Source organism: Hespellia stercorisuis DSM 15480, from assembly GCF_900142165.1.
Lineage (GTDB): Bacteria > Bacillota > Clostridia > Lachnospirales > Lachnospiraceae > Hespellia > Hespellia stercorisuis.
Genome location: NZ_FQZY01000035.1, coordinates 1 through 43,936, shown reverse-complemented (window position 1 = coordinate 43,936; position 43,936 = coordinate 1). Strand labels below are relative to the sequence as shown.

At 47.0% G+C, this 43,936-nt stretch carries 33 protein-coding genes and 1 pseudogene; 28 read left to right on the top strand and 6 right to left on the bottom strand.

All coding sequences use genetic code 11. The annotated features are described in order from the left end of the window. Positions 1–321 precede the first annotated feature (321 nt). Genes BUB85_RS12270 through BUB85_RS12260 form a run of 3 tightly spaced genes read left to right on the top strand, consistent with a single transcriptional unit; the run spans position 322 to position 10,685 of the window. The gene (locus BUB85_RS12270) at positions 322–4,659 is read left to right on the top strand and encodes a response regulator (RefSeq protein WP_073110881.1); all 4,338 of its coding nucleotides are present in this window, start codon (positions 322–324) and stop codon (positions 4,657–4,659) included. 1 nt (position 4,660) lies between these two features. Further along, positions 4,661–7,894: a response regulator gene (locus tag BUB85_RS12265; RefSeq protein WP_073110879.1), complete on the top strand. Its 3,234-nt coding sequence runs from the start codon at positions 4,661–4,663 to the stop codon at positions 7,892–7,894. After that, entirely contained in the window at positions 7,872–10,685 is a 2,814-nt protein-coding gene (locus BUB85_RS12260; RefSeq protein WP_073110876.1) for an ATP-binding protein, read from the top strand. Before BUB85_RS12265 ends, BUB85_RS12260 begins: the two co-directional genes overlap by 23 nt. Before the next feature lie 168 nt (positions 10,686–10,853). On the opposite strand, the gene BUB85_RS12255 is transcribed toward BUB85_RS12260, so the two are convergent. The 5 genes from BUB85_RS12255 to BUB85_RS12235 all read right to left on the bottom strand — a co-directional run bounded on the left by BUB85_RS12255 (position 10,854) and on the right by BUB85_RS12235 (position 16,563). Then, positions 10,854–11,663: a Cof-type HAD-IIB family hydrolase gene (locus tag BUB85_RS12255; protein WP_073110874.1), complete on the bottom strand. Its 810-nt coding sequence runs from the start codon at positions 11,661–11,663 to the stop codon at positions 10,854–10,856. A 30-nt stretch (positions 11,664–11,693) separates the two neighbouring features. Continuing rightward, complete coding sequence (locus BUB85_RS12250) at positions 11,694–13,073, bottom strand: UDP-N-acetylmuramoyl-tripeptide--D-alanyl-D-alanine ligase (RefSeq protein ID WP_073110872.1); 1,380 nt, start codon at positions 13,071–13,073, stop codon at positions 11,694–11,696. A gap of 110 nt (positions 13,074–13,183) precedes the next feature. After that, the gene (locus BUB85_RS12245; RefSeq protein WP_073110870.1) at positions 13,184–14,242 is read right to left on the bottom strand and encodes a D-alanine--D-alanine ligase family protein; all 1,059 of its coding nucleotides are present in this window, start codon (positions 14,240–14,242) and stop codon (positions 13,184–13,186) included. Positions 14,243–14,285: 43 nt separating this feature from the next. Continuing rightward, positions 14,286–15,746: a nicotinate phosphoribosyltransferase gene (locus BUB85_RS12240; protein ID WP_073110868.1), complete on the bottom strand. Its 1,461-nt coding sequence runs from the start codon at positions 15,744–15,746 to the stop codon at positions 14,286–14,288. Positions 15,747–15,837: 91 nt separating this feature from the next. Continuing rightward, positions 15,838–16,563 (bottom strand): lysophospholipid acyltransferase family protein, encoded by a 726-nt coding sequence (locus tag BUB85_RS12235; protein ID WP_073110866.1) that lies wholly within the window; start codon positions 16,561–16,563, stop codon positions 15,838–15,840. Positions 16,564–16,706: 143 nt separating this feature from the next. Between BUB85_RS12235 and BUB85_RS12230 the strand changes: the two genes are divergently transcribed. From BUB85_RS12230 to BUB85_RS12170, 13 genes are all read left to right on the top strand, one after another. Next, positions 16,707–17,105, top strand: coding sequence for a protease complex subunit PrcB family protein (locus BUB85_RS12230; protein ID WP_242945415.1), 399 nt, complete (start codon positions 16,707–16,709; stop codon positions 17,103–17,105). Between the two features lie 169 nt (positions 17,106–17,274). Then, positions 17,275–18,846: a DUF3794 and LysM peptidoglycan-binding domain-containing protein gene (locus tag BUB85_RS12225; RefSeq protein ID WP_073110862.1), complete on the top strand. Its 1,572-nt coding sequence runs from the start codon at positions 17,275–17,277 to the stop codon at positions 18,844–18,846. 197 nt (positions 18,847–19,043) lie between these two features. Next, positions 19,044–19,919 (top strand): 4-(cytidine 5'-diphospho)-2-C-methyl-D-erythritol kinase, encoded by an 876-nt coding sequence (gene ispE, locus BUB85_RS12220; RefSeq protein WP_073110885.1) that lies wholly within the window; start codon positions 19,044–19,046, stop codon positions 19,917–19,919. Continuing rightward, complete coding sequence (locus BUB85_RS12215) at positions 19,920–20,600, top strand: GntR family transcriptional regulator (protein WP_073110860.1); 681 nt, start codon at positions 19,920–19,922, stop codon at positions 20,598–20,600. 197 nt (positions 20,601–20,797) lie between these two features. After that, positions 20,798–21,067 (top strand): hypothetical protein, encoded by a 270-nt coding sequence (locus BUB85_RS12210; RefSeq protein WP_073110858.1) that lies wholly within the window; start codon positions 20,798–20,800, stop codon positions 21,065–21,067. Continuing rightward, the gene (locus tag BUB85_RS12205) at positions 21,033–22,232 is read left to right on the top strand and encodes a cation diffusion facilitator family transporter (RefSeq protein ID WP_073110855.1); all 1,200 of its coding nucleotides are present in this window, start codon (positions 21,033–21,035) and stop codon (positions 22,230–22,232) included. Before BUB85_RS12210 ends, BUB85_RS12205 begins: the two co-directional genes overlap by 35 nt. 85 nt (positions 22,233–22,317) lie before the next feature. Continuing rightward, positions 22,318–23,022, top strand: a complete 705-nt coding sequence (locus BUB85_RS12200) for an acyl-[acyl-carrier-protein] thioesterase (protein ID WP_073110853.1) — start codon at positions 22,318–22,320, stop codon at positions 23,020–23,022. Between the two features lie 35 nt (positions 23,023–23,057). Next, on the top strand, positions 23,058–23,879 hold the full coding sequence (locus BUB85_RS12195) for a CvfB family protein (protein WP_073110852.1): 822 nt from the start codon (positions 23,058–23,060) through the stop codon (positions 23,877–23,879). A gap of 194 nt (positions 23,880–24,073) precedes the next feature. Further along, positions 24,074–24,307, top strand: coding sequence for a polya polymerase (locus BUB85_RS12190; RefSeq protein ID WP_073110851.1), 234 nt, complete (start codon positions 24,074–24,076; stop codon positions 24,305–24,307). Positions 24,308–24,451: 144 nt separating this feature from the next. Then, complete coding sequence (locus BUB85_RS12185) at positions 24,452–28,081, top strand: DNA polymerase III subunit alpha (RefSeq protein ID WP_073110850.1); 3,630 nt, start codon at positions 24,452–24,454, stop codon at positions 28,079–28,081. Positions 28,082–28,246: 165 nt separating this feature from the next. Then, entirely contained in the window at positions 28,247–29,242 is a 996-nt protein-coding gene (gene pfkA, locus BUB85_RS12180; protein ID WP_073110849.1) for a 6-phosphofructokinase, read from the top strand. A 184-nt stretch (positions 29,243–29,426) separates the two neighbouring features. After that, positions 29,427–30,248, top strand: a complete 822-nt coding sequence (gene murI / locus BUB85_RS12175; RefSeq protein ID WP_200803565.1) for a glutamate racemase — start codon at positions 29,427–29,429, stop codon at positions 30,246–30,248. 176 nt (positions 30,249–30,424) lie between these two features. Then, a complete protein-coding gene (locus BUB85_RS12170; protein WP_073110847.1) occupies positions 30,425–30,898 on the top strand; it encodes a DUF1934 domain-containing protein in 474 nt (157 codons plus the stop codon). A 132-nt stretch (positions 30,899–31,030) separates the two neighbouring features. Here BUB85_RS12170 and BUB85_RS12165 read toward each other — a convergent pair whose 3' ends face one another. Beyond that, positions 31,031–31,474 carry a hypothetical protein gene (locus BUB85_RS12165; protein ID WP_073110845.1) on the bottom strand — a complete coding sequence of 148 codons (444 nt, stop codon included), beginning with the start codon at positions 31,472–31,474 and terminating at the stop codon, positions 31,031–31,033. A gap of 153 nt (positions 31,475–31,627) precedes the next feature. Here BUB85_RS12165 and cls point away from each other — a divergent pair, with 153 nt between their 5' ends. The 12 genes and pseudogenes from cls to BUB85_RS21855 all read left to right on the top strand — a co-directional run. Then, a complete protein-coding gene (gene cls / locus BUB85_RS12160) occupies positions 31,628–33,103 on the top strand; it encodes a cardiolipin synthase (RefSeq protein ID WP_073110843.1) in 1,476 nt (491 codons plus the stop codon). A gap of 295 nt (positions 33,104–33,398) precedes the next feature. Then, positions 33,399–33,989, top strand: coding sequence for a hypothetical protein (locus tag BUB85_RS12155; protein ID WP_073110841.1), 591 nt, complete (start codon positions 33,399–33,401; stop codon positions 33,987–33,989). 173 nt (positions 33,990–34,162) lie between these two features. After that, the gene (locus BUB85_RS12150) at positions 34,163–34,960 is read left to right on the top strand and encodes an energy-coupling factor transporter transmembrane component T family protein (RefSeq protein WP_073110840.1); all 798 of its coding nucleotides are present in this window, start codon (positions 34,163–34,165) and stop codon (positions 34,958–34,960) included. Then, positions 34,948–35,796, top strand: coding sequence for an energy-coupling factor ABC transporter ATP-binding protein (locus BUB85_RS12145; protein WP_073110839.1), 849 nt, complete (start codon positions 34,948–34,950; stop codon positions 35,794–35,796). The genes BUB85_RS12150 and BUB85_RS12145 overlap by 13 nt, the downstream gene beginning before the upstream one ends. Before the next feature lie 11 nt (positions 35,797–35,807). Further along, the gene (locus BUB85_RS12140) at positions 35,808–36,623 is read left to right on the top strand and encodes an energy-coupling factor ABC transporter ATP-binding protein (protein ID WP_073110838.1); all 816 of its coding nucleotides are present in this window, start codon (positions 35,808–35,810) and stop codon (positions 36,621–36,623) included. A gap of 14 nt (positions 36,624–36,637) precedes the next feature. Then, positions 36,638–37,918: a M20 family metallopeptidase gene (locus tag BUB85_RS12135; protein ID WP_073110836.1), complete on the top strand. Its 1,281-nt coding sequence runs from the start codon at positions 36,638–36,640 to the stop codon at positions 37,916–37,918. A 4-nt stretch (positions 37,919–37,922) separates the two neighbouring features. Beyond that, a complete protein-coding gene (locus BUB85_RS12130; protein WP_073110834.1) occupies positions 37,923–39,176 on the top strand; it encodes an amidohydrolase family protein in 1,254 nt (417 codons plus the stop codon). A gap of 15 nt (positions 39,177–39,191) precedes the next feature. Then, entirely contained in the window at positions 39,192–39,932 is a 741-nt protein-coding gene (locus BUB85_RS12125) for a glutamine amidotransferase (RefSeq protein WP_073110832.1), read from the top strand. Positions 39,933–39,938: 6 nt separating this feature from the next. Next, on the top strand, positions 39,939–41,093 hold the full coding sequence (locus tag BUB85_RS12120; protein WP_073110830.1) for a M20 family metallopeptidase: 1,155 nt from the start codon (positions 39,939–39,941) through the stop codon (positions 41,091–41,093). A gap of 26 nt (positions 41,094–41,119) precedes the next feature. Then, positions 41,120–42,133 (top strand): LacI family DNA-binding transcriptional regulator, encoded by a 1,014-nt coding sequence (locus BUB85_RS12115; RefSeq protein ID WP_073110828.1) that lies wholly within the window; start codon positions 41,120–41,122, stop codon positions 42,131–42,133. A 219-nt stretch (positions 42,134–42,352) separates the two neighbouring features. Then, positions 42,353–43,522, top strand: coding sequence for a trigger factor (gene tig / locus BUB85_RS12110; RefSeq protein WP_073110826.1), 1,170 nt, complete (start codon positions 42,353–42,355; stop codon positions 43,520–43,522). A 209-nt stretch (positions 43,523–43,731) separates the two neighbouring features. Continuing rightward, a pseudogene (locus tag BUB85_RS21855) lies at positions 43,732–43,936 on the top strand (IS5/IS1182 family transposase); the annotation flags it as partial.

The following is a 43,936-nucleotide window of genomic DNA, read 5'->3' as shown; positions in this document are numbered from 1 at the left end:
ACCAATTACCGAAATAATATCGCAAAACAGGTTTTAAAAATTCTCTGTTTTGTACAAAAATTAATTAGTTCCCCAAGGGGGTTCTGAACAGTTACATAAACTATATAGTTATACAAGTTTGAGATATTTTGCTTCTAAATATAATTTGTAATAATTTGTTTTTTTAAAATGAATCGTATATTTATTCGAGGCATCAAAGCAGCGGCATTTACGAGAACATACAAACGAAATTCAACAATTTGTCGAGAGTAGATATGCAGCATGTTGGACATGCAATTAGAGGCGGCAACTCTGGAATGAGGAAGGGGTAGAGGCGGCTGTATGGATACGAAATTAACTATGCTCATTGTCGATGACATTGATGCAAACAGGGCGGTAATGGGGGCTGTTTTTTCGAATGAGTATAGAATTTTATATGCGGGAAATGAAAAAGAGGCTATTGATGTTATTCACAGGCACACCGAGGAAATCTCAGTGATTCTGCTGGATATTGACATACCGGTGATGGATGGGATTGAGGTGCTCAAACGGATAAAAGAGAGTGTGGACAGCGCCATCCCGATCATTGCCGTAACCGCCGACGAGAGCTGCCAGCTGGCAGCGCTGGAGAACGGAGCAGCAGATTTTGTTTCAAAGCCGGCCGACGAACGGGTAATCCAGGCACGTGTTAAAAACGTGCTTGGATGTTTTGCGTTGGAAAAAGAGCAAAGGCTGAATGAAGCACTCCAAAAAAGCAGAATGGAGGCGGCGAATCTGATCAACAACATCCCCGGCGGTATTGCAATTTACCGCTGGACTGATCATTTGGAAACGCTGTACTTTTCAGACGGAGTGGCCGCTTTAAGCGGATACACGAGAGAGGAGTATGCAGCGTATATCAGCGAGGATGCGTCAAGAATCATATATGGAAAAGACCGTGCCCGTGTATTTGCGATTGCTTCAGCGGCGGTAAAAAGCGGTACCACTATTGATGTAGCCTATCGTATCTGCCGGAAAGGCGGCGGACTTGTCTGGATCAATTTAAATGCCATTTTAGTACAGGCGGATGAGGAGGGACTGCTTCTCCATGCCGTTTATCAGAAATCGTCTAAAATGACACAGCTGTATGCCAACCTGGTGAATGAATCTCAAAGTGCAATCTACGTCAGTGACACAGGGAACTACGAGCTCCTCTATATTAACCAGAAGGGGCTTGATCTGGCTGGAAAAGAACGTCAGAATACGATAGGGAAAAAGTGCTATGAATTTTTGTTCGACCGGACATCCCCCTGCGAATTTTGCAAAATCCATTTGATGCATCACGATGAGTTTTTCTGCAGAGACGTTCGGTATCCTGTGAATGGCGGCGTTTATCATTTAAGAGGCAAACTGACCGATTGGAACGGAATTGAAGCGCATGTGGAATACATTGAAGATGTGACGCAGCGCAGAAAAACCGAACAGAAAAACAAAGAGCTGATGGATCAGCTTTCCTCTGTAATTGAGCATGTACCGGGGGGGATGTGCTTGTATCTTGCTGATCAGGACGGAATACATCCTGTTGTTCACAACCAGGCCTTTTATAAAATATTTGGCTATTCAGATGAAAGTGTAAAATCTGTACAGAAACAAACAGACTATTTAAATGTGCATCCTGAAGACCTTGCCGAGCTTAAATCAAAGCTGACCGATGCAATCCGGACATCAACTCCGGTAAACCATACATATCGTATATTTAATGACTGCAGGAAGGAATACATCTGGATTTATCTGAATGCCATGATCATTGATCAACCGGATGCCACAAAGTTGTGCTATGTCAGCTATACCGATGTGACAGAAGAACGTAAGGTTCAGCAGCAGTTGATACAGGCGAAAAACGATATGCAGATATTGATGAAAAAGGAAGAGGAGGCACTAAACAGCTACCGTACCCTGGTCAACACAGTTCCCGGCGGCATTGCATTATATGAGATTAACGGTGATAAGATAAAAACTATGTTTTACAGTGACGGATTATGCGAATTATCAGGCCATTCGAGAGAAGAACGTGAACGGATCTGCCGTGATGACGCTATGGCTCTCACTTATGAAGAGGATGTTCCTTTGCTGAATGAAACCATAAAAAATGCGTTGGAAAATCAATCCAATCTGGAGCTGACATATCGCATTAACACAAAGTCTGGCAAGCCCCGTTGGATCAATCTCTGCTGCACTTATTTAAGCAGTAAACATGGAAAGCCTACCTTTTGTGCTGTATTTACTGATATTGATAAAATGAAATGCATTGAAGAGGCCGAGAAAGAGCAGCAATTGCGTTATCAGGTGGCAATCAGAAGTTCTGGAATCAACGTATGGGAATATGATATTCAGAACGATGTGCTGACAGTCGTATCAAATTCGCTCAGAATTAAGCAGAATTGCTTTACGATTGAAAACTATGTTCATTCAACGGTAGAAAACGGATATGTCAGAGAGGATAGTCTTCCAACCTTTTACAGTATTTTTGAACGACTGAAAAAGGGTGAAAAAGAAGTAAGTGAAGATATCTGGTATAAAACCACAGACGAAGCCGGCTGGTGGTGTGAGCGTGTCATTTATACAACGGTATTTGATGAAAAAGGGATACCCGCCAAGGCGTTTGGGGCCGGCAGAGATGTGACCCGTGAAAAAGAGGCGATCAAGAAGTTCGATGAAGAGATGTCCTACCGTTCCGCCTTACAGCAGACCATTATCGACTCCTTGAAAATCAATCTGACGCAAAATACGATTGTCGACGGAGATAGTCAGTTCCGTGTGTTGACTGAATTGATAGACAGTAATGATGCTGACTTTTATTTTTCCAAAACTGTGGATTATATTCTCGGGGAAAAAAACAAAGAAAAATACAGAACGACATTTAACCGCCGGTCTTTACTTAGCTATTTTAACCGTGGAGATTATTCGGTTTCCATGGAATTTACCCGTGTTTTTGATACCAGTAAAGTTTTCTGGATTAAATATAATGTCCATCTCATGAAAAATCCAGAAACAAAAGATATCTATGCTTTTATTGTGGCGAATGACACAACGGATGAAAATGTAATGAAATCCATCATGGAAACCATCTCCAGAACGGATTATGACTTTTTTGTTGTAGTGGACGGCGAAAGAGATAAGGCAGTTGATTATACCGTTAACTCGGGGAAAAAGCTTTTCACAGAAAATCAGGCATTTCAGGAACAAAACGAAATAATAATCAGGCAGGCTGTCTGCGAAGAAGATGTTGAGCGGGTTGTTGAAGAAAGCCGAATCTCCAATGTCCTTAAAAATATCTCGAATGGAAAAGTACATAAATTTGATTTTAATATGCGGGATAATGATAAAAAAGGGGAGATTCGCCGCAAACAACTGCAGCTTACCCTGATTAACAAGGACAGAAAAGTGTACCTCATGACGAGAATTGATGTGACCAGTGTATATAATGAGCAGATGCGACATCAAAAAGAGCTGGAGCAGGCACTGGTTTCAGCAAAGCAGGCAAACCTTGCAAAATCAGACTTTTTGGCACGCATGAGTCACGATATCCGCACACCGATGAATGCGATCATCGGCATGACTGAGCTCGCCAAGGATGAAGATAACCCCTCTAAGACTGCAGAGTATCTAAGCAATATTGATTCCTCCAGCCATTTTTTGCTGGGATTGATTAACGATATCTTGGATCTGAGCAAAATCGAAAGCGGTAAAATCAGGTTGTATGAAGAGCCGTTTACGATGAAAGAGTTCAGGCAAAATATAGAAACGGTCATTCTCCCGTTGATAGAGGCAAAGCACATTGACTTTAGCATAAAGTCAAGCTGCGATATCAGATGCATTCTTACAGACAAGCTGCGGTTCACACAGATTTTTTTCAATTTGCTGTCCAATGCCGTTAAATTTACGCCCAAAGGCGGCAAAATTGAATTTTTCTGTGAGCATATACCGGATCGCGACGGAAAATACGGAATGCGCTGTACGGTTCGTGACAACGGGATCGGCATAAGCCGTGAGTTTCAAAAGTGTCTCTTCGAGCCATTTTACCAGGAGAATCGAGATACAGATTTTAATCAGACGGGTACAGGGCTGGGGCTTGCTATCGTAAAAAATCTGGTTGAAGCAATGGGAGGATCCGTCAGCGTACACAGTACTATCGGAAAAGGCTCGGAATTTGTGGTAGACCTCTATGTTTCTACGGCGGAATTGGACGTGAAGAAAGAAAAATCCCCCGGCGGCTTTGATATGGACTTATCTGGAGCACATATTCTTCTGGTTGAAGATAATAATCTTAATATTGTAGTTGCGAAGCGCCTTCTCGAGCGAAAGGGCTGCATCGTTGAAGTGGTTGACAACGGAAGGGAAGCCGTGCAGCAGTTCTTGCAAAAGCCTCCGTTTTCCTACGATGCCATACTTATGGATGTACGGATGCCGGTTATGGGCGGTCTTGAGGCAACGAAACAAATCCGCGATATGACAAAAGCTGATGCAAAATCAATCCCTATCATTGCGATGACAGCGGATGCTTTTGTGGAGGATCAGGACAAAACGAAAAAAGCGGGGATGAACGCACATTTGTCCAAACCGATTGACCCGAAGCTGCTGTACCGTACACTTTACTCATTTATTTATGAGGATAAGGCGTCAAAGAAGGAGAATGAGTAAAATGACAGATAAGCTATTTGAAAATACAGAGCAATTGAATGAAATTGAATGCAAGCATGAGTTAGAGCTTTATCGTGCGTCCCGAATCGGCGGCGTTTTTACTGTCGCGGTGGACGAATATTTTACCTTGCTTTATGGAAATGACAAATATTATAATATCCATGAATATACCAAGGAGAGCATGGCTGATCGCATTCATAACCATTGCAGTGAATATGTGCATCCGGAAGATCTACCTATGGTGATACAAACAGTCAATGATACTCTGGCAGCAGGAAACGACTATGCGGAATGGGTGATGCGGGTGATTACCGGCAAAGGTAACATCCGGTATATTCTTTGCAGCGGAATTTTCACAACGGACTCCGGCAGGACCATCATGGACGGAGCGGTCATGGATATCACCAAACAGAAGGAAATGGAAGAGTCACTACGGCTCAGTGAAGAAAAATTCCGTATTGCCACCGAGAACTCGGATGTATGTTTCTGGACTTACGATATTAAAAGCAAAGAGATCATTCAGACTCCAGCATCAAAAATGCGTCATGGACATCAGGAAGTGGTAACGGATATTCCAAATTCTATCATTCAATCAGGCTTCGTTCGTCGAGATTCCGTCAAGGATTTTACAGAAATGTACAGGAAGCTTGAGCAGGGAGTTAAAACATGTTCCGCCGATATCTGGTTTCGTACCCTGGATGAAAAGGGCTGGTGGTGTGAACACATTGATTATACCAGTGTCTTTGACAAAAACGGGAAGCCTGTTTACGCCTATGCAGTGGGGAAGAATGTGACGTCAGCCAAGCTGTCAGAACAACGGTACAATGAAGAATTGGAATATTCCAAAGCGATTCAACACGAGAATCTGCTTGCAAAGGCGCGTTCTAATATAACACAGAATATTGTTGAATCCTATATTGCAAAAGATAATTTGGGGGTTCTGGAGGAAGGATCGCCCTATTCAAGTGGAACAGATACGATGGCGGAAACTGCACTTACAGAAGAACAGAAAGAGAAGATGCGTCATATGCTGAATCGAGACCGCGTGCTGGAAGCATTTGAAAAAGGCCAGACACAATTCTCTTTTGAGTATCAGCGCAAGGCACAGGACGGAAGTATTATCTGGGTGAAGACTACCGTAAAGTCATACAAAAATCAGCAGACCCGGGATGTGATGTCCTTTATGTATACCTACGACATCAATGAGGAAAAAATTAAAGAAGGTATTATTCAGGCCGTTTCCCAGATAGAGCATGACTATGTTGCGTATGTGGATCTGAAAAGCAACCGATATAAAATGTATCTTGGAAATACAGCGAATGGACCGCTGCCTGAGAAGAGCAGCGATGATTACGTGAAATTTATTATGCAGACAAATCGTGAAATCCTGATTCCAGAGGATGTAGAGCGTGTCAGCCAGGAAATGATGCCGGAGGCAATCAAAAAAAATCTTGAAGAGAAAAATATATTCTCTATGACGTGCGGAGTTATGCACCAGGATGGCACTGTCCGTCAAAAAAGAATACAGTATGCCTATTTAGATAAGCCAAGCCAGCAGATCGTCATTACACGGAGCGACGTCACAGATTTGTTTAACCAGCAACAGCAGCAGCACGATATGTTGCAGACAGCACTTCTTGCCGCAGAGCAGGCGAATAGCGCAAAGAGCGACTTCCTTTCACGTATGAGTCATGAAATCCGCACACCGATGAATGCGATTATCGGCATGTCGACCATTGCCGCACAATCCATTGGAGACGATGCACAGGTTATGGACTGCATTAGCAAAATTGGGATTTCCTCCCGGTTTTTGCTTTCGCTGATCAACGATATACTGGACATGAGCAGAATTGAGAGCGGGAAGATGCTGCTGAAAAAAGAAAAAATTCCATTTGATGAATTTCTGAACGGAATCAATTCTATTTGCTACACCCAGGCCGGTGCAAAAAACATTGATTATGAAAATATCGTGGACTCCAGTGTGGAGGATTATTATATTGGAGATGCAATGAAGCTCCAGCAAATTATTATTAACATACTTTCCAATGCGATCAAGTTTACACCCGAGTATGGGAAAGTATCTATTAGTGTTCGTCAGCTAAAAAAAGCAAAGAATGATGCAGTAATACGATTTGTTATTAACGATACGGGCTGTGGCATCGCAGAGGAATATATACCTCATTTGTTTGACCCGTTTTCTCAGGAACATTCCGGTACCACTGCCATGTACGGTGGTACAGGGTTGGGTCTTGCAATATGTAAGAACCTGGTTGCGATGATGGACGGTACAATTACTGTACGCAGCATCAAGGGCGTGGGCTCCGAGTTTACGGTGGATGTGAAGCTTGGCATTACGGAAGAAACAAAGACAAGATATGCAAGGAAACATGACTACAATTTTGCGGAGCTGAAAGCACTTGTAGTGGATGACGATGTTGTTGTCTGTCAGCAGGCGGTAATTACCTTAAAGGAAATTGGCGTCAAATCGGAATGGGTAGACAGTGGTAGAAAAGCAGTGGATATGGTAAGGGAGAAATGGAATAATAAGGAATATTTCGACCTTGTTCTGATTGACTGGAAAATGCCTGAGATGGACGGTATTGAAACTGCGAGACGCATTCGTGAAATTGTCGGCCCGGAGGTTACAATTATCATTATAACTGCTTATGATTGGGCTGCGATTGAACATGAAGCAAAACTGGCAGGTGTCAATATGATGATGAGTAAGCCTATGTTCAAATCGTCTCTTATTTCTGCATTTGAAAAGGCATTCGATGAAAGACACGAGGAAGCGGTGACGGAAGTAGCGGAGGACTTCAACTTTGAGGGAAAGAGAGTTCTTTTAGTAGAAGACCATCCCCTGAATGTGGAGGTTGCCAGAAGACTTTTGGAACGTAAGGGCTTTATGATTGAGCATGCAGAAAATGGCGTGCGTGCAGTTGAAATGTACGCAAAAACTCCGCCTGGATATTACGATGCCATTTTAATGGATATTCGCATGCCTCAAATGGATGGCTTACAGGCGACAAATGCCATTCGCCATATGGGGAAAGAAACCGCGCAAAGCATTCCGATTATTGCGATGACAGCCAATGCATTTGACGATGATGTTCAGAAATCGAAAACTGCAGGAATGGATGCCCATCTTGCAAAGCCGATCGAACCAACGCAACTGTTTCAGACGCTTTATGATTTTATTATCAGGAGAAAGGATGGAACTGATGACCCCAATTAAAAGAATCATCGCCATTTGTCTATCCGTTATAATAAGCAGCTTCTGGCTGGCGGCCCCTGCTTTTGCAGCAGATATGGAAGAAGACAGTAACCAGCGTGTTGTGAAGGTCGCATATCCGGAACAGAAGTATCTGACCGAAATAGATGAGAACGGCAACTTCAACGGCTATTCTTATGATTACTTAAGCAAAGTCGCGGAATTTGCAAACTGGAAGCTTGAGTACATAACCTATCCGGACATGAGCCTGAACGATCAGATACTAAATGGCCTGGAAGGAGTCCAGACGGGCGAAGCGGATTTGGTCGGCACGATGCTGAAAAATGAAGCGCTGGAAAAGATGTACCTCTATCCTGAGAATAATTATGGGCTGGTGTATACCACGCTGGAGGTCTTAGACACCAATCTTAATATAACGGAAACGAATTTCACGCAGCAGAGTCCCTTGAAAATTGCATCTATTAAAACTGCGAGCACACGGAATGCAGAGCTTGAGGAATATGCAAGGGAAGTGAAGCTTAACTATGAACTGGTTGGTTGTGAGACGGTAAATGAGCAGATAGAAGCTTTAAAAAGCGGCAGTGCGGACGCCATGCTCAAGGTCTCACTGGAATTTCTTCCTAATTTAAAGCAGATTGCACAGTTTGCACCCCGCCCGTTTTACTTTGTCTCAGGCAAGGGAAACGAAGAGTTAATAGAAGAACTGGATGAGGCGATTCAAAAAATCCATGTTACAGATCCGTATTTTGAAAGCAGACTGCGTTCAAAGTATTTTATCAACACAATTGCAGATTTTTCCTTATCAGAAGCGGAGGTCGCATATGTAGCCGAAAATCCAAAGATTCAGGTACTTATGTTTCCTCAGTATGCACCATTTTCATTTGTAGACAAAAAGGGTAAGCTGTGTGGAATGTCAGTTTCCATATTAAATGAAATCGGCAAGAAAGCCAATATCGAGTTTGAGTATCATGTGGCTGATGAAAATCAAAATATCAGTAAACAGGCTACCGGCGGAAAATATGATATTATACTCGGTCCACCTCACAGCAACACCTATGCGGAGGATAACGGCCTTGTATTATCACATCCCTATCTTGAGGCGAATTTAACGATGTTCCTCAACAAGTCTGCAGAAACGAAGCCGAAATCCGAACGTGTTCTCGGTCTTGTGAATAACGTGCCGGATCCGATTGGCTATGAATATAAAGAAATCCGCTATTATGATACGATAGAAGAATGCCTCGAGGCAGTGAACAAGGGGGAGGCCGATTATGGATATGCCACAAGATATGCCCTGGACTATTATACCTCCGAAAACAGCCACAGACAGCTTCTCTATTTGGATTTATCCGGATACAACCGTGAAGTGGGATTTTATGTGCCGAATACGGAAAACTGCGAGTTGCTGTCTATCATAAACAAGTATGTGCGAAGCACTTCCCAAAAAGATATTCACAGTCATTTGTCATTGGCTCTGTCTCAAAAGGACTATGGCGGGCTGAGGGAAATCGCAAACAATAATCCGATGCTCACAATCGTCGTTGCAGTAAGCTTCTTATCACTCATTATGTTGACGGCTATGATGGCGATTTACAGTAACAGCAACAAAAAGAGAAATAGAAAATTGCAGCTGGCATATACCGCAAAAAGCGATTTCCTTTCCAGAATGAGTCATGACATGCGTACTCCTATGAATGGGATTATCGGCTTGACTGAGCTCACCCTGGATTCTGAGAATCTGGTGCCTGAAGTTGCAGATAATCTATCTAAAATTGATGAATCAGCACATTATCTGCTGAGCCTGATTAATGACACGCTGGATATGAATAAAATCGAAAGCAATAAAATCGTGCTGAACAGGGAACCGACCAATCTTAATTCTTTTTTCAATCAAATGATTGGGGTTGTCAGAGTGAGCGCTGAGCAAAAACATGTTAAACTGGTTTTTACAGCAAGCACAAAGGTGCCGCCAATGGTGTACTTGGACAAGATGCGCGTGCAGCAAATATTTTTTAATCTTGTTTCCAACGCCATTAAGTTCACCCCCGAAAACGGTACGGTTGAAGTTATAGGTGAATGGACCTTTTTGGAAGAAGCCCAGGTTAAAACAAAACTGGTCATCAAGGACACCGGCATCGGCATAAACCCGGAATTTATACCACGGATTTTTGAACCATTCGAGCAGGAAAATGATGCGACAATTGTAAATTACGCAGGAACCGGGCTGGGACTTGCCATCGTAAAAAATCTTATCGAGCTTATGGGCGGAACGATTTCCGTTAGAAGTGAAAAAGGGATCGGTTCAGAATTTACCGTAGAGCTTGTATTTGACAGAGCAAATGAACAGATAGCTCCTGAACTTGGAACCGAAACTTCCGAGGTCTGTCTTGCAGGGAAACGTATTTTACTCTGTGAGGATCATCCGCTCAATACACAGATTGCAATCAAGATGCTGGAAAAGAAGGGGATGATTGTGGAACATGCGGAAAATGGACAAGTGGCAGTAGAGTTGTTCAGGCAGGCGAAACCTTACTATTACGACGCTGTTCTTATGGATATACGTATGCCGGTTATGGATGGGATTGCGGCGACAAAAGCAATTCGAGAATTGGACTGTGTGGATGCACAAACCGTGCCGATCATTGCAATGACAGCGAATGCTTTTGATGAGGACGTGAAAAAGAGCCTGGATGCCGGTATGAACGCCCATCTTGCAAAGCCGGTTGATCCAAAGCAGATGTTCCAGATTCTGCATGATCTGATCAGCAGGAGAGGGAGCGAAAGCACAGACTGATATCACAGGCAGGACAAAGTCAATAGATGTACAAACAAAGCCGAAGCCATTATGAAAATATAATGGTTTCGGCTTTGGTGTATTGTGCTTCTATACTTCTATTACTTCGATTCTGCCTCTACACTTCGAAGTTACTTCAGCAAAAAGATATTTTCATACAGTCTGACGCTATCGCATGAATTGATTGATCACATGAAGGATTCCGTCGTCATCATTAGATTTGGTGACGAAATCTGCACTTTCCTTAATATCACTGTTGGCGTTTTCCATGGCGACGCCCAGACCTGCGTACTCGAGCATGGTGACGTCGTTGTAGCCATCGCCGCAGCAGATCATCTCGTCGGCTGTCAGGCCGATGCTGCTGAGAAGCTTCTGCAGGGAGTATGCTTTGTCGATTTTGGAGGGCATGACTTCAATGAAGAAGTCACTGGAATTATAAATATTTAAATAGCTATGAAAACGTTTCTTCAACGCGGCCATTGCCAGTTTGATAATCGCCGGATCTCCGGTTACCAGCAGTTTGTTGACCGGGAAGTTGACGTATTCTTTAAAATTGTCCACGCATCTGATGTTCATGTGGTTGATGCGGGACTCCAGTTCTGTGTATTCATTTATCTGGATGCCGGAGATGATCTCATCGTCCGAGTAGCTCAGGATATCCAGCCCCGGGTATTCGTGGATGATGTCATAGACAGTCGGAATTGTCTCAGCAGGCACAGCACGGTTATAAATGATTTCGCCGGTGGTGCAGTTAGTGATGCGTCCGCCGTTGAAGGACAGAATATAGCCGTTGTATTTATGTAAGTCAAGCTGGTCGGCCAGATTCACGATTCCGTTGATCGGCCTTCCAGATGCCAGTACGACCCGCTTGCCGTTCTGCTGGATTTCCATCAGGGCTTTTTCCGTAGGGGCAGTGATTTCTTTTCTGGAGTTGGTCAGTGTTCCGTCCAAATCCAGTACGATTATCTGATAATTCATGTTTGGGTTCTCCTTTATGATTCCATCCCTCTATAATTCAAGTTTCTGTAGTGCATCCACGATCTTAGGAAATTCCATGCAATGGGATGCTTTTACCAGAATGGTATCACCCTTGTGGAGGAACTGGCAGCATTCTGCCAGAAATTCTTCTTTGGTGTCAAAATGTTTTGCACGGGTGGCGCTCGGAACGGCGTTCACGCCGTCGGCAATCCCCTTTGCAAGGTCCCCGATACAGCAGACCAGGTCGATTCCCAGTCTGGCAGCATGGATGCCGGTCTCATAATGCATCTCATGCTCGATGCTGCCAAGCTCGTACATGCCGCCTAGAATGGCGACTTTTCTGGTGCCTGCCTTAGAGAGGACATCAATGGAGGCCTTCATGGAGGCAGGATTGGCATTGTAGCAGTCGTCAATGATGGTGAGAGAGTCGGTCTCAATCAGATTGTTGCGCCCGGAAATCGGCACCAGTGCTTCGATTCCGGTCTTGATCTGCTCACAGGTCAGTCCCAGTGCACATCCGACCGCAGCGCCGGCCAGCGCATTGTATACCATGTGCTCTCCGGGGATGGAGACGGTCGCACGGAAAGCTCCCTGCGGAGTGTGGATCGTGCAGGTGGTTCCCTTCAGTCCGAGATTCTCGACCTCGTCCGCGTAGAAATCACGGTCGGATGACAGGCCAAAGAACTGAGGTGTCTTTTTGTGTACCGCAGTGACGGTGGCAAGCATGTCGTCGTCACCGTTCAGGATGACGGTGCCCTCCGGATTCATGAACTGGAACATCTCGGTCTTCGCCTTCAGGATTCCCTCGCGGGTCTTGAGCTGTTCCAGATGCGCACAGCCGATGTTGGTCAGAACGCAGATGTCCGGGCGTGCCATGCGCGCCAGACGTTCCATCTCGCCGAAATCACTGATGCCCATCTCAAGGATCGCAATCTCATGCTCCTCGCGGATGTTGAAGATCGTCAGGGGAAGTCCAATCTCATTGTTGAAATTCCCTGCGGTCTTTAATACCGAATACTTCTGTTCCAGCACGGAACCGATCATCTCCTTGGTGCTGGTCTTTCCGACACTTCCGGAGATACCGACTACCTTGAGGCGGTGGAAGGAGCGGCGGTAGTGCTCCGCGATATCCTTGAGCGCCTGCTCGCCGGAATTAACCAGAATATAGGGGAACTTCGCACCCTCGATCCGTTTCTCGGATATGGCACAGAGCGCGCCGTCCTGAATGACCTGGTTGATAAACATGTGGCCGTCCACCCGGGCTCCCCGTATGGCGACAAACAAATTATCTTTTTCAATCTTGCGGCTGTCGATCGTGACACCGCTCACTTCTTTATAGTAACTATCTTCATCTCCGTAATAAACGCCGGCACAAGCCACAGCGATTTCTTTCAAAGACATATTTCTCATCTGAATACCATCCTTTATTTCGTGTTGTCCCCAATACGGTTCGATTTCCTTTTATTTCATTCATGGGAATATGTGATTGTCCACTTTCCCCGACTGCTGCGCAGTCTGGACTACACGGTGTACCGCGCCTCCAGCGATTTCTGGATAATCAGTTCACACAGCTCCCCGTATTCGATGCCGACAGCCTTTGCCTCCTTCGGGAGAAGACTCGCGGCAGTCATTCCCGGAAGAGTGTTGACCTCCAGACAGTACAGATTCCCCTCTGCGTCCAGAATAAAGTCGGCACGGCTGTAGACATCCAGCTTCAGTGCGCGGTAAGCGCGCACAGTAATCTCTTTCATGCGTTCGGCAGTCTCCGCAGGGATATCCGCAGGGCAGACCTCCTCTGTGGCATTCGCCTGGTACTTGTTCGCATAGTCAAACCACCCGCTCTTTGGAATAATCTCAATCGGAGGCAGCGCTTCGCCGTCAATGATACCGCAGGCAAACTCACGTCCTTTGATATAAGCTTCGAGGACGACCTCATCTCCGTAACGGAATGAGTTTTTTAGTGCATTGTCGTATTCCTCTTCGGTCTTCACGATGTAAACTCCGATGGAGGATCCACCGGCGCACGGTTTGATCACGAGTGGAAGTTCCAGCCCGAGATCGGCAAGGGATGTGTTCTTATCCTTCTTGAAAAGCCAGGTGCCGTTCGGTGTCTCGACGCCGGACTGCAGGAAAATCTGTTTTGTGACACCTTTGTCCATGGCGAGTGCGCAGCCGAGAGAGTTCGGACCGGTGTATCGGATGCCGAGCAGGTCGAAGGTCGCCTGCAGCTTGCCGTTCTCGCCCTCGCCGCCGTGCAGCCCCAGAAATGTGATGTCAGCCATGCGGCATAACTCGATGACGTTCGGGCCGAGGAAACAGTCGGACTGATCCGGTCGGGATGCCTTGATTGCTTCCAAATCCGGCTCCTCCGTACCGATGTTGGCGGAGATGCCCAGACCGTGATCCGGAAGTGTAAACACTTCCTCCAGTCTGCTGCTGTCATAAGGCAGTCCAAGGAACACGTCCAGAAGAAATGCGTCGTGTCCTCTCTCGAGTAATGTTTTACAGATTCCTGCGGCCGAGGTGAGAGAGACATCTCTCTCCGTGCTCAGTCCGCCAGCTAATACGATGATTTTCATAATAATATAATATCCTTTCGGGGTTATCAATGTTTGAGTTTGCTTACTGGTCTTCGTCGTCACTCATCTGGGAGAGCAGTTCCTGCTTCACGTTGTAGAGCTTCTTTGACAAATCAACATAAACCTTATGTGGGTTGAATAAACGCTTTGTCTCATCCCACAGAGTTTCTTTTTCTTTTGTGCAGTACGCAGCGATCTCCATGACAGACGGAGAATCGTAGACGCAGGATCCGTTCTGGAAAACAGGCAGCAGGATCTCGCGCATGGTGTAGGTGCCGCCCTTGAGACGGGTTTTCTTCCAGGTGTCGACCGGATCGAACAGGGTGAGATCTTTTTCGATGTCATACTCTTCGCCCACAAAACAGATCAGATCGCCGCGCATCTTGCCGGTCTCTTTGTCATAGATCCGGTAAATGGTCTTGTTGCCCGGGTTGGTGATCTTCTCCGTGTTCTCGGAAATCTTGATTCGAGGTATAAACTCACCGTTGTCGTTGGAAATGGCAGCCAGCTTGTACACACCGCCAAAAGACGGACAGCCCTTGGAGGTGATCAGGTTGGTTCCCACACCCCAGGAGTTGATGGCAGCGCCCTGCATCTTTAGATCGTGGATCAGATATTCGTCCAGATCGTTGGAGGCGGAGATCACCGCATCCGGGAATCCGGCCGCATCCAGCATCTTGCGCGCTTTCTTGGACAGGTAGGCAAGATCACCGCTGTCCAGACGGATGCCGTAGAAAGTCAGATCAATTCCAGCCTCACGCATCTCTGTGAACACGCGGATGGCATTCGGAATACCGGATTTTAAGGTGTCATAAGTGTCGACCAGCAGAATACATGCGGAAGGATAGAGATCCGCGTACGTCTTAAATGCGGTGTACTCGTCCTTGAAGCTCATGATCCAGCTGTGGGCGTGCGTCCCCTTCACCGGAACATCGAACATCTTGCCTGCGAGCACGTTGGAGGTGCCGACGCATCCGGCAATCATGGCAGCCCTTGCGCCATACAGACCGGCATCCGGTCCCTGGGCACGGCGAAGACCAAACTCCATAATCCCGTCACCCTGCGCAGCGGATACGATCCGCGATGTCTTGGTTGCAATCAGACACTGGTGGTTGATGATGTTCAGGATAGCAGTCTCCACAAGCTGTGCCTCCATGATCGGAGCCACGACCTTGACTAACGGCTCCTTCGGGAAGACAACAGTCCCCTCGGGAATGGCGTAGATGTCTCCGCTGAAATGAAATCCACTTAAATAATGAAGAAATTCTTCTTTGAAAATTCCAAGGCTGCGAAGATATTCGACATCCTCGTAGGAGAAATTCAGTTTCTTGATATATTCGATGACCTGTTCAAGGCCGGCCATGATCGAGTAGCCGGATCGCTCCGGATTCTCACGGAAGTATGCGTCGAACACAACGGTCTCGTCCGCCTGTGTCTCGAAATAACCTTGCATCATGGTCAACTCATAAAGATCGGTAAGCAGTGTCAGATTTTTTGCACTCATGGTAATCTCCTTTGAAAACTTGATTTATATTTGGACAGCCTGATATTTCTAAGTATTATACCACCATCCTTGCATAAAAAAAATAACTATTTTATGCGTTGCGCTGAATCGTTTCGGATATCAGGTTCTGGCAGTAGTTTCCGATGTGCTTCTTCACATCCGGATCCAGATCATTCGGGTAGATTGGTTTGCCGTACTCGATCGTGACATGTGTCTTTTTAATACGTGGAAAATGGTCCTCAAAGATCGCAGCAGTGTGGTTCAGGGAGATCGGCACGATCGGGCAGCCGGTCTTGGTCGCAATCTTGAATGCGCCCTCCTTGAACGGAAGCAGCGAGAGCTCCTCACCCTTGTTGCGGGTTCCCTCCGGGAAAATGCAGATGGAGACGCCGGATTTGACGTACTCGATCGCTGTGAGGATCATCTTGAGCCCCTCGCGCGGATCCTCGCGGTTCAGAAACAGACAGTAGAGAAAACGCATCCAGGTAGAGAGCAGAGGAATCTTTTCCATTTCCTTTTTCGCAACATAGCCAGTGAGGCGTTTGCAACGGACGTAGGTCAGCAGAATATCGAAATAACTGCGGTGATTGCCGATGAAGAGCACGGGCTCATCCGGTACATTTTCTTCGCCGATGACGGTGGCCGTGATTCCGGCAATCCGGATGATTACACGGAATGCCCACTGGACGATGTGCAGGGAGCTGTAGTCGCGTTTCTCGGGGTTGAATTTGCCGAGAATCCATTCCACTAAAAATATCGGAATGGAGAGGATTAGAAATAAAATCAAAAAAATACATACAATAATAAAGCGAATCATAAGTTGTCCTTCTTTCGTTTGTGGTAACTTGCCCGGAACAGTTACTTTTTGGGATAAATATACAGGTTAATTATACTAAAGCAGTACTGAAAAGACAAGACAGATAATAAGATGATAGAGAGAATAAAATTTGAGGGGAAGTATTGCGAAAAATAATTTGTATTTTTTTGGTGGCAGCCATGCTGACCGGGTGCGCAACACAGATAGAGAAGGAGGATAAGGAAAAGCAGGCAGATTTTACGGTGGTGAAAAAAGAGGACATTCCCATGGAACTGAGTGGGGAGATGGAGGCCCGGCAGGAGGGCGGATTTGAGCTTACATTTACGGATCAGGGATACCTGTATCTCGCGAAAGGATACGGCGTTCAGGAGACCGGCGGCTGCAGCGTGGTGGTGGAGGACTGCTACGAGACGGCGAATGCGCTGGTGGTGAAGACGAATCTGCTGGGGCCGGAGACGAAGGAAGAAGCGACGCCGGCGAAGACATATCCGTGTGTAGTGATCAAACTGGAGGAGTGTGACAAGCAGGTGGTCTTTCAGTAGCGGGGCAGAGCTGTGAAGCTGCGTAAGGTTACGCGGAAGCCGCAAAGCTGTATAAGCTGGCGAGACAGCGGCAGAGCGGATTCTGAGTATCCGCTTGACTTTTGGTAAAATATTATAGAAATAAAAAGAGCAGGATTGTGGGCATATTATAATAGAAGAGAGGGAAGTTATGGAATATATAAAAAAACAGATGCGCTGCAGCAGAATCGGAAAAAGCATCGTGGATCAGTTTTACCTTGATGAGGATGTCAATGTGCCGGATGCTAAGGAGGATGTAAAGGGAATCATTCAGGGCGAGGGTTTCGTGCGGATCGAGGAGGTGCGTGAGGCCGAGGCCCACGTGACAGTCTCGGGGAAACTGCTCTATCATATTCTGTACGCCGCGGTGGGGGATGAACCGAAGCTTTCCGTGCTGGAGGGAAAGCTGCCGGTCGAAGAGATCATTTATATAGAAAAAAAGGAGAACCAGCAGATTCAGATCCGGCCATCCAGGGTGGAGTTCTCGGCGGCTCTGATTCACTCGAGGAAGGTTGGAATCCGCGCTATGATCGAGCTGGAGGCAGTTCCGGAGGAGATACGTGAGGAGGAAAATACGGTCGATATCGAGGTGGACGCAGGGGAGCAGCTCGGGCTGTACAAGAAGAAACGCAATGTCAATCTGCTGCAGATGCACACGGTGAAGCGCGACACGTACCGGGTCAAGGAGGAATTTGCATTGCCGGGCGCAAAGGAGAGCGTCAGAGAGGTGCTGTGGACGGATATCACGAACCAGCGTCTGGATATCCGAATCGCGCCGGATGAGCTTCGTCTGCGCGGAGAACTGCTGGTGTTCGTGCTGTATATCGGGGAAAATGAAAAGACAGAGTGGGTGGAGCAGACCGTGACATACGAGGGCTCGGTTGCCTGCCATGGAATTGACGAGTGTATGTACCAGCATGTGTATGCGATGTTGGAGGAGCCTCTGATCGAGGTGCGGATGGATGAGGACGGTGAGCCCCGCCGGATCGGTGTGGAGGCGACGCTGGATCTGAAGATACATATCTACGAGGAGGATGCATTTGAACTTCTGGAGGATGTGTATTCCCTGAAGGAGCAGTGCGAGATCGAGACGCAGACGGCGGTTTATGAGGAACTGCTGCTGCAGAATCAGTCAAAATGTAAGGTGGCGGAGCGGCTTGTGATCCCGGAGATGAGGACCGACGTGCTCCAGATCTGCCACGCCGCGGGGACGCTGCAGATCGACCGCGAGGCGGTCACGGAGGAAGGCCTTGTGGTCGAGGGTGCCATTCATGTGGCGTTTCTCTATATCAAGGCGGACGATGCGTCCCCGTTTGCCTGCTGGCAGGGGATGGTTCCGTTTTCCCATATCATAGAGGGCCAGGAACTGAGCGGGGATGCCATTTTTGATATCTCATCCCGCGTGGAGCAGCTATCTGTGAACCTTGCCGGCGGTGAGGAGGTGGAGGTCAAGGCGGTGCTGACATTTGACACATTTGTACGCAGGCCCCAGGCACTGCAGGTGATAAAGGACGTGATCCTGTCGCCGCGCCCAATGCAGGAGCAGGAACAGATGCCGGGAATCGTAGGTTACATTGCCAAGGAAGGAGACCTACTGTGGGATCTGGCAAAAAAGTATCTGACGACGGTGGATGGAATCATGGAAATTAATCAATTGGAAAAAGAAGAGATAAAACCGGGGGATAGATTGTTGATTTTTAAGGAAAATATTAGTATACTATAACATAATGTATACAGCATACAACAAGAGCGTGAAGCATGTGGAACAAGAGCGCGCAGTATGTGAAAAAAGAGCACACGGCATGTAAACAGGAGTGCGAAGCATGTAAAAAAGAGCACACAGCATACGAAAAAAGTACACAGACAGGAAATGTACGGCAGATACAGTCGGAGACGAGTGAAAACGAAAGGATGAACGCTATGAGGCAATTGGAGTTGAAGGCACTTGCGAAAATCAATCTGGGACTGGATGTTCTGGGGAGGCGTGAAAATGGTTATCATGATGTGCGTATGATTATGCAGTCCATCTATCTGTACGACAACGTGACGATCGCGATGCGGGAGGAGCCGGGGATTGAGGTAAAGACGAATCTGGAGTTCCTTCCCGTCGACGAGAGTAATATTGCATACAAGGCGGCAAAGCTTCTGACGGATGAATTTGGAATCAAAAAAGGGGTTACTGTCACGCTGGAAAAACATATTCCCGTGGCAGCAGGCCTGGCAGGCGGAAGCTCCAATGCGGCGGCGGTGCTGTTCGGCATGAACCGGATGTTTAGTCTGAAGCTGTCACAGCAGGACCTGATGGACCGCGGTGTGAAGCTGGGGGCGGATGTCCCGTACTGCATCATGCGGGGAACGGTGCTGGCGGAAGGGATCGGTGAGGAACTGTCACTTCTTCCGGACATGCCGAAGTGTATCGTGCTGATTGCAAAGCCGCCGATCAGCGTATCCACCAAGGGTGTATATGAGGCTCTGGATGCGAAAACAATTGTGGACCACCCTGACATTGACGGAATCATTTCCGGGCTTGAGACGAGATCAATCGAGCAGATTGCCGGATCAATGGGAAATGTCCTGGAGCAGGTGACCATCGGCAGATACCCTGTGATTACCGAGATCAAGGATGCCATGAAGGAGTGCGGCGCACTGAATGCAATGATGAGCGGCAGCGGACCGACTGTATTTGGAATTTTCAAAGATCGGAGGTCGGCGAAGAACGCGCAGAATCTGATCAGAGACCGGAAACTGGCCAGACAGGTGTACGTGACCAATGTTCATAACGCAAGGAGGAAATAAATGAAAGAACCGAATTTTGAAGTGAAAATGGATGAGTATTTACCTTTGAGAGATGTAGTGTTCAACACCCTCCGGCAGGCGATTCTGCGTGGAGAACTGAAACCGGGCGAACGGCTGATGGAAATCCAGCTGGCCAACAAGCTGGGCGTGAGCAGAACTCCGATCCGCGAGGCCATGCGTAAGCTGGAACTGGAAGGGCTGGTCCTGATGATACCCCGAAAGGGTGCCGAGGTGGCAGAGATTACGGAAAAGAGCATGCGGGATGTGCTGGAGGTCCGACGCGCGCTGGAGGAACTCTCGGTTGAGATCGCCTGCGACCGTATCACGAAACCGGAAATCGAGCAGCTCAAACAGGCAGCCAGAGACTTCAAGACGATTCTGGGGAGTGCGGACGTCACAAAAATCGCGGAGGCGGACGTGGTATTCCATGATATCATTTATAATGCGACGGACAATCAGCGTCTGATCCAGCTCCTGAATAATCTGCGCGAGCAGATGTACCGCTACCGCGTGGAGTATCTGAAAAAGAAAGAATTTTACCCGCAGCTGCTGCAGGAGCACCAGGAGATTATTCAGGCGATTGCAAATCACAAAAAGGAACAGGCATCGGCCTGCATCTGTCAGCACATAGACAATCAGACAGAGGCTGTGATCGGGATTATTCATAACAATAAAAAATAAGTATAAAATAAATACAAAAATACAAAAAACATAAAAACCATATAAGGTTATGGAAAAACATTAAAAAAGTAGAAAAAATGGAATATACACATTGAAATGTAATGCTTTTGGACCGGAAGTGTAATGTTTTGATTAAATCAGGTAATAGTGGTGCATACTCCCAATAGCACGAGAAAAGGTGCTGGAAGGGGATATGTATGATTCAGAAATATTGGAATATAATTAAGAAAAATAATAAGTTTTTTATCGGGCTGCTCATGCTTCTGATGGGGTGTGTGGTCAATCAGTCGGAAGCGAAGGCGTGGTGGAGCGCACTGTACCCGGATCTCGGACTGGAGCAGGCGACGCGCCCAATCAGCAGTGATTCCAGGCTGCGAGAGCCCACGGTGACTTCGGACTTTCAGATAAAATGGTATTTTGGCGAGGATAGATATGACGAATTTTTTAGTGAAACATTTTGTAAATAATTATGAGGCTGTGGAGAAGGTCTCCGTGCGGACGGCGTATGGTGTGCTGGCGAGCATGGTCGGCATATCCTGTAACGTGCTGCTGTTTGTCGTCAAGCTGACGGTGGGCGTGGTCCTACATAGTATCTCTGTCATGGCAGATGCGTTCAACAACCTGTCGGATGCAGGTTCTTCCGTCATCAGCTTTATCGGCGTGAAGATGGCGAGCAAGCCGGCAGATGAGGATCATCCGTTCGGACACGGCCGCATCGAGTATATTGCAGCACTTGTGGTTGCATTTATTGTGGTGCAGGTCGGATTTACATTTTTAAAAAATGCCATCGGCAAGATTCGGGAGCCGGAGCTGCTGAAATTTCAGACAGTATCGGTCCTGATACTGCTGCTGTCGATTGCCGTGAAGCTGTGGCTGGGGATTTTTAACCGGGAACTGGGCAGACGCATTGACTCGAAGGTCATGATGGCTGTGTTCACGGACTCCATGGGCGATGTGATTACAACGTCTGCAACGATCGTATCGATTCTGTTCTTCCGTTTTACAGGAATCAATATCGATGGATTTGTGGGAGTGGGGGTCGCACTTGTCGTCATGTGGGCGGGGATTTCTATCGCGAAGGATACGCTGGAACCGTTGATCGGCGAGGCAAATGATCCGGATGAGTGTGAAAAAATCACGAAATTTGTGGAAAAATTTGATGGGATCGTGGGTTCCCATGATCTGATCGTACATAATTACGGCCCTGGAAGAAGCATGGCGTCTATTCACGCCGAGGTTCCGAACAATGTGGATATTGAGGTCTCTCACGAGATTATTGACCGCATAGAGCGCAGGGCCCGGGAAGAACTGGGCACATTTCTGGTCATCCATATGGATCCGATCGAGATGAAGGATGAGCGGGTACTGAAAATACGCAACCAGGTGGAACAGACCGTCGTGGAGATGGATGAAAAAATCAGTGTTCACGATCTGCGTGTGGTGATCGGGCGGGATCAGATCAACCTGATTTTTGATATGGTAGTGCCGCGTGAATATGGAAACAAGATGCAGGAAACACTGCGCACCGAGCTGGTGAACCGGCTGCAGGCGGTCGATTCTCGATACCAGTGTGTGATCACCGTGGAGCACAGCTTTATCGCCGAGACGCAGGAAGAATCGGCGCAGGTGTAGAAACAAGGCTTCGACTGAAAGGCAGCGAAGCGGATTCCGTATGTCCACTTTATAGGATACGGTGGAAAGATGAGGAGAAATTTACATGTATACATTTGACAGTAGAATAAGATACAGTGAGGTAGGGCATACCGGCAGGCTGACGGTTCCCAACCTGATCAATTACCTGCAGGACTGCAGCACATTTCAGTCGGAGGACCTGGGTGTGGGACTTGAAGTACTGAAGAAAAAGAACCGTGCCTGGCTTCTGAACTCATGGCATATCGTGATCCGAAAGGCACCGGCACTGGGAGACCGTGTGGTGGTGGGAACACTGGCCTATGATTTCAAAGGCTTGTTCGGACAGCGAAACTTTTTCATGAACGATGACCAGGGGCAGCAGCTTGTCTGTGCGGATTCCAACTGGTTTTATTACGATACCGGGAGTGGCAGACCGACCAGACCGGAGCCGGAGGAAGTGGCGGCATACGGCAAAGAGCCGAGGCTCGAGATGAACTACATGGGAAGAAAGATCTCAATTCCGGAGGTGTGTGTGGAAAAGGACTCATTTCCAGTGAGAAAATATCATATCGATACCAATGAACATGTGAATAACAGTCAGTATGTGCAGATGGCGCTGGAGACACTCGATGAAGAGCGGGAAGTGAAGGAACTGCGCGTGGAGTACAAGCGGGCGGCAGTCCTCGGCGATATGGTTTATCCGAAAGTGGCGGAGGAGTCCGGCCGGACGGTTGTGATGCTGGGAGACGGTGAAGGCGGAGACTACGCGGTTGTGGAGTTTATCGGATAGGGAAACTGCTGGCAGATGATAAAAAGGAGAATGATATGAAATTAGGAGAAAAACAAGTACTGACGGTAGTGAAGGAAGTGGAATTTGGTATTTATCTGGGGAGCGATGAGGAGCGGGTGCTTCTTCCGAAAAAGCAGGTTCCAGAGGATGTTGAGATGGGTGATCCGGTGGAGGTGTTCCTCTACAAGGACTCCGATGATCGTCTGATTGCGACAACCCAGGAGCCGAAGCTCACCCTTGGAGAACTTGCGGTATTGAAGGTCGTAGATACGGGAAAACTCGGTGCATTTCTGGACTGGGGACTGGAGAAGGATCTGTTTCTTCCATTCAAAGAGCAGACGATGAAGGTGGCTGTTGGCGATACGTGTCTCGTTACACTTTATATTGACAAGAGCGACCGTCTCTGTGCGACCATGAAGGTCTATGAACTTCTTTCCACCGATTCTCCTTATAAGAAGGATGACAGGGTGAGCGGAATCATTTATGAAAAGAGTGATGAGTTCGGCGTGTTTGTCGCGGTGGACAACAAGTATTCGGCGTTGATCCCGAAGAAGGAGGCCTATGGAAGTCTGGGCATTGGAACGACCATTCAGGCGCGAGTGACGGAAGTCAAGGAGGACGGAAAGCTGGATCTGAGTGTCCGGGAAAAGATTCCGGAGCAGATGGACAAGGATGCGGCATTCGTAATCCGTGTCATCGAGAAATTTGACGGGGAACTGCCGTTTACCGACAAAGCAGAGCCAGAGCGCATTAAGCGCGAGTTTGGGCTCAGTAAGGCGGCGTTTAAGCGGGCGGTTGGAAGGCTGCTGAAGGAAGGCAAGATTGAGATCCGTGAGGATTCGATTGTCCTGAGATAGTGAAGCTGCACCGGGAACGCCGTAGGGCGCGTGATGTCCCGGCAGAGCTGCGCGTGAATGGGATTTTGGGGGCCGCCCACACCGGTGTTCCCCGTCCCGCAATCCAGGATATGACAAAAAAAGTATTTGCAATCGTGAGGGAATACGTTATAATGAAACGGTAGTGTAGATTAAATCTGAAAGGAGATATTATAATGAAAGTACAGAACATAACAGACATAGAAGCGTTTTTTAAAGTAGTAGACGAGTGTACAGGAAAAGTTGAATTGGTTACAGGCGAGGGCGACAGACTGAATCTGAAGTCAAAGCTTTCTCAGTATGTATCTATGGCAAACATCTTTTCAAACGGTGAGATTCCGGAACTTGAAATTGTTGCTCATGAAAAAGAAGATATCGACAGACTGATCGGCTTTATGATCAACGGCTAATTTATAGCAGATGAGACTACAAGAGGGAGTTCCTTTCGGAACCCCCTCTTTCTGTCTATTGTACTGAGGAGAAATCCGCCCCGGGCGGGAGGAATCCTGGTGTCTGCGCAGGTGCCTGCAATTTGTTAAATAATGAGGTGAAGCATGAATTTTGCACATTTACATGTCCATACAGAGTACAGTCTGTTGGACGGTTCTAATAAGATAAAAGAATATGTGGCCAGAGTCAAAGAACTGGGCATGAACAGCGCGGCAATCACGGATCACGGCGTGATGTACGGTGTGATCGATTTTTACCGGGAGGCCAGGAAACAGGGGATCAATCCGATCATCGGCTGTGAGGTCTATGTGGCACCCAATTCCAGATTCGACCGGGAGATCGCGGGCGGGGAGGACCGGTATTACCATCTGGTGCTGCTTGCGGAGAATAATGTGGGGTATGCCAATCTGATGAAGATCGTGTCCAAGGGCTTCGTGGACGGCTATTATTACAAACCGCGTGTGGACAAGGAAGTGCTGCGCGAGTACCACGAGGGAATCATTGCGCTGAGTGCCTGCCTGGCGGGTGAGGTACAGCGGTATCTGGTACGGGAGCTTTATGACGAGGCGCGCAAGACGGCGAAGGAGTATGAGGACATTTTCGGGAAGGGGAATTTCTTCCTGGAGCTGCAGGATCACGGAATCCCGGAGCAGGGCATCGTGAATCCGCGTCTGCTGCGCATGTCCGAAGAACTGGGCATCGATCTTGTGGCGACCAACGATGTGCATTATACGTACGCGGAGGATGAGAAGCCGCACGATATCCTGCTCTGTATCCAGACCGGAAAGAAGCTGGCGGATGAGAATAGAATGCGCTATACCGGCGGACAATATTATGTGAAGTCTCCGGAGGAGATGGCGGAGCTGTTTCCCTATGCACTGCAGGCTCTGGATAACACGCAGCGGATTGCGGACCGGTGTAATGTGGAGATCGAGTTTGGTGTGACGAAGCTGCCGAAGTTCGATGTGCCGGACGGTCTGACGTCTCTGGAATATCTGAATAAATTGTGTTATGAAGGGCTGGAGCGGCGCTATCCGAATCCATCCCAGGAGCTGCGTGACCGTTTGAAATATGAGTTAAACACCATCACGACCATGGGATACGTGGATTATTTCCTGATCGTGTGGGACTTTATCCGCTATGCGAAGGACCACGGCATCGCGGTGGGACCGGGACGTGGATCGGCAGCCGGGAGTATTGTCTCCTACTGTCTGGAGATCACGAACATCGATCCCATCCGCTATCAGCTGCTGTTTGAGCGCTTCCTGAACCCGGAGCGTGTGTCCATGCCCGATATCGATATCGACTTCTGCTACGAGAGACGGCAGGAGGTTATTGACTACGTGGTGCGAAAGTACGGCAAGGACCGGGTGGTGCAGATCGTGACCTTCGGTACACTGCAGGCCCGCGGTGTGCTCCGCGATGTGGGGCGTGTCATGGATCTGCCCTATGCATTTGTGGACAACATTGCGAAGCTGATTCCGAAGGAACTGAACATTACGATTGATAAGTCCCTGAAAATGGAGCCGGAGCTTCGCAAGCTGTATGAGACCGATGAGCAGGTGAAATATCTGATCGATATGGCCAAACGGCTGGAGGGACTGCCGAGGCACACCTCTATGCACGCGGCCGGGGTAGTGATCAGCCAGAAATCGGTGGACGAGTATGTGCCGCTGTCGCGTGCATCGGACGGCTCCATCACCACCCAGTTTACGATGACGACGTTGGAGGAACTGGGGCTTCTGAAGATGGACTTTCTGGGACTGCGGACACTGACGGTGATCCAGAACGCAGTGGATCTGGTCAACCGGCGCAGTGAGGAACTGTCGGGCGGACAGGCAATCCCGGATATTGCAAATATCGATTACGACGACAAGGCGGTGCTTGCGTCTGTCGGAACCGGGAGAACGGATGGCGTGTTTCAGTTGGAGAGCGGCGGCATGAAGGGGTTCATGAAGGAATTGAAGCCGCAGAATCTGGAGGATATCATCGCCGGGATTTCTCTGTACCGTCCGGGCCCGATGGACTTTATTCCGCAGTATATCAAAGGCAAGAACAGCCAGGGGGCAATCCAGTACGACTGCCCGCAGCTGGAGCCGATCCTGAAGCCGACCTATGGTTGTATCGTTTACCAGGAGCAGGTGATGCAGATCGTGCAGGAGCTGGCCGGCTACACGCTGGGGCGTGCAGATATGGTGCGGCGTGCCATGTCCAAGAAAAAGGGCGACGTCATGAAGATGGAACGCCAGAACTTTGTGTATGGCAATGACGAGAGCGGCGTGCCGGGCTGTGTGAAGAACGGGATCGACGAGAAGGTGGCAAACAAGATTTACGACGATATGATCGATTTCGCCAAGTATGCATTTAACAAATCCCATGCCGCGGCGTATGCGGTGGTATCCTATCAGACCGCTTATCTGAAATATTATTATCCGGTGGAATTTATGGCGGCGCTGATGACGTCCGTGATCGACAACCCGCCGAAGGTGGCGGAGTATATCTATGCCTGCCGCCAGATGGGAATCAAGATCCTGCCCCCGGATGTGAATAAGGGGGAGGCGCGGTTTTCGGTAGATTATGAGGAGCTCGACGCGGCCGTGGCCGGACATGGTGCAGCGGCTGGTGAAGAAATTCAGGCAGGAGAAACGTTTGATCATGAAATGCAGTCAGGGGCAGCAGACCATGAAAAACCGGCAGCAGAGAAAAAAATGCTGGCTGGCATACGATATGGCCTCGCGGCCATCAAGAACGTGGGTCGTCCGGTAATCCAGGCAATTGTGGAGGACCGGGAAGAGTACGGCCTGTTCAAGAATCTGGAGGACTTCATCAGCCGCCTGTCGGTGAAGGACGCGCTGAACAAGCGCTGTATCGAAAATTTCATCAAGGCCGGTGCGTTGGACAGTCTGCAGGGAACGAGAAAGCAGTTCATGAGCATTTACCTGCAGATCGTGGATCACGTGAATCAGGAAAAGAAGTATGCCATGACAGGGCAGATGACGCTGTTCGATATGGTGGACGACGACCAGAAGAAGGATTTCGAGATCCAGATGCCGGACGTGGGCGAGTATTCCAAGGAGACCATGCTCTCATTTGAGAAGGAAGTGCTCGGAATTTACGTCAGTGGTCATCCGCTGGAGGCGTATGAGGAGCAGTGGAAAAGGACTATTTCCGCGAAGACACTGGACTTCCAGCTGGATGATGAGACCGGAGTGACCAAGGTGCGCGACGGAGCGAAGGAGATCGTGGGCGGCATGATCGTGGACAAGACGATCAAGTACACGAAGACGAATCAGACCATGGCGTTCATCACCATCGAGGATTTGGTGGGAACGGTGGAGGTCGTGGTGTTCCCGCGGGATTATGAGAAAAATAAGAGCTTTATCGAGGCAGACAGCAAGGTATTTGTGCAGGGAAGAGTCTCCGAGGAGGATGACAAACCCAGCAAGCTCATTTGCGAGAAGATCGTGCCCTTCGGGCAGACGAAGAAAGAATTGTGGATCCAGTTTCCGGACAAAGACCGGTTTCTGAAGGAAGAACAGATCCTGTATGGGTATCTGGCGGACTCGGATGGAAATGACGAGGTGGTCATCTATTGTCAGGCAGAGAAGGCGATCAAACGGCTGCCGAGAAGCCGGAATATTCAGATAGAACCGGGTGTTTTGGGCAGATTGATGAATCTTTATGGTGAGAAACGGGTGAAGGTGGTTGAAAAAGCTATTGAAAACAGGATATAAATGCTGTAAAATGAAACCCGTAGTGTGATTTGCCCTGCGTGAACCGTGAAACGGAAGTGGGGGTCTGTTTTTTGAACAATGGGGCTCATTCACTATTTGATATAAAATGGCAGTGAACAAAATAATTTATCTTGAAAGAAGATTATTGGGAAAGGTGGTATAAACATGATTGAAGAAGATGCTGCAGTAAAGGAACCAATCAGAACGATTGGAGTATTGACAAGTGGTGGAGACGCACCGGGAATGAACGCGGCAATCCGTGCCGTTGTGAGAACAGCACTTGCATGTGGTATTAAAGTACGTGGAATCAGAAGAGGATATCACGGTTTATTAAAAGAAGAGATTATTGATTTATCGGCAAGAGACGTTTCAGATACAATTCAGCGTGGAGGAACAATTCTCCAGACAGCTCGATGTGCATCTATGCGTACAGAAGAAGGACAGCAGAAGGCAGCAGCCATCTGCAAGAAGTATGGTATCGACGGACTGGTTGTCATCGGTGGTGACGGTTCTTTCGCAGGAGCGAAGGCACTGGCACATCTTGGAGTCAACACAATCGGACTTCCGGGAACGATCGATCTGGATATTGCCTGTACAGAGTACACCATCGGTTTCGACACAGCAGTGAACACCGCTATGGAGGCAATCGATAAGGTACGTGATACCTCGACATCTCATGAGAGATGTAGTATCATTGAGGTTATGGGACGTGACGCAGGATACCTTGCATTGTGGTGCGGTATCGCCAACGGCGCAGAGAAGATTCTGATGCCGGAGGAGCATGACTATGACGAAGAAGCATTGATCAAGGACATCAAAGAATGTCAGCGCAGAGGTAAGAAGAACTATATCATCATCAACGCAGAGGGTGTAGGAGATTCCATGAACATGGCGAAGAGAATCGAAGCGGCGACAGGTATGGAGACCAGAGCGACAATCCTGGGACACATGCAGCGTGGTGGAAGCCCGACATGTAAGGACAGAGTGTATGCTTCTGTCATGGGCGCAAAGGCAGTAGAACTTCTGGTACAGGGCAAGACAAACCGTGTGGTTGGTTACATGCACGGAGAGTACAAGGATTTCGACATCAATGAAGCACTGTCCATGAAGAAGACGGTTCCGGATTATCAGTATGACATTGCGAAGACACTTGCATTGTAATCACTGATCAGACGATCACAAAGATCCATGGTATCAGGGGCGGACAGCTGTTGACACCAGCACCATTCACAGATGAATATTGGAATAAAAAAACTTTATGACGGTTCAGAGCCTGGAAAAACGAAGCCGATTGGCTGCGTGTGGCTCTGAATCGTCACAAGAATATCAGGAGATAATAATTAATATGGATTCTAAAAAAACTGCTCCGATTGGAGTCTTTGATTCCGGCGTCGGCGGGCTGACCGTCGCGCGTGAGATCGTGCGGCAGCTCCCAGGTGAGGATATTGTTTACTTTGGGGATACCGCGCGCGTGCCATACGGTAGTAAATCAAAAGATAATATTATACGATTCTCCAGACAGATCATCCGCTTTCTGCAGACAAAACAGGTGAAGGCCATCGTGATTGCCTGCAATACAGCCAGTGCGCTGGCGCTTGATACGGTCAGGGATGAGTTTGACGTACCAATCATAGGAGTGGTTATTCCGGGAGCGCGAGCAGCAGTTGAGGCAACAGCGAATAGCCATGTTGGAATTGTAGGGACAGATGCAACAGTACATAGCCATGTGTATACGAAGGTCATCACGGGGATGAATCCTGAGATTGCGGTCATCGAGAAAGCATGCCCGCTGTTTGTGCCGCTGGTGGAGGAAGGGTTCAAGAACCATCATGTGACGGAGGAGATCATTGATTTTTATCTATCCTCCATGAAGGAGACGCCAATCGATACCATGATTCTGGGATGTACTCATTATCCGCTGCTGCGCTCAAAAATCCGCGCGTACATGGGAGATGAGATACAGATCGTCAATCCGGCTTACGAGACGGCTATGGACCTGAAACATTTGCTGGAGAGAGAGAATATGGTAAATGATGTGGCGGACGGTGTGCTCGGACACTGTGAGTTTTATGTCAGTGATGCTGCGGACAAGTTCAAGGAATTTGCCAATTCCGTGATGCCATATGATATTTCGACCACGAAAGTAATCAATATCGAAGAATATTAGGAAGACAGTTTACTGTGATACAGCGGCATTCTGCGCGGCAGAATATATCAGATGTGCAGAGATTCGAAGAAGATGTCAGCAAAGCTGACCGAATCTCGCACCAAGACTCGCGAGCGAGTCTTGAATTTGCAGATGACGCGGGTGTGGATTTGTGAATTGTAACATAAGGTGAGAGAATGACAAAGGATGTACTGGTGACAATATCGGGACTCCACGTCGATGTGCTGGAGGGTGCGGGTGACAACGATTCGATCGAAGTCATCACGCCGGGCAGCTATTATCTGCGCAACGGCAAGCACTATGTGCTGTATGAGGAAGTGACAGAAGGCATCGTGGGAGTAACGAAAAATAAGATAAAGATAACGGGGCAGGATTCCATGGAGATTATCAAATCCGGGGTTTCCAACGCCCACATGGTGTTTGAAAAACACAAGACGAACCAGACCTACTACGACACGCCGTTCGGCCAGATGCTGGTGGGTGTCAACACCCGGAACCTGGAAGTCAGTGTGACAGAGAAAAATATCGATGTCAGGATCGACTATGAACTGGATGTGAATCATGAACCGCTGGCAGACTGCAAGATTCGGATGAATATTACTTCGAAAACGGGCGGAGACTTTAGCATGAGCGCCGGGATACCGAACTGACAGGATATCGGACTGACAATAGAGACTCCGTTGGGGATTCAATCGGGGACAGGTCAAATGACAATTGGGGACGTAGCAAAGTTGCAACTTTGCTACGTCCCCAATTGTCATTTGACCTGTCCCCGATTGAATCTATTTATCTTTTTTAAATCTTGCAAAAAATCCTTTTTTCTTAACCGGTGTCTCGAGTGGTCCGCGAAGTCCTCTCACACTTGTGATATAGATGCCGCTTACGACTGCCTTGACTTCCTTTTTAACCGGAACCTGATCGAAGATCTGTGCATCGCACATCAGTGTCATTACTTTCGGTCCGATCTTTGCTTTTACAACCGGTACTTTGGAACGTCTGAGGTACTTCGGTGTGTTATCGAGTACAACGGACGGGAACCCAGCATCCTTCAGACGCATCTTGCCTTTATCGATAATCAGCATGGTTACGTTCTGTGCCGCTGCATCCATCTGCTCTTTTTGTTCTGCCTGCTTTTTCTCAGCTCTTTTCCCGAGGAAATATAAAACAATCAATGCGATGATCAGCACGATTAAAACTCCAATTAATATTTTTAACCCTAAACTCACAACATTACCCTCCTAAATAGTTCTTTTTTCAGCATTTTACTGCGATTTATTGTACCATTGTTTCAGGATAAGTGCAAGCGATTTGACGTTTTAGGGGTTACTTTTCTTACATGAACACTGTATAATGAATGCATGGCGAAAGGAGTACCGCTTATGATAGAAACGATTTGGACAGGACTTGGAGACGGCTGGGATTTTCTTATGAACAATCTTCTGATCATCAACATCCTCCTGTCGCTTGTGATTATATTTTTTCAGAGAAGATCGCCGCAGACTGTGTGGACGTGGCTTCTGCTGTTATATTTCATCCCGATTCTGGGATTTGTCCTGTATCTGGTGATCGGTCAGGACTTTCACAAAAGCAGAATGTTTAAAATGAAAGAGATCGAGGGGGAATTAAAGTATGCCGTCCGCCGCCAGGAGGACAACATTTACCGAAAGAGGATGCGCCTTGCCAACCCGGAAATGAAACGGTTCGAGAACCTGATTCTCTATAACCTGGAGGCCGGGGAGTCGGTGATTACAGATAACAATGACGTGCGCATTTACACGGATGGAAAGGAAAAGTTCCGCGCACTGCTCCAGGAGATGGAGCAGGCAGAAAAATACATTCATTTTCAATATTATATAATAAGAAATGACGAACTGTGGCAGAAGATTGAGGAGGTTCTCATCCGCAAGGCGAAGGCGGGCGTGGAGGTGCGCGTTCTCTTTGACAGCATGGGCTGCCGAACAATGCGTAACCGTGACTGGGAGCGGATCGAGAGGGCCGGAATCCAGGTGGCCGAGTTTTTCCCGGCGCTGATGGGGAAACTACAACTGCGCGTCAACTATCGCAACCACAGGAAAATCGTGGTCATCGACGGACGGATTGGATTTGTCGGGGGTTACAATGTGGGGCGGGAGTATCTGGGAATGGACAAGAAGTTCGGCTACTGGCGCGACACGCATCTGTGCATCGAGGGTGCAGCGGTGACGTCTCTTGCGGTTCGTTTCGTACTGGATTGGAACTATGCGTCGAAGGAGAATCTGTTCCTGCGGGATGAGCTGTTTGACATTCCACAGTACCGGCGGAACGGCCATGACCCGGTCCAGATCATCACCAGCGGACCGGATTCTAAGACGAAGGCAATCCGGGACAACTATCTCCGGCTGATCCACAGCGCGACGGATCACATCTACCTGCAGACGCCGTATCTGATTCCGGACGATTCCATACTGGACGCACTGATGATCGCCAGCCGGTCCGGAATCGATGTGCGGATCATGGTGCCCTGCAAGCCGGATCATCCGTTTGTGTATTGGGCCACTTACTCCTATGTGGGTGAGCTGGTGGCGGCCGGGGCGAAGTGCTATGTCTACAACAACGGCTTTCTCCACGCGAAGACACTGACCGTGGACGGCATGGTCGGAACCGTGGGCACGGCGAACATGGACATCCGCAGCTTCGGGCTGAACTTCGAGGTGAATGCGGTCATCTACAGTGAGCGGACGACCCAGAGGCTGGAGCGCGCTTTCGAGAATGACATGATGAGATCGACGCAGGTCACGCGGAAGATATACGATGAGCGGGGCTTTGTTATCAGGGTAAAGGAACAGTTTTCGAGGCTGTTGTCGCCGTTGCTGTAGCGTGCTGATTTTTTATGTATTGTAAGTCAGAAAAAATAATATCTAATAGAAATTGGGGCGAGGAGGCCTGCAAATTATCTGTTAGGTATTATTTTTTTTTGATAAAGCATGCGACATCACCTCTGATAGTTGCAATCAATTAAGGAATAGTCTGCAAAAAACAGATAATTCTGTCGAAATATAAAAAAAGAATTGACAAATTATAAAATAAGTAATAAGATTATGTTAAAACATAGTAAAACGTTTTACTGAATCGTTTTACTAAAAACTTCAAGAAAGAAAGGACGTGTATATTATGAAAAAGTGGAACAAATTAACAATTTTTTTACTCCCAATCGGTATTGCGGTGAATGTTGTAGGTGGACAACTTGCAATAATGCTGAAATTGCCGGTCTACCTTGACAGTATCGGAACCTTTATCGTAGGTTCGACCTGTGGAATCCTTCCGGGACTGATTGTAGCAGTTTTGACACAGCTGCTGAACTCCATTACCCTGCCGACGAACCTGTTGTATATCGAGATCGGAATGCTCTTTGCGGTACTGGCTCATTTCTTTGCTAAATACGAGCGGTTTAAGTCAATCCCAAGAACTGTTGTAAATGGTATTATCGCAGCCTGTATGAGTACGGCGCTGGCGGTACCGACAACTGCATTCTTACTGGGTGGGTTTGTTGGAACCGGCGCATCAGTTATCGTTACAGCACTGATGGCTTCAGGATGGTCTGTTCTTCCGGCAACCTTTGTGAGTGAATTAGTGACAGAGACGATGGATAAAGTGATTGTTATGATCATTGTGTTCTTCATTCTGAGAGCAATACCGGATAGATTACTCGTAAAGCTCCCGAATGCAAGATTCTTTATCAAGGATATGGACGAAGAAGATTAAAAGATGTAAACGATAAAAACATGCATTCTTTGATCCTCCGTAAGCATCCCACACTTCAAGTGCACACTAAATGGCGAGGTGAGGGATGCTTGTTTCAGCAGAGAAGCTGCCGGATGATCATGAGGAAGTAGCCAAGCGGATTCAGAATGTCCGCTTTACTGTAGGAGGATAAAATGGATAATTTGGAATTTGCGAATCATTTTCTGGAGCCGAGACGTTATGGAAATATAATCCGGGATCTCAATCCGCTGAATAGGTTAAATATTTTTTTAGTATTAGGATTAAGCGTTTTTTTCGTTAGTAAATATCAGTATGGATTCTTCATGGTAGTTTTACTATTTCTGATTGCAGCTCTGGCAGGGAGATTAAAAAACTACCTATCGGTTTACTGGAAGATCATGCTGTTATTCGGACTGTTTTTGTTCTGTGTTAAAGCGGCATTTTCTCCGGGGGTACATATGATTTTTCAGCTGTGGGGAATACATGTCTCTATAGAAAGTATTCAATCAGGGCTGAGTCTGATTTCAAAAGTATTGTCGTTTAGTGGTGTGGTTGTTTTATTTGTTCAGACGACAGAATGGGAAGATTTTACTTACGCATTAGAACAGATAGGCGTTCCCCACACCGTATCATTTGTTATATTGTCCTCTTTTCAGACAATCAGTGATCTGGGACAGAGCGCAAATGTCATTATGGATTCCCAGAAGGCAAGGGGAATCGAGACGGATGGAAATTTATGGAAACGCGCGAAAGCGTATATTCCGGTTATGGGGCCATTGGTAATTAATGCGGTTTCCGGCGTAGAAGAAAAATCCATCGCCATGGATGCCCGTGCATTTTCCGCTCCCGTACAAAATTCTTTCCTAATAGAATTACCAAAAGTAACTGTGAAGGAAAAAGCATTTGTTATTTTAATCGACGTTTTGTTTGTCGCTTTAGTTGTAGGGAGGATTGCATTATGGCTTTTATAGAATTAAAGGATGTGACTTATACTTACCCACTGATGAAGGAGCCTGCCCTCAAAAATATCAGCTATACGTTTGAAAAAGGAAAATTTTACGGAATTATCGGAGAGAATGCAGGCGGAAAAACGACACTGTGCAATCTTCTCAGGGGATTGATTCCCCACTTTTATAAAGGAAAACTCCGCGGAGAAACCATTGTGAACGGAGAAGATATCAAAAAAGTAAATATTGATCTGCTGTCCACACAGATTGGATATGTGTTTCAGAATCCGTTCACTCAGATCAGCGGTGTGAAAAAGTCAGTGTTTGAAGAGATCGCTATCGGTCTTGAGAACTTAGGTGTCCCAAAACAGGAAATTATCGACAAGGTTTTAAACATTGCGAAGCTTGTGAACATTGAACACCTATTGCAGAATGATCCCAATGCGCTTTCGGGTGGTCAAAGACAGCGAGTTGCATTTGCCTCAGTCATCGCGATGGATATGGATGCATTTGTCATTGACGAACCAACCTCACAGTTGGATCCGGAAGGGACAGCAGGTATCTTCGAAATTATCCACATGTTAAAAGAGCAGGGGAAAACGGTGATACTTGTGGAACATAAGATTGATCTGCTGGCACAATATGCAGATGAAATGCTGGTTATGCATAAAGGTGAAATCATTGCAGGCGGTCCGACAAAAGAGGTGCTTTCCGACATAAGCCTGATGGAAAAAGGCGCCATGCTTCCCCACACTGTTTTATTGAACCATGAACTGAATCAGAAAAATATTTATCTGGACCACGTACCCGTAACCAAAGATGACTGTATTCGTCAGCTGAGGACGAGGATGAGCAGCTAGAGGAGGAAAAAATGAGTCAAATCCAATTGGAAAATGTTGATTTCCGGTATCCGAATGGTTTCCTTGCAAACGAAAATCTGAACTTAGTGATAAAGAAGGGCGAACGAGTTGCAATCGTGGGGCAAAACGGTGCAGGAAAAACAACGGCAGTAAAGTTAATGAACGGCTTGAATAAGCCGACGAATGGGAATGTATTTGTAAATGATATGAATACAAAGGATTATACGACAGCGCAGGTTGCAAAATATGTAGGTTATGTATTTCAAAATCCGGATGATCAGATTTTTAATCAGAGTGTATATGATGAAATTGCTTATATGCCCAGGTACTATAAGAAATCGGAAAAAGAAGTCAAAAAAAATGTGGACGAAGCGGCAGATATTTTGAATATCCGAACGTTTTTGAAAAGCAATCCTTTTGAAATTCCGTATACGATTCGAAAATTTGTTACGATTGCAGCGATTCTGGCAATCGAGCCACAATATCTGATTTTAGATGAGCCAACAGCCGGGCAGGATCTGGTTGGAACGAAAATATTATCAAACCTTCTGGACGTTTTACAGCAAAAGAAAGTGGGAGTGATTACCATTACCCATGATATGGAGTTTGTGACGGAAAATTTTTTAAGGGTCATCGCAATGGCGAATAAGCATATTATTGCGGACGGAACGGCAAAAGAAATCTTCTCCAGAGATGAAATTATTGAGGAGAGCAGAATTAAGCGGACAGATATGGGAATTATCGGGGCAGAATTGGGACTTGGAAAAGACATTCTCAACCCGGCGGAGCTTGTGGAAGTATTATCCAGCAGGATAGATGTTCAATAACAGGAGCGTAGAAAATGAAAGAAGACAAAAAATGGGTTAATGAAACGATTGAAAAAAATAAACAAAAATATATCGACTGCCTGTTAAAGCTGGCAAGTATTGATACGCATGATATTGGCCATGGCATCGAAGGCGGTCTGGAGGGGGCTGGGCAGGAATACCTGGTACAGCTCTTCAACGAAATGCAGGCGGATTCCGTGGAGAAAGACCCGTTGAAGGAAGAAAGCATTTTAAAATGCAAGGAGTTGTACAGGGAAGGAAATACCGGACACAACTATGAAAACAGATTTAATGTTTATGCAACCCTGAACGGGAAAAGCGAGAAGTCCATTTTGTTTAACGGGCATATCGACCATATGCCTGCAGATAACCTGAAGGCGTGGGACATTCCGCCACTGGAGCCACAGGTGATCGACGACCGGATCACAGGTCTTGGAATTGCGGACATGAAAGCCGGGCTTATGGCATGCATTATGGCAAGTATGGTATTCCGTGATGCGGGGAAAGAATTTCCTATTACTGTAAAATATGCAACGGTATGTGACGAAGAGGGTGGAGGAAACGGTTCTCTCTGCGCGGCAATGAGCGGTGTGAAGGCAGATGCGGTTGTAGTATGCGAACCGACAAATTATGAATTGATCGCAGCGCATATGGGTTGGGTATTTTTTGAGGTAGAAGTGGAAGGAATCGCGGTTCATTCGGGTCTGAAGCTGGCAGGAGTCAATGCCATTGAAAAAGCGTACCTGCTGATGCAGGCAATTGACGATTTGGAGCACAGATGGCTGCTGAAATATAAACACCAGCTGCTGCCACCGCCATCCAGCAACGTAGGGGTAATCTGTGGCGGCGAGGCAGGTTCAACCATACCGGATTACTGCAGTTTTAAAACCTGTGTTCATTATCTCCCCGGAGTGATGAGCCATGAGCAGGTTGTTCAGGAATATACGGATGCTATTTTGAAGCGCTGCGAGGGTGACGAATGGCTCAGCCAACATAAGCCTAAAATCAGCATTTATCAGACAGGTAATCCATTTGAAATGGATTTGTCTCATCCATTTGTATCGGCATTCCAGAATGCCTATGAAAATGCAATGGAGCGTCCGGTAAAGATTGTGGGCTCCCCTGCCGGATGTGATTCCAGAACCTGGCACAATATCGTGAAGTGCCCGACACTCCAATATGGACCGGGCTCACTGGAGCAGTGCCATACGGTAAATGAATATGTGACGGTAGATCAATATCTGGATGCTATCAAGATTTATGTGAACCTAATACTGGAGTGGGCAGAAAAATAAAGTGATGAATAGAATAATTATAAAAGGCGGCCTGGTTATTGACCCTTCTCAGGGTATCAATGAAGTGCAGGACATTCTGATTGATGCAGACAGAATATGTGATATGAGAAAGGAAATCATACCGGAGGACGGTGACCGCGTGATTTCCTGCGAAGGTCTGGAGGTCTGGCCGGGGCTGATTGACATGCATCTGCATGTGGCAGATTTGTTTGAAATACATACGGCAACACCTTACGGCGCGGTAGAAGACGGGGTGACGACAGCATTATCACCGGGAGCAGGAAATACGCTTATGTCACCCGCACTGCTTGGCGCGGAGGTCGACCGGGGGCTTCCCTTAAACGCAGGGGTATACCTGGGGGCGCTGAATGTTCTTGGAACGCAGCTTTCCGACGAAGAGTTGATTGCTCTGTTTCATGGAAAACTGGAGAGCGGGAAGAAAGCAGAAAAGCTGTCCCATAACCGTGTGACAAATGAGACAGCGCAATATTGCATTGGTATCAAGGAACATATGGGGCATTTCCTTTTGTCGGATACATGGATTGAACGGCTCTATCACATTACTTCAGAGGCCGGACTGGTTTTCATGTCGCATACGCAGGATCCTTTTCACACCAGCCATCTTGTGGATATGGCAAAAGGACGGGAAATTCATCTGGGACATACAAATGCTGCCGGATGCGGAACACATGCGGAGCCGGAGGCCGGGATAAAGCAGGTGATCGATTTGTGCCAAAAAGAAAATGTCACAGGGGAATTTGTGACAACTATGCTTCGAAAGGGGCTTGGTAGCAGGGAAGGGCTTCAGATGACAAAAGGTTCCCGCGAGCTTGCACTTGAGGCGGTTCGGGAAGGCATCATTGACATTCTGGTTTCGGATGGACAAAACCAGTCTACTATGAAAGGATTTGGAGATACCAGGGACAATATCCCGTGTATCCTGGAACTCACGGAAGAAGGTGTGCTGGATCGCAGTGCGGCTGTAGCGATGATGACGAAAAATCCGGCAGACTATCTGGGGAGAATTACCGGTTGCAGGGAATGGACAGAATGTTATGGGACGTTGAAAAAGCATGCATATGCGAATCTGGCAGTGGTTGATCCAAATGACAAGCTGGCAACGTATGTCATGACAAATGGTCAGCTGACTTCATTTGAAAATCGCTTTATCCGCGGACATGGATATGCGGGAAACTGGGTCAGCAGGTTTGGAACAACAAAGTTAAAAATTGGTGATGCATCAATATATTCAATTTAGGAGGTTAAAGAAGAGATGGGTAAAATATTATTGGCTGGGGAATCGTGGATGAGCCAAACGGTTCACGTGAAAGGATTCGATTCATTTTATACATCGGTTTATGAAACTGGGGAAAAATGGTTAAAGGCAGCACTTGAAAACGGTGGACATGAGGTGGATTTTCTGCCGAACCATCTTGCAAATGCGGAGTTCCCATTTACCATGGAAGAACTTTCACAATATGATTGTGTGATTTTATCAGATATTGGGGCGAATACACTGCTGCTCCCGGGAGTAACTTTTTTGAAAAGCGAGAAAAGGCCAAATCGTGCAAAGCTTATCCGGGACTATGTGCTGGAGGGCGGTGCGCTGATTATGGTGGGAGGCTACCTGACGTTTTCCGGGGTGGATGCAAAAGGAAAATGGCATGACACCGCAGTGCAGGAGGTACTTCCAGTAGAAGTGCTGACCGTGGATGACCGCATGGAGCACTGTGAAGGTGTAACCCCGAGAATGACAGCAAAGCACGACGCGCTGGCGGATCTGCCGGAATTGTTTCCGGATATTTTGGGATATAATAAGACAATTGCAAAGGAAGATGCATTTGTCGCGGCAGAGGTAGAAGGCGATCCGTTTATTGCATTTGGCAATTATGGGAAAGGAAAATCGGCAGTCGTCACAACAGACTGCGCGCCACACTGGGCGCCACAGGAATTTTGCGAGTGGAAGTATTACGATAAGCTCTGGCAGGGAATCGTTGGCTGGCTTACGGAGTAGAGTCGGATGGAATGCAGATATATGGATGCCGAAATTTTACTGGAAAAAATTTTAAATATACCGAGTGTAAATGGGAAGGACGATGAAGGCGCTGTAGCGCGGTTCATCGCCTCCTATTTGCATGACTGCGGACTGGAAACGCGGATTCAGAAAATCGATGAGACTCACAGCAATGTGATTGCAGTATTAAAAGGAAAATCGCCTGCCTTTATTCTGTGGAATGGCCATATAGATACGGTGCCCTACGGAGATCTTAAGGCGTGGGATCATAATCCGGCAGTTGCGGTGAGAATGGATGACAGAATATATGCCCGCGGTGCAAGTGATATGAAAAGCGGTCTGGCTGCAATGGTATATGTGCTGGGGGAACTTGGAAGGCAGAAGTTCTGCCCCGAGAAAACAATTGTATTTCTCGGCAGCTGCGATGAGGAGAAAAATGGACTGGGTGCAAGATACTTTCTGGAACAGGAAGAGATGCAGTCACCGGAACTTTTGTTGATTGGAGAGCCGACAGCCTGTAATCTTGGAATTGCTCAAAAGGGGTGCATGTGGCTGAACCTGAAAGTGGAGGGAAGCGCAAGCCATGGCGCAGAACCGGAGCGGGGAGCGAATGCAATCGAGCAGGGGGTTCTTTTGTTACTGGAACTGAAGAACTGGATACGGACATTTTCTCATAAGATTCTTGGAAATGCAACGATGCAGATTAACTTGTGCAGTGGCGGGACGGCACCCAATATGACAGCTGATCTTGCGGAGTTTACCGTGGATATCAGATTGATTCCGGGGATGAGTGACGGGCAGGTGCTGACGAAAGTGCAGGAACTTGTCAATAAGTTTACCGGACAGAATCACAACCCGATTCGCTTTTACTTCGAGGTGGAAAACAACCGGCCGGCGGTTGAACTTGCAGAGGACAGCGAGTGGATTGCACGCTTTAAAGAACTGCCAGGAGTTTCAGAGGGGGCCGATACCCCGTTGAAGCTGATTGGCATCAATTATTTTACGGATGCTTCGGTACTGTGTGAAAAGTGGAAAAATCTTCCGGTCCTTCTGCTAGGCCCCGGAGAACCTGATATGTGTCATAAAGCAAATGAGTATGTACAATTGGGAAAATATTCCAATGTAATTGCTATTTTATTCCAATTATGCAATAATATTTGATAGTTAGAGAAATACGAGGGATTTTTATGCGAACTACAATCAAAGATATTGCAAACCATACGGGGCTTTCTGTAACGACGATATCAATGGTATTGAATAACAAAGCGGATTCCATACCTGAAAGCACGAAGGAAAAAGTATTTAAAGCTGTAAAAGAGTTAAATTATCGTCCTAATCAGATGGCAGTTGGCTTAGTAAAACGCCAGAGTAAGACAATCGGGTTGATTCTCTCTGACGTAAGTAACAGTTTTTTTGCGATGATTGCAAAGGCAATCGAGGACGGATGTCATGAACATGGATGGAATCTGATCTTATGTAACACGAATAACCACCATGACAGGGAAGTGGCTTATATTCAAGCGTTGATTGATAAAAGTGTGGACGGAATTATTTTGTGTATGGCGAGAGAGAATACGAAGAAAAGATTATCTGAGACGATTAGTATTCTGAATGAAAACCATATTCCGTTTGTTATGCTTGACCGTTTCTCGCCTCAGATGGATTGCGGGGCGGTTATTGTGAATCATGAACTGGGCGGTTATCTTGCGGGGAAATATCTGCTGGATATGGGACACCGCAGAATCGGGTGCATTACCGGACCGAATGATTTGGCAGATTCCAATGATCGTACCAAGGGATTTGAGAAAGCATTGAAAGAATATTCCATGAAATTGGATCCGTCTTTGATGTATGAAGGTGATTATGATATCGACGGCGGTGAAAAGGGCACAGAATATCTAATGAAAAAGGGTGTTACAGCAATCTTTGCGTATAATGATCTGACGGCGTACGGTGTTTACCGGTATGCGGGGAGAATCGGAAAGAAAATTCCGGATGATTTTTCGGTGATCGGTTATGATGACGTCACTTTTTCGGAAATTATCACACCGCCCCTTACGACAATCCGGCAGCCGGTGTATGACATGGGGATTGAAGCGGTGAGACAGGTAATAAAAGGGATTCAGCAGGGAGACGGGAAGTATGAACGGATAGAATTTGATCCGGAAATTGTGATACGTTTCAGCGTGAAACAAAACTAAGAACAGATGAGCGATCCAGATCAAAGCATGGGAGTTCATTGCAGAAGGTTGTAAAAATCTGCAATGAACTCCCATGCTTTTGCTGCTGCCGACAGCCCTCCCCCAATAGCGTGAAATAAGTGTGAATAATCCTAAAAGGGTTCCAATTCTACAGCAAATATGGTATAACGAAAAGAGCATGTTTACGATTTACGTGAAATAAAAATAAGAGGTGTAGAAATGAAAAAGAAATTAATAACGTTACTTGCAGGTCTTTGCGCAGTGTCCATGCTTGCAGGATGCAGCAGCACCGGCGGAAAATTATCGAATGATAACGTCACCATTTCCCAGTATAAGGGATTGGAAGTTGAGAAGGTCAGTGCAACAGAAGTGACAGATGACATGGTAGAGTCACAGATCTCGAGCAATCTGCAGGGGAAAGCAACGACTGAGGAGATTACCGACAGAGCAGTTGAGTCAGGCGATACGGCTGTGATCGACTATACAGGCAAGATCGATGGAACAGAATTTGACGGTGGATCTGCCAAAGATTATTCACTGCTGATCGGTTCCGGCTCATTTATCGGGGCGAACGGTGACAGCAAGGGATTTGAGGAACAGATCATCGGACACAATATCGGAGAGACATTTGACATCACGGTTCAGTTCCCGGATGACTATACAAATACGGATTATGCGGGAAAGAAGGCCGTATTTACAATTACAATTAAATCAATCTCAATCTCCACTGCTCCGGAACTCACAGATAAATGGGTAAAAGAGAACAGTGAGGAATCCAAGACCGTTGCGGAGTACAAGAAAGAAGTAAAGAAGGAGCTTGAGAAGAACTACGAGGATTCCACAAAGGAAAGTCTTAAGAGTGAAGTGATTGATGCACTGTTGGAGAAGACCGAAGTGAAGAAGTATCCGGAGGACGATGTGAAAAGCCAGGTGGACGAAATGACCGACTACTACAAGAGCATGGCAGAGTCTTATGGAATGGAATATACAGACTTCCTGAACCAGTATCTTGGAATGACAGAGGATGATTTTACCACACAGGTGAAGACTGCTGCACAGGATACAGTAAAGAAGAATCTTGCGTGCCAGCTGATCGCAGATAAGAAAAAACTAAACCTTTCCGACAAAGAATATAAGGCGGAGTATAAGACACTGGCGGAGAATTACGGCTACGAGAGTACAGACGATCTGATCGATCAGGTCGGTGAGGATACATTGAAGCAGATTGTTCTTCAGGACAAGGTTGCAGACTATCTGGTGGAGAGCTGCGTACAGGTTGAGGCAACTGAGACGACCGATGAGCAGACAACGACCGACACGACAACAGATTCCTCATCAGACAGCGAATCTACGACGGATACAGAAAATACGACAGAGAGTGCAGAATAACCTGCCGGAGTGGAACCAGAATACTGGATTGATTTATCCGGTAGGATGGACAGGCGGGCAAAAAAGTACGAAGTGACAAAAATATCGTGACATAATAGACAGTATAAATTGGGGCTGTCGCACTAAGTAATTAGTGCGCAGCTCCTTTTTTATGCAAAAACACAAATGCCAGGCTTCGAAAAGCCTGGCAAAAGGTGTAAAATATACTTATGCTAATAAATAAAATCTTACAAAAGAATTATACTCTGGCAGAAGATTTTTATCAACTAAAACTGCCACTAAATATCGATTACATAATCCCAGATAATGATTCGGTGCGTTTGCTAAGTCAATTCGTGGAGGAGATGAATATTTCAGATTTATTAGGGACTTATTTCCGGATTCGGAAAAATACTGCAACGCCAAAACAGATGC

Bases quoted from the DNA above. Each gene is read 5' to 3' on its own strand.
- BUB85_RS12140 (WP_073110838.1), top strand. From the start codon at position 35,808: ATGAGTCAAATCCAATTGGAAAATGTTGATTTCCGGTATCCGAATGGT.
- BUB85_RS12210 (WP_073110858.1), top strand. From the start codon at position 20,798: ATGATTCAGAAATATTGGAATATAATTAAGAAAAATAATAAGTTTTTT.
- BUB85_RS12200 (WP_073110853.1), top strand. From the start codon at position 22,318: ATGTATACATTTGACAGTAGAATAAGATACAGTGAGGTAGGGCATACC.
- BUB85_RS12225 (WP_073110862.1), top strand. From the start codon at position 17,275: ATGGAATATATAAAAAAACAGATGCGCTGCAGCAGAATCGGAAAAAGC.
- BUB85_RS12155 (WP_073110841.1), top strand. From the start codon at position 33,399: ATGAAAAAGTGGAACAAATTAACAATTTTTTTACTCCCAATCGGTATT.
- BUB85_RS12235 (WP_073110866.1), bottom strand. From the start codon at position 16,563: ATGATTCGCTTTATTATTGTATGTATTTTTTTGATTTTATTTCTAATC.
- BUB85_RS12130 (WP_073110834.1), top strand. From the start codon at position 37,923: ATGAATAGAATAATTATAAAAGGCGGCCTGGTTATTGACCCTTCTCAG.
- BUB85_RS12195 (WP_073110852.1), top strand. From the start codon at position 23,058: ATGAAATTAGGAGAAAAACAAGTACTGACGGTAGTGAAGGAAGTGGAA.
- BUB85_RS12150 (WP_073110840.1), top strand. From the start codon at position 34,163: ATGGATAATTTGGAATTTGCGAATCATTTTCTGGAGCCGAGACGTTAT.
- pfkA (WP_073110849.1), top strand. From the start codon at position 28,247: ATGATTGAAGAAGATGCTGCAGTAAAGGAACCAATCAGAACGATTGGA.
- BUB85_RS12135 (WP_073110836.1), top strand. From the start codon at position 36,638: ATGAAAGAAGACAAAAAATGGGTTAATGAAACGATTGAAAAAAATAAA.
- cls (WP_073110843.1), top strand. From the start codon at position 31,628: ATGATAGAAACGATTTGGACAGGACTTGGAGACGGCTGGGATTTTCTT.
- BUB85_RS12215 (WP_073110860.1), top strand. From the start codon at position 19,920: ATGAAAGAACCGAATTTTGAAGTGAAAATGGATGAGTATTTACCTTTG.
- BUB85_RS12115 (WP_073110828.1), top strand. From the start codon at position 41,120: ATGCGAACTACAATCAAAGATATTGCAAACCATACGGGGCTTTCTGTA.
- BUB85_RS12265 (WP_073110879.1), top strand. From the start codon at position 4,661: ATGACAGATAAGCTATTTGAAAATACAGAGCAATTGAATGAAATTGAA.
- tig (WP_073110826.1), top strand. From the start codon at position 42,353: ATGAAAAAGAAATTAATAACGTTACTTGCAGGTCTTTGCGCAGTGTCC.
- BUB85_RS12260 (WP_073110876.1), top strand. From the start codon at position 7,872: ATGGAACTGATGACCCCAATTAAAAGAATCATCGCCATTTGTCTATCC.
- murI (WP_200803565.1), top strand. From the start codon at position 29,427: ATGGATTCTAAAAAAACTGCTCCGATTGGAGTCTTTGATTCCGGCGTC.
- BUB85_RS12255 (WP_073110874.1), bottom strand. From the start codon at position 11,663: ATGAATTATCAGATAATCGTACTGGATTTGGACGGAACACTGACCAAC.
- BUB85_RS12205 (WP_073110855.1), top strand. From the start codon at position 21,033: ATGACGAATTTTTTAGTGAAACATTTTGTAAATAATTATGAGGCTGTG.
- BUB85_RS12270 (WP_073110881.1), top strand. From the start codon at position 322: ATGGATACGAAATTAACTATGCTCATTGTCGATGACATTGATGCAAAC.
- ispE (WP_073110885.1), top strand. From the start codon at position 19,044: ATGAGGCAATTGGAGTTGAAGGCACTTGCGAAAATCAATCTGGGACTG.
- BUB85_RS12190 (WP_073110851.1), top strand. From the start codon at position 24,074: ATGAAAGTACAGAACATAACAGACATAGAAGCGTTTTTTAAAGTAGTA.
- BUB85_RS12120 (WP_073110830.1), top strand. From the start codon at position 39,939: ATGGAATGCAGATATATGGATGCCGAAATTTTACTGGAAAAAATTTTA.
- BUB85_RS12170 (WP_073110847.1), top strand. From the start codon at position 30,425: ATGACAAAGGATGTACTGGTGACAATATCGGGACTCCACGTCGATGTG.
- BUB85_RS12250 (WP_073110872.1), bottom strand. From the start codon at position 13,073: ATGAGAAATATGTCTTTGAAAGAAATCGCTGTGGCTTGTGCCGGCGTT.
- BUB85_RS12125 (WP_073110832.1), top strand. From the start codon at position 39,192: ATGGGTAAAATATTATTGGCTGGGGAATCGTGGATGAGCCAAACGGTT.
- BUB85_RS12145 (WP_073110839.1), top strand. From the start codon at position 34,948: ATGGCTTTTATAGAATTAAAGGATGTGACTTATACTTACCCACTGATG.
- BUB85_RS12240 (WP_073110868.1), bottom strand. From the start codon at position 15,746: ATGAGTGCAAAAAATCTGACACTGCTTACCGATCTTTATGAGTTGACC.
- BUB85_RS12245 (WP_073110870.1), bottom strand. From the start codon at position 14,242: ATGAAAATCATCGTATTAGCTGGCGGACTGAGCACGGAGAGAGATGTC.
- BUB85_RS12185 (WP_073110850.1), top strand. From the start codon at position 24,452: ATGAATTTTGCACATTTACATGTCCATACAGAGTACAGTCTGTTGGAC.